Origin of the sequence: Bacillus sp. FSL K6-2971, assembly GCF_038006405.1 — a bacterium.
Classification (GTDB): domain Bacteria; phylum Bacillota; class Bacilli; order Bacillales; family Bacillaceae; genus Bacillus; species Bacillus pumilus.
The window spans coordinates 2,408,788-2,466,025 of the sequence record NZ_JBBOVD010000001.1 but is presented as its reverse complement, the minus strand read 5'-3'; the positions used below and the strand labels follow the sequence as shown (position 1 = coordinate 2,466,025).

Annotated in this window: 67 protein-coding genes, 1 pseudogene and 2 riboswitches (2 of these 70 running past the window's edge); of the genes and pseudogenes, 61 read left to right on the top strand and 7 right to left on the bottom strand. The window is 41.1% G+C overall.

The window, feature by feature from the left end; translation table 11 throughout:
- The 18 genes from spoIIM to lysA all read left to right on the top strand — a co-directional run.
- Positions 1-581, top strand: the 3' portion of a protein-coding gene (spoIIM, locus tag MHI33_RS13075) for a stage II sporulation protein M (protein WP_034661156.1). 67 nt of this gene lie to the left of the window's left edge; the window shows 581 of its 648 coding nt (coding positions 68-648); its start codon lies beyond the left edge, outside the window; the stop codon is at positions 579-581.
- Between the two features lie 118 nt (positions 582-699).
- Positions 700-1,152, top strand: coding sequence for a ferric iron uptake transcriptional regulator (fur, locus tag MHI33_RS13070; protein ID WP_003215577.1), 453 nt, complete (start codon positions 700-702; stop codon positions 1,150-1,152).
- A 117-nt stretch (positions 1,153-1,269) separates the two neighbouring features.
- Positions 1,270-1,497: a YqzK family protein gene (locus tag MHI33_RS13065; protein ID WP_003215798.1), complete on the top strand. Its 228-nt coding sequence runs from the start codon at positions 1,270-1,272 to the stop codon at positions 1,495-1,497.
- A gap of 6 nt (positions 1,498-1,503) precedes the next feature.
- The gene (gene xerD / locus MHI33_RS13060) at positions 1,504-2,394 is read left to right on the top strand and encodes a site-specific tyrosine recombinase XerD (protein WP_044141062.1); all 891 of its coding nucleotides are present in this window, start codon (positions 1,504-1,506) and stop codon (positions 2,392-2,394) included.
- Positions 2,395-2,545: 151 nt separating this feature from the next.
- The gene (deoB, locus tag MHI33_RS13055; RefSeq protein ID WP_282058907.1) at positions 2,546-3,730 is read left to right on the top strand and encodes a phosphopentomutase; all 1,185 of its coding nucleotides are present in this window, start codon (positions 2,546-2,548) and stop codon (positions 3,728-3,730) included.
- 11 nt (positions 3,731-3,741) lie between these two features.
- Complete coding sequence (locus MHI33_RS13050; protein ID WP_065098335.1) at positions 3,742-4,554, top strand: purine-nucleoside phosphorylase; 813 nt, start codon at positions 3,742-3,744, stop codon at positions 4,552-4,554.
- 157 nt (positions 4,555-4,711) lie between these two features.
- A complete protein-coding gene (locus tag MHI33_RS13045) occupies positions 4,712-5,866 on the top strand; it encodes a D-alanyl-D-alanine carboxypeptidase family protein (protein WP_376700014.1) in 1,155 nt (384 codons plus the stop codon).
- A 162-nt stretch (positions 5,867-6,028) separates the two neighbouring features.
- Positions 6,029-6,382: an anti-sigma F factor antagonist gene (gene spoIIAA, locus MHI33_RS13040; RefSeq protein WP_065098333.1), complete on the top strand. Its 354-nt coding sequence runs from the start codon at positions 6,029-6,031 to the stop codon at positions 6,380-6,382.
- The gene (gene spoIIAB / locus MHI33_RS13035) at positions 6,379-6,819 is read left to right on the top strand and encodes an anti-sigma F factor (RefSeq protein ID WP_012010447.1); all 441 of its coding nucleotides are present in this window, start codon (positions 6,379-6,381) and stop codon (positions 6,817-6,819) included. The genes spoIIAA and spoIIAB overlap by 4 nt, the downstream gene beginning before the upstream one ends.
- A gap of 13 nt (positions 6,820-6,832) precedes the next feature.
- Positions 6,833-7,600, top strand: coding sequence for an RNA polymerase sporulation sigma factor SigF (gene sigF / locus MHI33_RS13030; RefSeq protein WP_044141067.1), 768 nt, complete (start codon positions 6,833-6,835; stop codon positions 7,598-7,600).
- Between the two features lie 114 nt (positions 7,601-7,714).
- Positions 7,715-8,335, top strand: a complete 621-nt coding sequence (locus tag MHI33_RS13025) for a stage V sporulation protein AA (protein WP_034661143.1) — start codon at positions 7,715-7,717, stop codon at positions 8,333-8,335.
- Positions 8,325-8,741 carry a stage V sporulation protein AB gene (locus tag MHI33_RS13020; protein ID WP_044141069.1) on the top strand — a complete coding sequence of 139 codons (417 nt, stop codon included), beginning with the start codon at positions 8,325-8,327 and terminating at the stop codon, positions 8,739-8,741. The genes MHI33_RS13025 and MHI33_RS13020 overlap by 11 nt, the downstream gene beginning before the upstream one ends.
- Before the next feature lie 19 nt (positions 8,742-8,760).
- On the top strand, positions 8,761-9,213 hold the full coding sequence (spoVAC, locus tag MHI33_RS13015; RefSeq protein ID WP_065098331.1) for a stage V sporulation protein AC: 453 nt from the start codon (positions 8,761-8,763) through the stop codon (positions 9,211-9,213).
- Positions 9,214-9,225: 12 nt separating this feature from the next.
- Positions 9,226-10,242, top strand: coding sequence for a stage V sporulation protein AD (spoVAD, locus tag MHI33_RS13010; RefSeq protein WP_044141070.1), 1,017 nt, complete (start codon positions 9,226-9,228; stop codon positions 10,240-10,242).
- Complete coding sequence (gene spoVAE / locus MHI33_RS13005; RefSeq protein ID WP_007501045.1) at positions 10,242-10,592, top strand: stage V sporulation protein AE; 351 nt, start codon at positions 10,242-10,244, stop codon at positions 10,590-10,592. Before spoVAD ends, spoVAE begins: the two co-directional genes overlap by 1 nt.
- Positions 10,593-10,598: 6 nt before the next feature.
- Positions 10,599-11,207, top strand: a complete 609-nt coding sequence (locus MHI33_RS13000) for a stage V sporulation protein AE (RefSeq protein WP_003216039.1) — start codon at positions 10,599-10,601, stop codon at positions 11,205-11,207.
- Positions 11,161-12,633, top strand: a complete 1,473-nt coding sequence (locus MHI33_RS12995) for a spore germination protein (protein WP_044141071.1) — start codon at positions 11,161-11,163, stop codon at positions 12,631-12,633. Before MHI33_RS13000 ends, MHI33_RS12995 begins: the two co-directional genes overlap by 47 nt.
- A 116-nt stretch (positions 12,634-12,749) precedes the next feature.
- The gene (gene lysA, locus MHI33_RS12990) at positions 12,750-14,075 is read left to right on the top strand and encodes a diaminopimelate decarboxylase (RefSeq protein ID WP_065098330.1); all 1,326 of its coding nucleotides are present in this window, start codon (positions 12,750-12,752) and stop codon (positions 14,073-14,075) included.
- Positions 14,076-14,114: 39 nt separating this feature from the next.
- Here lysA and MHI33_RS12985 read toward each other — a convergent pair whose 3' ends face one another.
- Positions 14,115-14,999, bottom strand: a complete 885-nt coding sequence (locus MHI33_RS12985; protein WP_003215933.1) for a DUF1002 domain-containing protein — start codon at positions 14,997-14,999, stop codon at positions 14,115-14,117.
- A 320-nt stretch (positions 15,000-15,319) separates the two neighbouring features.
- Between MHI33_RS12985 and MHI33_RS12980 the strand changes: the two genes are divergently transcribed.
- Positions 15,320-15,757, top strand: coding sequence for a peptidylprolyl isomerase (locus MHI33_RS12980; RefSeq protein WP_003215505.1), 438 nt, complete (start codon positions 15,320-15,322; stop codon positions 15,755-15,757).
- Positions 15,758-15,793: 36 nt separating this feature from the next.
- Here MHI33_RS12980 and MHI33_RS12975 read toward each other — a convergent pair whose 3' ends face one another.
- Complete coding sequence (locus tag MHI33_RS12975; RefSeq protein ID WP_065098329.1) at positions 15,794-17,050, bottom strand: MFS transporter; 1,257 nt, start codon at positions 17,048-17,050, stop codon at positions 15,794-15,796.
- Between the two features lie 250 nt (positions 17,051-17,300).
- On the opposite strand from MHI33_RS12975, the gene MHI33_RS12970 reads away from it, so the two are divergent.
- From MHI33_RS12970 to MHI33_RS12940, 7 genes and pseudogenes are all read left to right on the top strand, one after another.
- Positions 17,301-17,882, top strand: a complete 582-nt coding sequence (locus MHI33_RS12970) for a TetR/AcrR family transcriptional regulator (RefSeq protein ID WP_065098328.1) — start codon at positions 17,301-17,303, stop codon at positions 17,880-17,882.
- A 156-nt stretch (positions 17,883-18,038) separates the two neighbouring features.
- A complete protein-coding gene (locus MHI33_RS12965) occupies positions 18,039-18,272 on the top strand; it encodes a DUF2164 domain-containing protein (protein WP_003215556.1) in 234 nt (77 codons plus the stop codon).
- 224 nt (positions 18,273-18,496) lie between these two features.
- Complete coding sequence (locus tag MHI33_RS12960; RefSeq protein WP_003215701.1) at positions 18,497-18,841, top strand: hypothetical protein; 345 nt, start codon at positions 18,497-18,499, stop codon at positions 18,839-18,841.
- 103 nt (positions 18,842-18,944) lie between these two features.
- A riboswitch (FMN riboswitch) is annotated at positions 18,945-19,086 on the top strand.
- 254 nt (positions 19,087-19,340) lie between these two features.
- Positions 19,341-19,991, top strand: coding sequence for a riboflavin synthase (gene ribE / locus MHI33_RS12955; RefSeq protein WP_065098326.1), 651 nt, complete (start codon positions 19,341-19,343; stop codon positions 19,989-19,991).
- An 11-nt stretch (positions 19,992-20,002) separates the two neighbouring features.
- A pseudogene (ribB, locus tag MHI33_RS12950) lies at positions 20,003-20,608 on the top strand (3,4-dihydroxy-2-butanone-4-phosphate synthase); the annotation flags it as partial.
- Between the two features lie 47 nt (positions 20,609-20,655).
- A complete protein-coding gene (gene ribH, locus MHI33_RS12945) occupies positions 20,656-21,120 on the top strand; it encodes a 6,7-dimethyl-8-ribityllumazine synthase (protein WP_012010433.1) in 465 nt (154 codons plus the stop codon).
- A 113-nt stretch (positions 21,121-21,233) separates the two neighbouring features.
- Positions 21,234-21,587, top strand: a complete 354-nt coding sequence (locus tag MHI33_RS12940) for a GNAT family N-acetyltransferase (RefSeq protein ID WP_003215830.1) — start codon at positions 21,234-21,236, stop codon at positions 21,585-21,587.
- 24 nt (positions 21,588-21,611) lie between these two features.
- Here the strand turns inward: MHI33_RS12940 and MHI33_RS12935 are convergent, their stop codons facing one another.
- The gene (locus MHI33_RS12935) at positions 21,612-22,136 is read right to left on the bottom strand and encodes a DUF309 domain-containing protein (protein ID WP_044141077.1); all 525 of its coding nucleotides are present in this window, start codon (positions 22,134-22,136) and stop codon (positions 21,612-21,614) included.
- 97 nt (positions 22,137-22,233) lie between these two features.
- Positions 22,234-22,326, bottom strand: a complete 93-nt coding sequence (locus MHI33_RS12930; protein WP_012010430.1) for a YjcZ family sporulation protein — start codon at positions 22,324-22,326, stop codon at positions 22,234-22,236.
- A 208-nt stretch (positions 22,327-22,534) separates the two neighbouring features.
- Here MHI33_RS12930 and MHI33_RS12925 point away from each other — a divergent pair, with 208 nt between their 5' ends.
- From MHI33_RS12925 to MHI33_RS12855, 15 genes are all read left to right on the top strand, one after another.
- Complete coding sequence (locus tag MHI33_RS12925) at positions 22,535-23,293, top strand: segregation/condensation protein A (protein ID WP_106067109.1); 759 nt, start codon at positions 22,535-22,537, stop codon at positions 23,291-23,293.
- Entirely contained in the window at positions 23,283-23,876 is a 594-nt protein-coding gene (scpB, locus tag MHI33_RS12920) for an SMC-Scp complex subunit ScpB (protein ID WP_034661126.1), read from the top strand. The genes MHI33_RS12925 and scpB overlap by 11 nt, the downstream gene beginning before the upstream one ends.
- A gap of 113 nt (positions 23,877-23,989) precedes the next feature.
- Positions 23,990-24,469, top strand: a complete 480-nt coding sequence (locus MHI33_RS12915; protein WP_065098324.1) for a YpuI family protein — start codon at positions 23,990-23,992, stop codon at positions 24,467-24,469.
- Between the two features lie 311 nt (positions 24,470-24,780).
- Positions 24,781-25,932: a D-alanyl-D-alanine carboxypeptidase family protein gene (locus MHI33_RS12910; protein WP_065098323.1), complete on the top strand. Its 1,152-nt coding sequence runs from the start codon at positions 24,781-24,783 to the stop codon at positions 25,930-25,932.
- Positions 25,920-26,507 (top strand): nucleoside recognition domain-containing protein, encoded by a 588-nt coding sequence (locus MHI33_RS12905; protein WP_012010425.1) that lies wholly within the window; start codon positions 25,920-25,922, stop codon positions 26,505-26,507. Before MHI33_RS12910 ends, MHI33_RS12905 begins: the two co-directional genes overlap by 13 nt.
- A 4-nt stretch (positions 26,508-26,511) precedes the next feature.
- Positions 26,512-27,048, top strand: coding sequence for a spore maturation protein (locus tag MHI33_RS12900; protein ID WP_003216139.1), 537 nt, complete (start codon positions 26,512-26,514; stop codon positions 27,046-27,048).
- Between the two features lie 137 nt (positions 27,049-27,185).
- On the top strand, positions 27,186-27,920 hold the full coding sequence (gene rluB, locus MHI33_RS12895; RefSeq protein ID WP_065098434.1) for a 23S rRNA pseudouridine(2605) synthase RluB: 735 nt from the start codon (positions 27,186-27,188) through the stop codon (positions 27,918-27,920).
- Between the two features lie 90 nt (positions 27,921-28,010).
- On the top strand, positions 28,011-28,541 hold the full coding sequence (gene resA, locus MHI33_RS12890; protein WP_106067107.1) for a thiol-disulfide oxidoreductase ResA: 531 nt from the start codon (positions 28,011-28,013) through the stop codon (positions 28,539-28,541).
- Between the two features lies 1 nt (position 28,542).
- Positions 28,543-30,222, top strand: a complete 1,680-nt coding sequence (gene resB, locus MHI33_RS12885) for a cytochrome c biogenesis protein ResB (RefSeq protein WP_106067106.1) — start codon at positions 28,543-28,545, stop codon at positions 30,220-30,222.
- Positions 30,206-31,384: a c-type cytochrome biogenesis protein CcsB gene (gene ccsB, locus MHI33_RS12880; protein WP_050943828.1), complete on the top strand. Its 1,179-nt coding sequence runs from the start codon at positions 30,206-30,208 to the stop codon at positions 31,382-31,384. The genes resB and ccsB overlap by 17 nt, the downstream gene beginning before the upstream one ends.
- Positions 31,385-31,471: 87 nt before the next feature.
- Complete coding sequence (locus MHI33_RS12875) at positions 31,472-32,194, top strand: response regulator transcription factor (RefSeq protein WP_003215596.1); 723 nt, start codon at positions 31,472-31,474, stop codon at positions 32,192-32,194.
- The gene (locus MHI33_RS12870; RefSeq protein ID WP_003216141.1) at positions 32,191-33,972 is read left to right on the top strand and encodes an ATP-binding protein; all 1,782 of its coding nucleotides are present in this window, start codon (positions 32,191-32,193) and stop codon (positions 33,970-33,972) included. Before MHI33_RS12875 ends, MHI33_RS12870 begins: the two co-directional genes overlap by 4 nt.
- A 202-nt stretch (positions 33,973-34,174) precedes the next feature.
- On the top strand, positions 34,175-34,783 hold the full coding sequence (gene sigX, locus MHI33_RS12865; protein WP_003215976.1) for an RNA polymerase sigma factor SigX: 609 nt from the start codon (positions 34,175-34,177) through the stop codon (positions 34,781-34,783).
- The gene (locus MHI33_RS12860; RefSeq protein WP_065098318.1) at positions 34,695-35,798 is read left to right on the top strand and encodes a sigma X negative regulator; all 1,104 of its coding nucleotides are present in this window, start codon (positions 34,695-34,697) and stop codon (positions 35,796-35,798) included. Before sigX ends, MHI33_RS12860 begins: the two co-directional genes overlap by 89 nt.
- Positions 35,799-35,898: 100 nt before the next feature.
- On the top strand, positions 35,899-36,543 hold the full coding sequence (locus tag MHI33_RS12855) for a M23 family metallopeptidase (protein ID WP_106067104.1): 645 nt from the start codon (positions 35,899-35,901) through the stop codon (positions 36,541-36,543).
- 35 nt (positions 36,544-36,578) lie between these two features.
- Here the strand turns inward: MHI33_RS12855 and serA are convergent, their stop codons facing one another.
- Positions 36,579-38,153, bottom strand: a complete 1,575-nt coding sequence (gene serA / locus MHI33_RS12850) for a phosphoglycerate dehydrogenase (protein WP_044141087.1) — start codon at positions 38,151-38,153, stop codon at positions 36,579-36,581.
- A 287-nt stretch (positions 38,154-38,440) separates the two neighbouring features.
- Positions 38,441-38,572, top strand: a riboswitch (FMN riboswitch).
- A 144-nt stretch (positions 38,573-38,716) separates the two neighbouring features.
- On the opposite strand from serA, the gene MHI33_RS12845 reads away from it, so the two are divergent.
- Positions 38,717-39,298, top strand: coding sequence for an ECF transporter S component (locus MHI33_RS12845; RefSeq protein ID WP_012010414.1), 582 nt, complete (start codon positions 38,717-38,719; stop codon positions 39,296-39,298).
- Between the two features lie 34 nt (positions 39,299-39,332).
- Here the strand turns inward: MHI33_RS12845 and MHI33_RS12840 are convergent, their stop codons facing one another.
- The gene (locus MHI33_RS12840) at positions 39,333-39,581 is read right to left on the bottom strand and encodes a ferredoxin (protein ID WP_003215700.1); all 249 of its coding nucleotides are present in this window, start codon (positions 39,579-39,581) and stop codon (positions 39,333-39,335) included.
- A 267-nt stretch (positions 39,582-39,848) separates the two neighbouring features.
- Between MHI33_RS12840 and MHI33_RS12835 the strand changes: the two genes are divergently transcribed.
- The 17 genes from MHI33_RS12835 (at position 39,849) to fni (ending at position 55,877) form a co-directional block, all read left to right on the top strand.
- Positions 39,849-40,901, top strand: a complete 1,053-nt coding sequence (locus tag MHI33_RS12835) for a helix-turn-helix domain-containing protein (protein WP_278175483.1) — start codon at positions 39,849-39,851, stop codon at positions 40,899-40,901.
- On the top strand, positions 40,894-42,402 hold the full coding sequence (locus MHI33_RS12830; RefSeq protein WP_283923793.1) for a RecQ family ATP-dependent DNA helicase: 1,509 nt from the start codon (positions 40,894-40,896) through the stop codon (positions 42,400-42,402). The genes MHI33_RS12835 and MHI33_RS12830 overlap by 8 nt, the downstream gene beginning before the upstream one ends.
- Positions 42,399-43,040 carry a CPBP family intramembrane glutamic endopeptidase gene (locus MHI33_RS12825; protein ID WP_044141090.1) on the top strand — a complete coding sequence of 214 codons (642 nt, stop codon included), beginning with the start codon at positions 42,399-42,401 and terminating at the stop codon, positions 43,038-43,040. The genes MHI33_RS12830 and MHI33_RS12825 overlap by 4 nt, the downstream gene beginning before the upstream one ends.
- Positions 42,985-43,746, top strand: coding sequence for a LysM peptidoglycan-binding domain-containing protein (locus tag MHI33_RS12820; RefSeq protein WP_278175478.1), 762 nt, complete (start codon positions 42,985-42,987; stop codon positions 43,744-43,746). Before MHI33_RS12825 ends, MHI33_RS12820 begins: the two co-directional genes overlap by 56 nt.
- Positions 43,747-43,811: 65 nt before the next feature.
- The gene (locus tag MHI33_RS12815; protein WP_003215549.1) at positions 43,812-44,264 is read left to right on the top strand and encodes a DUF2663 family protein; all 453 of its coding nucleotides are present in this window, start codon (positions 43,812-43,814) and stop codon (positions 44,262-44,264) included.
- A gap of 87 nt (positions 44,265-44,351) precedes the next feature.
- Entirely contained in the window at positions 44,352-45,140 is a 789-nt protein-coding gene (locus tag MHI33_RS12810; RefSeq protein WP_340911787.1) for a metallophosphoesterase, read from the top strand.
- Between the two features lie 165 nt (positions 45,141-45,305).
- Positions 45,306-45,887: a genetic competence negative regulator gene (locus MHI33_RS12805; RefSeq protein ID WP_050943836.1), complete on the top strand. Its 582-nt coding sequence runs from the start codon at positions 45,306-45,308 to the stop codon at positions 45,885-45,887.
- 195 nt (positions 45,888-46,082) lie between these two features.
- On the top strand, positions 46,083-47,357 hold the full coding sequence (locus MHI33_RS12800) for a Glu/Leu/Phe/Val family dehydrogenase (RefSeq protein ID WP_012010406.1): 1,275 nt from the start codon (positions 46,083-46,085) through the stop codon (positions 47,355-47,357).
- A gap of 124 nt (positions 47,358-47,481) precedes the next feature.
- Complete coding sequence (locus MHI33_RS12795; protein ID WP_340911782.1) at positions 47,482-48,474, top strand: YpdA family putative bacillithiol disulfide reductase; 993 nt, start codon at positions 47,482-47,484, stop codon at positions 48,472-48,474.
- Positions 48,475-48,607: 133 nt separating this feature from the next.
- Complete coding sequence (gene prsW, locus MHI33_RS12790) at positions 48,608-49,270, top strand: glutamic-type intramembrane protease PrsW (protein WP_044141093.1); 663 nt, start codon at positions 48,608-48,610, stop codon at positions 49,268-49,270.
- 127 nt (positions 49,271-49,397) lie between these two features.
- Positions 49,398-50,309 (top strand): spore cortex-lytic enzyme, encoded by a 912-nt coding sequence (gene sleB / locus MHI33_RS12785; RefSeq protein ID WP_106065510.1) that lies wholly within the window; start codon positions 49,398-49,400, stop codon positions 50,307-50,309.
- A gap of 16 nt (positions 50,310-50,325) precedes the next feature.
- Positions 50,326-51,675, top strand: a complete 1,350-nt coding sequence (gene ypeB, locus MHI33_RS12780; protein ID WP_044141095.1) for a germination protein YpeB — start codon at positions 50,326-50,328, stop codon at positions 51,673-51,675.
- Positions 51,676-51,777: 102 nt separating this feature from the next.
- Positions 51,778-52,425 (top strand): flagellar brake protein, encoded by a 648-nt coding sequence (locus MHI33_RS12775; protein WP_340911775.1) that lies wholly within the window; start codon positions 51,778-51,780, stop codon positions 52,423-52,425.
- A gap of 63 nt (positions 52,426-52,488) precedes the next feature.
- Positions 52,489-52,671, top strand: coding sequence for a YpfB family protein (locus MHI33_RS12770; protein ID WP_034661090.1), 183 nt, complete (start codon positions 52,489-52,491; stop codon positions 52,669-52,671).
- Positions 52,672-52,742: 71 nt separating this feature from the next.
- Positions 52,743-53,420 carry a (d)CMP kinase gene (gene cmk / locus MHI33_RS12765; RefSeq protein ID WP_340911772.1) on the top strand — a complete coding sequence of 226 codons (678 nt, stop codon included), beginning with the start codon at positions 52,743-52,745 and terminating at the stop codon, positions 53,418-53,420.
- 223 nt (positions 53,421-53,643) lie between these two features.
- Positions 53,644-54,795: a 30S ribosomal protein S1 gene (gene rpsA / locus MHI33_RS12760; RefSeq protein WP_003215529.1), complete on the top strand. Its 1,152-nt coding sequence runs from the start codon at positions 53,644-53,646 to the stop codon at positions 54,793-54,795.
- Between the two features lie 14 nt (positions 54,796-54,809).
- A complete protein-coding gene (gene fni / locus MHI33_RS12755) occupies positions 54,810-55,877 on the top strand; it encodes a type 2 isopentenyl-diphosphate Delta-isomerase (protein WP_185108477.1) in 1,068 nt (355 codons plus the stop codon).
- A 52-nt stretch (positions 55,878-55,929) separates the two neighbouring features.
- On the opposite strand, the gene MHI33_RS12750 is transcribed toward fni, so the two are convergent.
- The gene (locus MHI33_RS12750) at positions 55,930-56,061 is read right to left on the bottom strand and encodes a YpzI family protein (RefSeq protein WP_003215762.1); all 132 of its coding nucleotides are present in this window, start codon (positions 56,059-56,061) and stop codon (positions 55,930-55,932) included.
- A gap of 120 nt (positions 56,062-56,181) precedes the next feature.
- On the opposite strand from MHI33_RS12750, the gene MHI33_RS12745 reads away from it, so the two are divergent.
- Entirely contained in the window at positions 56,182-56,784 is a 603-nt protein-coding gene (locus MHI33_RS12745) for a YphA family membrane protein (protein WP_340911768.1), read from the top strand.
- Positions 56,781-57,238, top strand: the 5' portion of a protein-coding gene (locus MHI33_RS12740) for a YIEGIA family protein (protein WP_003215905.1). Its footprint extends 427 nt past the window's final position; 458 of the gene's 885 nt are visible here — the first part of the coding sequence; its start codon is at positions 56,781-56,783; the stop codon falls past the right edge of the window. The genes MHI33_RS12745 and MHI33_RS12740 overlap by 4 nt, the downstream gene beginning before the upstream one ends.

Here is a 57,238-nt window from a genome sequence, read left to right as displayed (position 1 = left end):
TTGTCTCTGTACTCTTTTTAATGGGTGTAATCTTTGGGGCCATCATCGTCAATAGTATGACAATTAGTCAGAAAGAGGATTTATTCTATTATTTAAATCAATTTTTTGGTCAGCTGACAAATGAGAAAGCAGCAGAATCAAAAGAAATGTTTTTGCAAAGCTTTTTGCATCATATGAAATATTTAGGTCTTATGTGGATACTAGGAATATCTATCATTGGCCTGCCGCTCATCTTTCTCATGATCTTTTTAAAAGGAATTGTCGTTGGGTTTACAGTTGGTTTTCTAGTAAATCAAATGGGGCTGAGTGGTTTCTTCCTTTCGTTCGTATCGGTTCTTCCGCAAAACATATTGCTTATTCCGGCCTATTTAGTGATTGGGACATGCGCGATTGCGTTTTCCATTCGTCTCATTGGGCAGCTGTTCATGAAAAAAACCATCAGTCAAGCACCTGTTCAGTGGTTCGCCCGTTATGCATCTGTTCTTCTGATGATTTTAGCGCTTGCTGCACTTTCGTCCTTTTTTGAATCGTATGTCTCCTTCATGCTCATGAAAAAGCTGGCAGGTGTTCTTTTTTCATAAATTTATAATTGTTATTAAATAATAATCAATTTATTTATTAATTTAAAATGATTATAGTTGGCTCCCAGCACATCATTTGATATAATGATCAAGTAATGTGGCGTAGGAGGGAAAGTCAATGGAAAATCGGATTGATCGAATTAAGAAACAGCTTCATTCTTCCAGCTATAAGCTCACGCCACAGCGTGAAGCAACAGTCAGAGTACTGCTTGAGAATGAAGAAGACCATTTAAGTGCAGAAGATGTATACCTCCTCGTAAAAGAGAAGTCTCCTGAAATTGGTCTTGCTACTGTTTATCGAACGTTAGAATTGCTAACTGAACTGAAAGTTGTTGATAAAATTAACTTTGGAGACGGCGTTTCGCGATATGATCTTCGCAAAGAAGGAGCCGCCCACTTCCATCACCATCTTGTCTGCATGGAATGCGGGACAGTCGATGAGATAGAAGATGATTTATTAGAAGACGTTGAAGAGATTATTGAACGTGACTGGAAATTTAAAATTAAGGATCATAGATTGACATTCCATGGCATTTGCCACCGGTGTCATGATGATGAATCCGGCAAATAATCCGAATTGGAACCTTTTCATTTAAGATGAAGAGGTTTTTTGCATTTTCTCTGTATATTCCTTGTCCCACCTGGCATATGCTGAAGTAATGAGAAGCTGAGAAAGGACATGAGAATCATGCGAAAATGGCTCAAAACAACAGGTGAAGTGATGAAGGTATTTATCTTGTTCACTGGTTTTACCGTCCTGTTCTATTATGCTATGATATGGATAAATTCAGAATATGAAAGCTACCATCGTTATGATAAACCAGAGGGTGCAGCAATTAAAGTGATGGAAATGGATCAGCCGAATCAAGACAACTGGCAAGACCGATTGATTTATTTTTATCAAAACGGGGAGTAGAAATCATTGAACGATCAATTATCCGACTTTATTCATTTTATGACAGTAGAGAGAGGACTCTCTGAAAATACCATTGTTTCTTATAAACGAGATTTACAGAACTACTTGTCTTTTTTAATGACACATGAGCAGCTGACAGATATAAAAGATGTCACTCGCCTGCATATCATTCATTATTTAAAACAGCTAAAAGAGGAAGGGAAATCGAGCAAAACGTCAGTACGGCATCTCTCCTCGATCCGTTCCTTCCACCAATTTCTGCTCCGGGAAAAAGTGACAACAGATGATCCGTCATGGAACATTGAAACGCAAAAAACAGAGCGGAAATTACCGAAAGTTCTATCACTAGAGGAAGTCGAAAAGCTGCTTGATACACCAAATCAGCACACTCCATTTGACTACCGTGACAAAGCGATGCTCGAGCTCTTATATGCAACAGGCATTCGCGTCAGTGAAATGCTGGACCTGACCCTTGCCGATGTTCACCTCACAATGGGCTTTATCCGTTGTTTCGGTAAAGGAAGAAAAGAGCGGATTGTGCCAATTGGTGAAGCTTGCGCAAGTGCGATTGAAGAATATCTCGAAAAGGGCAGAAGCAAGCTGCTAAAAAAACAGCCGGCAGATGCCTTATTTCTCAATCATCACGGGAAAAAAATGTCGCGGCAAGGCTTCTGGAAGAATTTGAAAAAAAGAGCTCTTGAAGCAGGGATTCAAAAAGAACTCACCCCCCATACACTCAGGCATTCATTTGCAACACATCTGCTTGAAAACGGTGCAGACCTAAGAGCTGTGCAGGAGATGCTCGGACATGCCGATATCTCGACAACACAAATTTATACACATGTGACGAAAACAAGACTGAAAGATGTGTATCACAAATTCCATCCAAGGGCATAAGTAAAGCATGACACGGTGAACGTGTGTCATGCTTTTTCATGTTTGCACCGTTTATGGTTGTCAACCGGCTTGTAAACGGTTTATACTTGAGATGTCAGACCTCTCTTTTTGAAAGGTTAAAAGACAAGAATATTGAAGGAGGCGCTTTTTAATGCCTGATTATCAGTATAAACGCATTTTCCTCGTCGTAATGGATTCAGTAGGAATTGGGGAAGCACCTGATGCTGCTGAATTTAATGATGTAGGTGCAGATACACTAGGACATATTGCTGAAAAAATGAACGGGCTTCATATGCCGAATATGGCGAAGCTTGGGCTGAGTCATATTAAAGAAATCAAAGGAATTCCAGCGGATGAAAAACCGCTTGCGTATTATGGAAAAATGCAAGAGGCATCAAATGGTAAAGACACAATGACAGGACACTGGGAAATCATGGGTCTTTACATAGACACACCGTTCAGAGTTTTTCCAGACGGATTCCCAGATGAACTACTAAATGAACTAAAAGAAAAAACAGGCAGAGGCATTATTGGAAATAAACCTGCGTCTGGTACTGAAATTTTAGACGAGCTTGGCGAAGAGCACATGAAAACAGGCGATCTAATCGTTTATACATCTGCGGATTCTGTGTTGCAAATTGCTGCGCACGAAGAAGTGGTGCCATTAGATGAACTTTATCGTATTTGTGAAATTGCACGTGAGCTCACATTAGATGAAAAATATATGGTTGGCCGCGTTATCGCTCGTCCATTTGTCGGGGAGCCTCGGGCATTTGTCAGAACACCAAACCGTCATGACTATGCTCTAAAACCATTTGACCGTACAGTCATGAATGAGCTGAAAGATGATGGGCTCGATGTGATTGCGATCGGCAAAATCTCTGATATTTATGATGGAGAAGGAATCACCTCTTCTCTCAGAACAAAATCGAACATGGACGGAATGGACAAGCTGGTCGATACACTTAAAACAGACTTTACGGGACTCAGCTTTTTAAACCTTGTTGACTTTGACGCCCTTTACGGACATAGAAGAGATCCAGAGGGTTACGGAAAAGCACTAGAGGAATTTGACGCCCGTCTTCCTGAAGTATTTGACCTGTTAAAAGAGGATGATCTTCTTGTCATTACAGCAGATCATGGAAATGACCCGGTTCATCACGGAACAGATCATACAAGAGAATATGTTCCGCTCATTGCTTACAGCAAAAAGCATCAAGGAGCAAATGAACTGTCAACTTCAAAAACCTTTGCTGATCTTGGAGCAACGGTCGCAGACAATTTCAAGACAACGATGCCAAAATACGGCACAAGCTTTTTATCTAAACTCAAATAGGGGGAAATCTCGTGGGAGCACAGTTTTCAGAAGCGGCGGCATACATTAAACAAGCATCGACATACGTACCAACAGTTGGATTGATCTTAGGTTCAGGACTTGGCATTTTAGCAGATGAGATTGAAAATCCAATCAAATTGAAATATGAAGATATTCCTGGATTTCCTGTTTCAACAGTAGAAGGTCATGCAGGACAGCTCGTCATCGGGACGCTGAAAGGCACTGTCGTATGTGCGATGCAAGGACGTTTTCACTTCTATGAAGGATATGATATGAAGCAAGTGACGTTTCCAGTCCGTGTGATGAAAGAAATTGGCATTGGGACATGCATTGTGACAAATGCAGCCGGCGGTGTGAATACTTCATTCCATCCAGGCGATCTCATGCTGATTACAGATCATATCAATATGATGGGGACCAATCCATTAATTGGACCAAATGACAGTCAAGGCGTTCGTTTTCCTGATATGTCTGCCCCATACGATAAAGATTTGCTGGCACTTGCAGAAGAAACAGCTCAGCGCTTAGGCATATCTGTACAGCAGGGTGTTTATGCAGGGATGACAGGTCCTTCATATGAAACACCGGCTGAAGTTCGTTTCCTCAGAACACTTGGCGCAGATGCTGTAGGCATGTCGACGGTCCCAGAGGTGATTGTTGCGCGTCATGCAGGAATCAAAGTGCTAGGTATTTCTTGTATTTCTAATGCGGCATCAGGTATTTTAGATCAGCCGCTGTCTCATGATGAAGTCATTGAAGTAACCGAAAAAGTGAAAGCGAGTTTCCTTGATTTAGTAAAAGACATTGTCAAACAACTCTCATAGCATGTTTTAAGAAGCCTTCTGTTTATCGACAGAAGGCTTTTTTTATGTCAATCATATGATCTCTGAATAAAACAGCCTCGATGAGGAAAAAATAGAAAGGATTACGATAATGGAGGTCTGCCACTTGAAACGTCATATATGTGCATTGTTTATTTTAATGATCATTATCTCAATGGTTTCACCATCAGCGATAGCAAAAGAAAAGATTGAAAAACCAGAAGAAAAACAAACATCAGAATTGGTGCACGAAGCCAAATCAGCCATCTTAATAGAACGTGACACGGGAAAAGTGCTTTACAACAAAAACAGCGATGAAAAGCTGGCACCCGCAAGTATGACCAAAATCATGACGATGCTTCTCATCATGGAAGCCATTGATCAAGGAAAACTGAAAATGACTGACAAGGTAAGAACAAGTGACTATGCAGCTTCAATGGGAGGGTCACAAATCTTTCTTGAACCTGGAGAAGAAATGACCGTGAAAGAAATGCTGAAAGGCATTGCGATTGCGTCTGGAAATGATGCTTCAGTTGCCATGGCAGAGCATATTGCCGGATCTGAAGAACAGTTTGTCGAGCAAATGAACAAAAAGGCAAAAGAACTCGGTCTCACCTCTACGGTCTTTCAAAACCCAACAGGACTTCCTGAAAAAGACCATTACAGTACAGCTCATGATATGGCAAAAATGGCAAAAGAGCTGTTGAAATATGAACAAATCACCAAATTCACAGGTGTCTACGAAGACTATCTCCGTCAAAACACAGATAAAAAATTCTGGCTTGTGAATACGAACCGATTGATTAAATTTTATCCAGGTGTCGATGGGTTGAAAACAGGTTTTACAGGGGAAGCCAAATACTGTTTGACTGCATCCGCTAAAAAAGGAAACATGCGCGTCATTGCAGTTGTTTTCGGCGCAAGTACACCAAAAGACAGAAACGCCCAAGTGGTCAAAATGTTAGACTATGCATTTAGTCAATACACCACACACCCGCTTTACAAACGAGGACAAGATGTAGCTGAAATCAAGGTAAGCAAAGGGACAAAGAAAAAAATTAAGCTTGTCACCTCTGAACCAATCTCCCTTTTAACGAAAAAAGGCGAAAATGTGGATCAGATTAAAAAAGAAATCAAACTGTCTCAGGATGTTACGGCCCCATTCTCAAAAGGAACGGAACTTGGAACCATTGTCTTGAAAAAAGACGGAAAAGTGCTGCATGAAAGCCCTGTTCAAGCCAAAGAAGGAATGGAAAAAGCGGGCGTTTGGACATTCTTCAAACGAGCGATGGCTGAATTTGTGAAATGGAAATAAAAAGGAGAAGGCTGCTGAAACAGGCAGTCTTTTTGCTATGAGGAAGAAGAAAAGAACATCTAAATGTGACGAATGGTCACTAGTTTTGTCATGGTGAAGGATTTACTTGATAAAAAAGAGAAACAATCTTTATCCGAAATTAGAGCAAGGAGGAATAAAAAGATGAGCCTTGATATTAATTTTCAAGTAAAAGAGAGCGTACTTTGCATTCGATTAACAGGAGAGCTCGATCATCACTCCGCAGAAACATTGAGACAAAAGGTGACGAATTATTTGGAAACAGAGGACATTCGCCACATTGTGCTCAATTTGGCTGATTTAACGTTTATGGACAGCTCAGGTCTCGGAGTGATTTTAGGAAGATATAAAGAAATTAAGCAGCTTGGCGGAGAAATGGTCGTCTGTGCTATTTCGCCAGCAGTGAACCGGTTATTTGATATGTCTGGCTTATTTAAAATCATCCGTATGGAGCCTTCAGAGCAAACAGCATTGCAAACATTGGGGGTGGCATCATGAGGAATGAAATGAACCTGACCTTCTCTGCATTAAGTCAAAATGAATCCTTTGCGAGGGTGACAGTCGCGGCGTTTATCGCCCAGCTTGATCCGACATTAGATGAATTAACAGAAATCAAAACCGTTGTGTCAGAGGCGGTGACAAACTCTATTATCCATGGCTATGATGGGAATCCAGATGGTAAGGTGCATATCGAAGTCACACTTGATGATCATGTTGTGTACCTCACCATCCGTGACGAAGGTATGGGCATTACAGATCTTGAGGAAGCAAGACAGCCGCTTTTCACGACAAAACCAGACTTAGAACGCTCTGGAATGGGCTTTACCATTATGGAGAATTTTATGGATGATGTCATGATAGACTCATCTCCAGAAATGGGCACAACCATCCGTTTAACAAAGCATCTATCAAAAAGCAAAGCGCTTTGTAATTAAAGGAGCTGCTCATATGGATGTGGAGGTAAAAAAGCAAGCAAAAAAAGCCCAGCTGTCAAATGATGAAGTCAAAGAGCTCATCAAAAAAAGCCAAGACGGTGATCAGCAAGCAAGAGACCTCCTCGTAGAAAAAAACATGCGTCTTGTTTGGTCCGTTGTTCAGCGCTTTTTAAATAGAGGATATGAACCAGATGATTTGTTTCAAATTGGCTGTATTGGACTGCTAAAATCTGTTGATAAATTTGATTTGTCATATGATGTGAAGTTTTCGACCTATGCTGTCCCAATGATCATTGGTGAAATCCAGCGATTCATTCGAGATGATGGAACAGTCAAAGTCAGCCGGTCACTAAAGGAACTTGGTAATAAAATCCGGCGGGCAAGAGATGAATTGTCTAAGTCTCACGGAAGAATGCCGACCGTCCTGGAAATAGCCGAATATCTAGATATCACACCAGAGGATGTCGTCCTCGCCCAAGAAGCGGTCCGAACGCCGTCGTCGATTCATGAAACGGTGTATGAAAATGACGGGGACCCGATTACATTACTTGATCAAATTGCCGATCATTCAGAAGAAAGATGGTTTGATAAAATCGCGCTGAAAGAAGCGATCAAGGAATTAGAAGAACGAGAAAAACTCATTGTGTACTTAAGATATTATAAAGACCAAACACAATCTGAGGTAGCGGAGAGACTCGGCATTTCACAAGTACAAGTCTCGCGGCTCGAAAAGAAAATTTTAAAACAAATCCAAATGCAAATGGATCAAAAAGAGAGCTAGCCAATTCGGCTGGCTTTTTTCGTGTGGTAATTACCGGTAAATCAAGTTCTCTCGGTATGAGAACCATTTTTCACCACATACTATTTTTAACCCATCGTATAGGAAGTGACTTGGATGGACGGACAAATCTTTCTTCGGCTGCGCCATCGCATTAAGACCGGTAATGATCAGCTCATTTATTTAGAAGATATCGCCCAAATCACTGGTGATGAGTTTGCTGTGCAAAAGCTTAGCAAGATGCCGATATATCATGTCAGTAAAAAGGATCGTCACATCGCCGTTCTTGATATCATGCATGTGGTCAAAACGATCAAAAAAACATGGCCAGACATCGACATTCAAACCGTCGGAGGCGCTGAAGCCATTGTTGAAATTGATACAGGCAAACGCCAGCTTTCTCCCGTTTTATTTGTGTTCGTGTGGCTCCTATTATTTGTCGGAGCGGCGCTTGCCATTATGAATTTCCACGAGGATGTCAGTATGCGGCTCGTTCATATCCGCCTATATGAAATGATCACGGGAAAAACGGTTGAGCATCCTTATTTATTGCAAATTCCATATAGCTTCGGTCTAGGCTTTGGCATGATTTTATTTTTCAATCATGTATTTAAAAAGCGTTTAAATGAAGAACCAAGTCCGCTCGAAGTGGAGATGTTTAAATATCAGCTCGATCTCGATCATTATGTCGCCCTTAAAGAAAATAAAGAGACAATGAAAGATATCCATGATCGGTAAGTGGCTTTTTGTCGCGTTAGTTGGACTTGGCGGCGGTTTAACGGTAGGAGCAGGATTTGTAGCATTTCTCACAGTGCTTGGCATCATCCCTCGTTTAATGCAATTAACGAAAACGCAGCGCTTCATACAAGGATACGAGGCAGCTGTCATCACCGGGGCGGTCGTTGGCGGCTGGGCAACCTTGAGCGAGGTGCATTTGCATTTATCCAAATGGCTGGCGCTCCCGATCGGTCTTTTGGCTGGCATTTTCGTCGGCATGCTTGCGGCTGCGCTGACTGAAGTATTAAATGTACTTCCTATATTAACGAAAAGAATTGGAATGGACGGGAAAATTGTTTTGCTTCTCATGGCCATTGTCTTAGGCAAAGTATTTGGTTCACTATTCCATTGGCTGATTTATATTTAAAAATTTGGAGGGAACAACCGTGTCGAGTTTAAAAGAGAACTATCCATCTAAGGTGAAAACGTATCAGCCCAAACCTCCTTATGTCCTCAACTGCATCAAGGCTTTTCTTGTTGGTGGATTGATCTGTGCCATAGGCGAGGGGCTGCAAAATTTCTATATTCACTTTTTTGATTTTAATGAAAAAACAGCAGGGAACCCAACAGTGGCGACCCTCATTTTAATTTCTTCTATATTAACTGGTATCGGTATTTACGATAGAATCGGCCAGTTTGCCGGAGCGGGATCGGCTGTTCCGGTGACAGGATTTGCAAACAGTATGACAAGTGCTGCCCTTGAGCATAGAAGTGAAGGGCTTGTTTTAGGGGTTGCCACCAATATGTTTAAGCTTGCTGGGAACGTCATTGTATTTGGTGTCGTTTCGGCATATGTCGTAGGGATCATTCGATACGTCTTGGAAAAGATGTTTTCGTAGGAGGAATGAAACGTGAAACTAACAGGTAAACAATCTTGGGTTTTTGAGCACAAGCTTTACGTCAATGCAGAGGGAACAGCTGCAGGGCCGAAAGAAAAAGAAGGACCGATTGGTCATTTAATTGATAAAACGTATGACGAAATCCATTGTGATCAAAAGAACTGGGAAATGGCTGAAAGAAAACTTATGGAAGATGCGATATCCAGTGCTTTATCAAAAGCAAATTTACAAAAAAGCGATATTGATCTATTGCTGGCAGGAGATTTACTCAATCAAAACGTCACAGCAAACTATGTGGCAAGAGAATTGAAAATCCCGTTTCTTTGTTTGTTTGGGGCATGCTCAACCTCAATGGAATCGGTCGCCATTGCGTCAGCACTCATTGATGGCGGTTTTGCCAATAGAGCCATTGCAGCGACAAGCAGTCATAATGCAACGGCAGAACGCCAATTTCGTAATCCAACAGAATACGGGGGACAAAAACCAGATACAGCCACAAGTACCGTCACTGGTAGCGGGGCCGTTATTATTAGCCAAGAGCCCTCTCCAATTCAAATTACAAGCGCTACAGTAGGCAGGGTGATGGATCTTGGAATTACAGATCCATTTGACATGGGATCGGCCATGGCTCCGGCAGCGGCAGATACCATCAAGCAGCATTTAGAAGACCTCGGAAGAACGGTGGACGATTACGATCTGATTTTAACAGGGGATTTATCTGGTATTGGTTCACCAATTTTAAAGGATCTTCTGAAGGAAGAAGGCATTCAGCTTGGGAGGAAGCATGATGATTGCGGTTTAATCATCTATACACCCGATCAAAATGTATTCGCTGGTGGGAGCGGCTGTGCTTGTTCAGCTGTTGTGACATTTAGTCACATTTTTCAAGAAATGAAAGCAGGAAATCTGCAAAGAGTACTCGTTGTGGCAACCGGAGCGCTTCTAAGTCCAATGATGGTCCAGCAAAAAGAGACCATTCCAACCATTGCGCACGGTGTCGTATTTGAGCGTGCAGGAGGAGAGAGCTAATGGATTATCTTATCGCTTTTGTTGCAGGCGGACTTATTTGCGTCATTGGCCAGCTTTTACTAGACGTACTCAAACTTACGCCTGCACATGTCATGACCACCTTTGTTGTGGCGGGTACCATCTTAGACGGATTCGGTATTTATGATAAATTTATTGAATTTGCAGGTGCGGGCGCAACCGTACCAATCGTCAGTTTTGGTCATAGCTTGCTTCATGGGGCGATGCATCAGGCAGATGTACACGGGTTCATCGGAATCGGGATCGGTATTTTTGAATTAACTTCTGCTGGAATTTCAGCTGCGATTTTATTCTCGTTTATTATCGCTCTTATCTTTAAACCGAAAGGATAACCTAATATGGGGCAAAGACGGAAAGTCATTTTAGTGACAGACGGAGATATATATGCTGCCAAAACCATTGAGCTTGCTGCTAAAAATGTCGGTGGGCGATGTATTTCCAGCTCAAAAGGAAATCCAAGCAAACGAACAGGACCTGAACTTGTGCAGATGATTTTAAAAACGCCGAATGATCCAGTGTTTGTCATGTTTGATGATTCTGGTCTGACAGGTGAAGGAACAGGGGAGATAGCGATGAAGCATGTGGCGCGTCATCCTGAAATTGAAGTCATTGGGGCGATCGCCGTTGCATCCAAAACACATCAAGCTGAATGGACAAAGGTTCATGTTTCCATTGACCGGGAGGGTGAACTGACAGAATACGGTGTCGACAAGCATGGTCTTCCTGAGATGGAGCCTCATAAAATGAGTGGAGATACCGTGTATTGTCTTGATTCGCTCGATCTTCCGTTTGTTGTTGGAATTGGAGATATTGGCAAAATGGGACGGAAAGATGATCTGAGCAAAGGGTCTCCGATCACAATGAAAGCAGTCGAATTAATTTTAGAAAGGAGTGGTTTCCATGAAGAAAGACAAGGTAAACGTGTACCGAGATCCGAAGAAAAATGAAGATTACTTTAAAGAAAATGTCGGAATGGGTCTCAGCTTTGACCTTGGCGTGCGGAAAATTTATATACACGATCAGGAAATCCAACTTTACTATGTAAATGGACTGTGTGACACACAGTATGTCATCTACTTATTAAAAGAGCTAGTTGAAATCAATGACAACGAACCTGAATCAGATGACATGGCTCGTGTGATTGAGAATCGTCTTGTTAATCAGCAGGTCTCAAAGGTTGAAACACTTGATGAAGCGGTAGACCAAGTGCTGTCGGGCCTTGTGGCAGTTGTAGTTGAAGGTGAAAACTACGCATTTATCATTGATGTCAGAAGCTATCCTGGCAGAATGCCAGAGGAGCCGGATACAGAAAAGGTTGTCCGGGGCGCAAGAGACGGTTTTGTTGAAAACATTATTGTCAATACAGCACTCATACGAAGACGGGTGCGAGATGAAAAACTGAGATACAAAATGCTCAAAGTAGGCGAACGTTCGAAAGCGGATGTATGTGTTTGCTACATTGAAGATATTGCGGACCCAGATCTTGTCGATATCATAGAGAAAGAAGTGTCAGGAATCAAAGTCGACGGGCTGACGATGTCTGATAAAACAATTGAAGAATTCATTATTAAACAAGGATACAATCCCTTTCCCCTTGTACGTTACACTGAGCGTCCAGATGTCGCCGCTAACCATATACTAGAAGGGCATGTCATCATCATTACGGATACATCTCCTAGTGTCATCATTACGCCAACCACCATTTTTCACCACGTTCAACATGCAGAAGAATACCGCCAAGCACCCGCAGTTGGTACGTTCCTAAGATGGGTACGCTTTTTAGGCATTTTATGTTCAACGTTTCTTTTACCAATTTGGTTTCTGTTTATCCTTGAACCAAGTCTTCTGCCAGATCATTTAAGCTATATTGGCTTTAACAAACCGTCCCATATTCCAGTGATTTTACAAGTATTTCTAGCTGATTTTGGGGTGGAATTTTTAAGGATGGCTGCAATTCATACGCCAACCGCATTGTCGACCGCCATGGGGCTGATTGCGGCTGTTTTAATTGGGCAAATTGCCATTGATGTCGGTTTATTTACACCAGAGGTTATTTTATACGTCTCACTAGCGGCAATTGGTACATTTACAACCCCAAGCTATGAGCTGAGTGTCGCCAATAAGATTGTACGACTCATCATATTAGCGCTCGTGGCGATCTTTAAGCTGAATGGACTCATCATTGGTTTTACGTTGTTACTCATCTACTTAACATCCATTCGTTCATTGCAGACGCCTTATATGTGGCCATTTATTCCTTTTAATGGGAAGGCTTTGTGGCAAGTGCTGATTCGGACGTCTGTTCCTGGCTCAAAAGTAAGGCCAAGCATTGTTCACCCTCAAAACAGATCAAAAATTCCGCCAAATTCTTAACGCTCATTGAAAGTGGCTGAAGATTGTGATATTGTATTTTTAACTTTGAGAAACGGCAAAAAGGCAGCTCACGCAGCTGTCTTTTTTCAGCCGAGGCGGAGAAAGAGGGAATGACATTGTATTTACACGGCACTTGCAGACAAAATGAACTCGGTCATTTAGAAATTGGTGGTGTTGATGCCGTTTCTTTAGCTGAAACGTATGGGACACCACTTTATGTATATGATGTGGCTTTAATACGGGAGCGTGCAAAAAGCTTTCAAAAAGCATTTATAGAAGAAGAGTTAAAAGCGCAGGTAGCATATGCGAGTAAAGCATTTTCCTCCATCGCGATGTTTCAGCTTGCCAAGGAAGAAGGATTATCTCTTGATGTCGTATCAGGCGGGGAGCTTCACACAGCCATTTGCGCTGGGTTTCCGGTAGAAAAAATTCATTTCCATGGCAACAATAAAAGTAGAGATGAATTAAAAATGGCGTTAGAGCACGAGATCGGCTGTATCGTTGTAGATAATTTTTACGAAATGAAGCTCATTGAAGAGCTTGGTCAAGAGCTGTCAAAACAGGTGAAAGTGCTGCTGCGTATCACACCAGGTGTCGAAGCGCATACGCATGATTACATTACAACAGGCCAAGAGGATTCCAAATTTGGCTTTGACCTTCACAATGGACAAGCAGATGAAGCGGTGAAACAAGTACTTGGATCAGAAGTGATCGAGCTGTTAGGCGTTCATTGCCATATTGGTTCACAAATATTTGATACAGCTGGTTTTGTCCTTGCAGCAGACAAGATCTTTTTGAAGCTGGATGAATGGAGAGAATCATTTGGTTTTATTTCGACCGTGTTAAACTTAGGCGGCGGCTTTGGCATCCGTTATACAGAAGAAGATGAACCACTTCCTGCGACAGAATACGTCGAGAAAATTATCCAAGCTGTAAAAGAGAACGTGACACGCTATGCGTTTGATATGCCGGAGATTTGGATTGAGCCAGGCCGCTCTCTTGTTGGTGACGCAGGGACAACGCTTTATACGATCGGTTCATCAAAACACGTACCTGGCATTCGCGATTATGTTGCGGTAGATGGGGGAATGAGTGACAACATTCGTCCAGCTTTATATCAAGCGAAATATGAAGCGGCAAGTGCCAACAAAATGAGCCAATCGCACAATCAAACAGTTTCTATTGCAGGGAAATGCTGTGAAAGCGGAGATATGCTTATTTGGGATATCGATCTGCCAGAGTTATCACAAGGAGATTTATTAGCTGTCTTTTGTACCGGAGCTTACGGCTACAGTATGTCAAATAACTATAACCGCATCCCGCGCCCGGCTGTTGTATTTGTAGAAGACGGGGAAGCGCAGCTTGTGGTTGAACGTGAAACATATGCGGATATTGTCAAACTTGATTTACCGTATCAATCAAAAGTGAAATCATCTACGTAAAAAAAGCTGCCTGTACATCAGGCAGCTTTTTATAATGACTTATTTTCCTCCAGTAAATACAGAGACGATCGCGTTCCAAATGGAGACAAAGAAATCCCAAATCTTTTGAAGTAGGTTTTTCCCTTCATCTGATTCTATGAATTTCGTAATCTTGTCTTTTGCTTTATCGATTTGAGATCCTACCTGGTTCCAATCGATATTGATGTTCTTCATTTTATCGAATAGAGAAATAAGCTGATCCTTTTGATCTTGCGTTAGATTTAAGTTTAAATCAGAAGCAGCCTGATCCACTTTTTCTTCTACTTCTTTTGTTGTTTTAGGGACACCATTTTTCGCAATGTCATCCTTGATTTTTGCGATAAGGGCAGAAGCATTGTCTTTCCCGATGGAGTCACCCAATTTAGACGTTGTCACAAGCTCTTCGTTTGCTACCTGCTTCACATCTTCTGGAATGGCTTTGTCGCTAGACACTTCATAGGCTTTTAATAAACCCGTCAGTGCGGCTGTACCAGAAACTTCAAACGGTGCAGTCACAACAACCTTAGCATCCTTGACACCGGCTGTCATTAAAGCATTTAAATACATCTCGTCTGTAATGGTCTTGATGTTATGTGTATCCACAGTCAGACCAGTACCTGATTTTTCAATGGTGATAGATGAAGATGATAATGCTCTCGTCCCGATAGAAGAACGGGGGATATACTTTCCTAAATATTCATGCTCTTCTTTATTGGTTACTTCAATTTTTGTCGCATTTTCAGGTGGATTCAACTCGTCAAGCACCTTCTGGCGATCAGCCGGAGTTAAGTCTTGCCCAAGTGTGACGATGACATCGCCGACAGCTGCATCCGCTAAGCTGACTTTTGGCGCACCAATGAGGAAAAGGAGCGCTGCCATCATACTAAGCATTGATTTTTTAAACATGTTGACCTCCTTCAAGTCGAAAGGGTTCCTCTTTCAAGAGAAACTCATCTTTTGAGTACACGTAAAGAAATGTACTCCATCATATAGACGTAACAAATCGATTCGACGTTTCAATTTTCTTTTTAAGATGTTTTCCTTTTCCAAAAAATAAAGACATGTTGCTCATTCTGTCACCAATTTAATAGGAAAAAAGGATCAAGCTCTTCTATTGTATCAATCCTAAGAAAAGAGGTAAATCACAATCAAGAGCAGGGGATGTTTAACATGACCGAAAATGTGCTATAATGAGCGTTGTTTAACCTGAAAGGAGAATGTGAAAAATGGCGAAAAAAGGATACATACAACTAACGAATGGTAAGAAACTTGAGTTTGAACTATACCCAGAGGCTGCTCCAGGTACAGTAGCAAACTTTGAAAAATTAGCGAATGAAGGCTTCTACGATGGATTGAAATTCCACCGCGTTATCCCAGGCTTCGTAAGCCAAGGTGGCGATCCAAACGGTAATGGAACTGGTGGTCCTGGTTACACAATTAAATGTGAAACAGAAGGGAATCCACATCAACACGAAAGAGGTTCATTATCAATGGCGCATGCTGGTAAAGACACGGGCGGTAGCCAATTCTTTATCGTCCATGACCCGCAGCCGCACTTAAACGGTGTTCACACTGTTTTTGGCAAAGTAACATCTGGTATCGAGGCTGTTCTAGATATGGAACAAGGCCAAGGAATGGAAAAAGTCGAAGTTTTCGATGCTTAATCCAAAACACCGCTTAAACGCGGTGTTTTTTTATTATCAATCTGATTTTACGGTTATTTGTTCCGTGAGGCGGTAGGTGATGAACCAATATAAAAGGGCAATGGCGCTGACAGAGGCGCCAAATAAACATACTCCGCTCCAGCCATTGTTTGCGTATATGCTAGTGGAAGCAATGGAACCAGTCGCACTGCCGATGGAGTAAAAAATCATATAAGCAGCAGTGAGCCGGCTTCTCGCCTCAGGCAGCACTGTGAAAATCATACTTTGGTTGGTCACATGTACGGCCTGCACAGATAGGTCAAGAATAATAATACCGATGATTAATAAAATAAGTGAATATTCAGTGAAAAAGATAAAAAACCATGAAACGAATAATAGGACAAGGGCTATACAAGTTGTTAATTGTCCTAAGCCTCGATCAGCAAGGCCTCCAGCCCGAGCCGCGCCTAATGCACCAGCAACTCCGGCAAGACCAAATGCACCAATCGCCGTATGTGAAAGATTGTATGGCGAGCTGCTGAGAGGCAGCACGAGCGAAGTCCACAACGTGCCAAACACGATAAAGATCAGTAAACCCAGAATGCCTCGGATGCGAAGAATTCGTTCTTGTCTGAACAATGTAAACATTGAAGCGAGCAGCTTCATATAGGATATAGACGCTCTCTTGCTGGCAGTGCGCGGGAGATACCGGTATAACACAGCGGTTATGATGAGCATCATAACCGCAGACACGAGATAGACTGACCTCCAGCCGGCGAGATCAGTTAGTACACCAGCAAACGTTCGTGCGAGAAGAATACCAATCACAATGCCACTTTGAACCAAGCCCACGATACGGCCTCGTTCTTCAGGAGCAGCCCATGTCGCTGCGAACGCTACGAGTACCTGAGTGACCACAGCAAGCATGCCGACGGCAGCCAGCCCTATAAACAGGACGGTGGCAGTAGGGGCGATGCCGACTAGAATCAGAGATAACACGGATACTAGCATCTGAGCCATGATGAGCCGCCTTTGATTGAACAGATCACCAAGTGGTACGATCAGTACCAGTCCTAGTGCATAACAAAGCTGAGTAATCGTAATGACGATGCCAATGGATGAATAGGAGATGCCAAACTCGGATGCGAGGGAGTCTAATAACGGTTGTGCAAAGTATATGTTTGCAACTGCCATCCCGCAGGCTGACGCAAAAAGCAGAACCATATAGCGAGTCATCGCTTGTTTCGGTTTGTTTTGTAAATGAGTCGTTTCTAATTCAAGATGTTCTATGGAAGTGATTTTTTCTTTCACCATGCATGTCGTCGTCTCCTTTTGTACTAAAAAGTATAATATACTGATCGGTATATTATGATTCTGGTTAAGGATAACCAACAAAACATTTTAAAGTCAATACTTTCATCTTGAAAGAGGAAGGCAATTTGACAATCATACGTCGATAAAATAAAATTATAATATACCGATTGGTAATCAAATAGAGAATAATATCAAAAAATAGATGTCTGACTTTGTGAAGAAATTTTAATGTTGAAATGAGGAATTGCTGATGGTTCGACAACGGGAATTTGACAAGGAAAAAGCGTTGGATGAGGCAATGGTGCTTTTTTGGGAAAAGGGGTATAGGGCCACTACATTAAGTGATTTGACTGAAAAAATGGGAATACAGCGGCCAAGTTTATACTCAGCGTTTGGAGATAAAGAGGAATTATTTGAGGCCGCATTACGCAAATATACAAAGCAGCATGCTGCTCATATTCGAACAAAACTTCAAAACAATCTTTCTGTCAAGGAAGCATTTCATGCATTATTTGCAGATTTAATAGACGAGGAATATAGAGATGGTCCGAGTAAAGGGTGTTTTTGCATCAATACAATAGTGGAACTTGCGCCACACGAAGAGAAATTTGAAATTCTTACAAGAGAGCATCAGATGTATCTTTCCGTCATTTTCGAAGAAAGAATTGTTCAAGGTATTCGCTCGGGTGAGCTCAAAAGAAGCCTGAATGCTAAAGCTTTAGCACAAACACTGGTCGTTTCTTTCATTGGACTGACCGTCCTCATGAAATCTCGTCCAGAGCGTTCATTTGTAGATCATTCTGTAGCGACGATACTTTCCATATTAAAATAATGACAACATGCTATGGCATCCTCCTACTATAAGAGTGATGGACAAAATTCGATTTTGTGATATGATAAGAGAACAAACATTCGTATTTGTGGGTGTCGCCACATTGTCAGTACAAATCTAAAAAGCGGGTCATGCTGAAAGAAAGCAGGAGATAATTTGAAACCATTAACAAAAGAAGAAAAAAATCAAATGATGATTGCCATTCAGCGTTATTTTGCCGAAGAACGAGAAGAAGAAATTGGTGAATTAGCAGCCATCAATATACTAGAATTTATCACAAAAAACCTTGGAAGCTATTATTATAATCAAGGGGTTCGTGACAGCCGGAACATCGCTGTTCAGAGATCGCAATTGTTAGAGGAAGATTTATTCGCACTCGAAAAAAGATGATCATTAATGATGTGTACCTTGCTAACCGATAAAGAGGAAAGAGACCCCCTTAATAAAGAACGCATATTCGTATCATATGTAATGATGAAAAGGTGGAACCAAAGGTCCATCTCAATCGTTATATAAGTAACCATTAATGGAAATCAGCTTTTTTGGTTTTATTTCATCAAAAGAAGGAATAAAACATACAAATAGGCGAAGTGCAGATGATGGAGGTTCTAAATATGGGGAAAATTAAATTGAAAATGGCCATCTTATTTGTTTTACTGCTTTGTTTAGGTGCAGGTTATTTATACATGAATGGCATGAAAATTGAAGATGTGCCAACAGCCATTGGTGAAAGCTTAACAAATAATGATAAAGATTATACCATCTATGAATATACCATTACGAAAATTGACGGAGATGAATATTACGGTCAAGCAAAAAACGGCACAAAAATCATTTTTAGTGGAAAGAAATTCGAAGATGATGTGGCCGACTTGAAGAAAGGTGATCGTATTAAAGCCTACTTTAGTAATGAAAAGAGAATAGATGGTCTTATAAAAGTAGTAAAAGTCGTTAATTAACAAGTCTCCTTTCCTATAAGGAGGCTTTTTTGTGAGAAATCTTGATTGTTGCATTTGACAACAAGGATCGCTATAATAGCCCCAAGGACAGCTAAATATCGATTGTATCCTTCGGGGCAGGGTGAAAATCCCGACCGACGGTAATAAAGCAAATGCTTTACAGCCCGTGACCCGTTAATTTATTAACGGTTGATTCAGTGAAAAGCTGAAGCCGACAGTGAAAGTCTGGATGGGAGAAGGATAAAGAAAGCTATGAACAAAAAATATTTGTTGATCATAGTTTTATTTCTGATGCAAAAAAGCCAAAGCCCCGGAATTTATTCCGGGGCTTTCTGTATGTACATGTAGTTAATAGACCGGCATGCAGTGTTTATTAGGTGATCCCTCATCTACCTTGTATGGACCATAAAAAGCGACGAAGGTGCTCAATCGATCACATGTCCCTAACATCGCTTTTTTATAAAGTGAGAAATACAAATGAAAAGAAAGGGAGGATCACATGTTTACGGGGATAATTGAAGAAGTAGGCACGGTTCAGTCATTAAGCAAAAAGTCAGCAGATGCCATGGAAATTGTCATTCAGTGCAGCCGTGTGCTAGAAGATGTTCACCTTGGAGACAGTATTGCGATCAATGGTGTATGTCTTACAGTCACAAGCTTTACAAAAGCACAGTTCACAGCAGATGTGATGCCAGAGACGGTCAAAGCGACATCACTGGATCAGCTGACATCAGGCAGTCCAGTGAATTTAGAGCGGGCCATGTCCTCGAATGGACGATTCGGCGGTCATTTTGTCTCAGGACATGTTGACGGGACAGCAGTCATTACCCGAATAGAAAAGAAAAGTAATGCCATTTACTATGATTTAGAGATGGAAAAGACCCTCACAGATATGCTCACGCAAAAGGGTTCGATCGCAATAGATGGTGTCAGCTTAACCATTTTCGATTTGCAAGATTCACACGTCACAGTCTCTATTATTCCCCATACGCTTGAAGGAACTATTTTCCCGACTAAATCTATGGGAGAGATCGTGAATATAGAGTGTGACATGATCGGTAAATATATTTATCGCTTTTTAACAAAAGAACAAGGCGAAAAGCAGCCATCCCGATTGACCCCATCATTTTTAAAAGAGCACGGATTCTAGGAGGCGATTGTATGTATCATTCAGTAGAAGAAGCAGTAAATGCTCTAAAAGAAGGAGAAATCATTATCGTTGTGGATGATGAAGACAGAGAAAACGAAGGAGATTTTGTGGCACTTGCTGAGCATGCCACGCCTGAAGTGATTAACTTTATGGCTTTACATGGAAGAGGCCTCATTTGTACACCGGTCCATGCGTCGATTGCCAAACACCTGAACCTGCATCCAATGGTAGAAGAAAATACAGATGCTCACCATACAGCATTTACAGTGAGCATTGATCATGTAAAAACGACGACTGGTATTAGTGCTTTTGAGCGCTCTACGACTATGCTTGCCATGTTAAATAAAGACGCAACACCAGAAGAATTTGCCCGCCCAGGTCATGTATTTCCGCTCATTGCAAAAGAAGGCGGTGTACTAGAAAGACCAGGTCATACGGAGGCGGCAGTAGATCTTGCGAAACTGGCAGGTTCAGAGCCAGCGGGTGTCATATGTGAAATTATGAATGTAGATGGCTCAATGGCGCGCGTTCCAGAACTAAAAGAGATCCAAAAACAGCACGGTTTAAAAATGCTGACAATAGAAGCATTGCAGACCTATTTAAATAATAAAGAAACAGCAACGATCGAAACAAAATAAAAATCACAAAAAAGGATGATCAACATATGAATACAATACAAGGGCATGTAGTAGCAGAAGGACTAAAATTTGCAATTGTCGTCGCAAGATTTAATGACTTTATTACAAGTAAACTGCTTGATGGAGCAGAAGATACATTGCTCAGACACGGAGCAAACGGTGACGATATTGATGTCGTGTGGGTACCGGGTGCTTTTGAAATTCCGTACATGGCAAAAAAACTCGCTGAAACAGAGAAATACGATGCCGTCATTACACTTGGAACTGTAATCCGGGGCGCAACAACTCACTACGATTATGTTTGTAATGAAGCCGCTAAAGGAATTGCTCAAAGTGCCATGTCAACAGGGGTACCGATTATCTTTGGTGTACTAACAACAGAATCCATTGAACAAGCTATCGAAAGAGCCGGTACAAAAGCTGGAAATAAAGGCAGCGAATCGGCTGCAGCTGCCATTGAAATGGCGAATCTCAACCGTACCTTTCGTTAATTTAGTGAAAAAGAGTTTAAAAACGGTATAAAAATGTTTATAATGTGTGATGAGCAAATGATTCGTGAGACATTTGCTGGACATAAGGATAATTTGAATATTGAGGGGTATATATGTTAATTCGTTATAAGAGGTCTTTTGAAAAAATTGCCATGGGGCTACTCTCCTTCATGCCGGGTGAGAAAGACGTCAAACAGCTTCAGCAGACGATGAAGTCATATGAAATGGATGAAAATCGGCAGCTGTTCCTTTGGAAAGATGGCGAGGATATCGTAGGTGCTATTGGTGTGTTGAAAACAGACGACCAAGTACAAATCGAGCATATTAGTGTGAATCCATCCCATCGAGATCAAGGAATCGGCAAGGAAATGGTTTTAGCCGTGGAAGAGGTATTCAAAACCAAAACACTCATTCCAAATGAATTAACGCAAGGCTTCTTTCATAAGTGTCACAGCGAAACAAACTAAATATCACACATGTAAAAGCAGAGGCTACAGTCCTCTGCTTTTTTTACGTTCGATTTGCTTTTTTCGTTCAAGCAATACATCTGTCCGGTCACGCAGTCTATGTTTTTCGATCAAAAATGTGTGGGATAAGTTGCTCTCCTGACCAAAGATCAGTCCTTCTTTTTGAGCCGTTTCTTGGCATAGAGACAGGAGCGCTTCATCTTTAATCGGGAGCATCACACTTTCGTAGGGCATGTCTTCAGCCATTTTCTTCTTCAGCGTTCTCAGAAGTTTGAGAAACGCCTCATCATCCAGACCGAGGTTCGATAATACGGGCCGGTTTGCTTCCAGCAAGTGGAGGCTATTTGAAATGAGCCGTTTTGCACCTTTTCCATTTCCCCGTCTTTGATGATACAAAGCAACGGCAAGCTGAATGAAGCCAACCCAATATTCTTTGCGCTGCTCAGGCGGGTCTTCCTTCCAATACTCCTCAAGAATTTCATGACACTCAAAATAATCTCTTGTCGTATGAAATTCATGTAAAAAAGCCACGTACGCTTCAGGATACACAGTGGTCATCTCCTTTTCCACTCTCAGTCTAACATATTGAAAAGAAAAGAAAAGAAAAGAAGAAAGAGCGCCCTTCGTGAAAGGACGCTCTGTTTCTTTAATAAACCCAAGCCGCGCCAACGATGATCAGCAAGATGAAAAGCACGACAATAAGCGCGAAACCTCCGCCAAAGTTATAGCCATCTCCCATAATGATACGGCCTCCTTTTTCATCAGTTCTGTTTACAATGGTATTCTATGTATAAATGCCCTGAGTGGTATGGGCGAAACCACTGTTTTTCTTATTTCGCCTAGGACATCATGGTCGAAATTATATTGGACGAGAGCTTTATCCTGTCTTATACTAAAGGTTAGCCGGTGAAACGGTACTTAGAAGACAGTAGAAATGGTGAGAAAAAATGCTGGAATATCAGGTGAAAATAGATTCGTTTGAAGGTCCTTTGGACTTGCTTTTACATTTAATCAACCGGTTGGAAATTGATATTTATGATATTCCCGTTGCTAAAATTACGGAGCAGTATTTATTATATGTGCATACCATGAGGGAGCTTGAACTTGATGTGGCAAGTGAATATTTGGTGATGGCTGCAACCCTCCTGAGTATTAAAAGCAGAATGCTCCTTCCGAAACAAGAGGAAGAGCTATTTGATGAAGACCTGCTTGAAGAGGAAGAGGACCCTCGAGAAGAGCTGATTGGCAAACTGATTGAATACCGAAAGTATAAAGATGCAGCACAAGAACTAAAGGAACGCGAGGAAGAAAGGCAAAATGCCTTTACAAAACCTCCGAGTGATTTAAGCGAATTTGCAAAAGAATCGGAAGCGAAGGACACAAACCTGCATGTCACGGTGTATGATATGTTAGGTGCGTTCCAAAAGGTATTGAACCGAAAGAAAATAACGAAACCAGCACCATCTAGGATTACAAGACAAGAAATCCCGATTGAAGACAAAATGAATGAGATTATGAAACATTTAAAAAAAACGAAAAAGCGGACCAATTTCATGACTCTATTTCAACATGATCAAAAGGAGCACCTTGTCGTGACGTTTCTTGCTGTTCTTGAATTGATGAAAAGTCATCAAATCATGTTAGAGCAGGAAGGAAACTTTGAAGACATTTATATAATAGGGAGTGAAACGATTCATGACGCTTGATATCGTGAATTGGAAAGCCATCATAGAAGCGCTGCTTTATGCAGCAGGTGACGAAGGCTTAACAAAAAAACAGCTCATGTCTGTTCTTGAAGTAGAAGAGGCAGCGTTACTCGACATGATGTCTGCCGTAAAGGAAGAGTATCAAAAACAAGAACGTGGAATTGAGCTCATTGAATATGCAGATTCTTATATGCTGCTGACGAAAAAGGAATACAGCATTTATTTGAAAAAATTAGTCGAGACCCCATCCAAAGGTTTGTCTCAAGCAGCACTTGAAGTACTCGCAATCGTTTCTTATAAACAGCCGATCACACGCAGTGAGGTAGAAGAAATCAGAGGAGTCAAATCAGAGCGGGTGCTCCATAGTTTAGTAGCCAAAGCGCTGCTCTGTGAAGTTGGACGTGCCGATGGCCCTGGGCGAGCAATTCTTTATGGGACAACACCTACCTTTTTAGAGCAGTTTGGCTTAAAGGCATTGGATGAATTACCGCCGCTTCCAGAGAATGTGGAAGCAGATGGTGTACAAGAAGAAGCTGATCTATTTTTTGAAAACTTCAATCAAACATTTGAAGAAATAAAATAGTTCAAAAGAATGAAAAATGTATGATAAAATATAAAAAAGATTTTAGGTCTAACATCTATTGATGTCAGATAAAATGGTCATAAAGCCATGAGGGGAAGGTAAACACAAAACAAATGGCACATATGAATGTAAAGGCTCAAGTTGATCAAGCAGGCGTCTTTTTATCAAAGGTTGCAACTGAAATGAATGGTTTTCTGAACGAAGCTACCTTATCAAGTATGAAACGATTAAACCCTGAAGCGGAAGCCTATTATTGTGACATATTGAATACATTACGGAAGCTTGCAGTGTACAGCGAGGATGCAGCGGCAATTTGCAGGAAAATCAGCCAGCAACAGACATTCCCGCAGCAAGCCGCGCAGCAGACGCTTCACCGTATTTATCATCAATGTATTGAAGAGTTTTTCACGCCGAAAAAGGATACATGGTATGAAGACAGCCGTTCCGCATATACAGGAAAGAGCAGCATTGTTTTCCACCATGAAGTATCCGCTGAGATCAAACGATTATTTTCTTCATTAGAAAAAGATTTTTTAGCGATGAGAGAAGAGCTAGAATATACGACATCTCATCAGCAAATGAAAATGGTATAAGCAAGAGGAAAAAGCGTCTCTACATATAGAGACGCTCAGCGTGTAGACAAACCCTCGCATTCGTTGTCAGGTCTGCGCACTGGTGCTCACGAATGTTCAATTCGCTCCGCGCCAGTGCTCGCCCTTCCTAGACTTCAAAGGTTTTCAATCACGCTGAAAAGAAGACAAAGGGCTAAAATAAAGATCATTTTAACCCTTTGTCAACTATCTAGGCGTCTCTACATATAGAGACGCTTTTTTTATGGACGAGGCATCATAACTTTTTCAGCCGCGCATACACTTGTACAAAACGGACAAGGACGTGAATGAACATGCCCTATTTAAAAATTGGAACAGCAGTCCTTCTTCTATTTACACTCTTACTGCCTTTTTCCTCACATGCCAAAGCAGATATGTCATTATCGGTGAGTGCAAGAAGCGCCATTTTAATAGATGGACAGTCAGGCAGAGTCCTATTTGGAAAGGACGAGCATGAAAAAAGAAGAATCGCCAGTATTACGAAAATTATGACGGCAGTATTAGCCATTGAATCAGGAAAAATGAAAGACACCGTCAAAGTATCAAAGCGCGCGATTCAAGCAGAGGGCTCATCGATTTATTTAAAAGAAGGGCAGAAGGTGAGCCTAGAAGACTTGACATACGGACTTATGCTGCGTTCTGGAAATGATGCAGCTGTTGCCATTGCAGAGCATGTGGGCGGCAGCTTAGAAGGATTTATTTTTATGATGAATCAAAAAGCATCTGAACTAGGAATGGAGAATACGAATTTTCAAAATCCGCATGGACTCGATGATCATAAACATCATTATTCATCAGCCTATGACATGGCTATCTTAACAAAATACGCCATGGAGCATAAACAATATCAAAAAATTGCGGGCACGACTTTCTATAAAGCGAAAACGATGGAAGGCTATTGGAAAAATAAAAACAAGCTACTCACCGGATTATACAAATATTCAACTGGTGGGAAAACGGGGTATACGAAGCTTGCAAAACGGACACTTGTCTCTACTGCGGCAAAAGGGGATGCGGCGCTGATCGCTGTGACCATTAATGCGCCAGATGATTGGAAGGATCATATCTCTATGTTTGAATATGCATTTGATCACTATAAAACATACGAACTTGCTGAAAAAGGAAGACTCGCTTCATTAAAAGGAACCTTTTACGAAAAAAAGGCATTTATCAAACGTGATGTGGACTATTTTTTAAATGAAGATGAGAAAAAACTAGTAGAAATTGAAACGGAAATGCTTACTCCTCAAAAGAAGTGGAAAAAAAACGCCGAAACCATCCCAGATGTTGTAGGGCAAATGACGTTTTTATTAGATGGTCAGGTGATCGAGCAAGTACCGATTTTTTATGAAAATAAACGAAATCGAATGCCTCAAAAAAGCTTCCAAGAAATGTTTAAGTCTGTCTTTCAGACATCTATAGGCGGATCTTCATGGTCAATCTAATTTGGGTATTCCTCACTGTCATCGGTCTTGTGTATGCGATGTTCAACGGAACGATGGAGGAAGTAAACGAAGCTGTATTTAAGGGCTCAAAAGAAGCAGTGACCATTTCAATTGGTTTGATTAGTGTCCTCGTTTTTTGGCTCGGACTGATGAAGATTGCAGAAGAGGCTGGTCTGTTAAATTTCTTTAGTAAATTGTGCCGTCCCTTTATTTCAAAGCTATTTCCGGATATTCCGCCTAACCATCCCGCGATGGGATATATTTTGTCCAACCTTATGGCGAATTTCTTTGGGCTCGGGAATGCCGCTACACCGCTTGGGATTAAGGCGATGGAGCAGATGAAAGCATTAAACGGCGGGAAAAATGAAGCAAGCCGGTCCATGATTACATTTTTAGCGGTCAACACATCCTCTATCACACTCGTGCCAACAACCGTCATTGCGATTAGAATGACCTATGGTGCAGATCAGCCAACAGACATTGTAGGACCAACCATTTTGGCGACACTCATTTCAGGAATCGGTGCCATTCTCATTGATCGCTATTTCCACTATCGCAGAAGCAGGCGGGGGTGATCTCGTGTCATTTATTAACTGGCTGTCACTTGCTTTGATCCCACTGATCATCGCAGGAATTTTAATTGCGGGGACCATTAAAAAGGTACCGACCTATGAAACATTTGTTGAGGGCGGGAAAGAAGGTATTCAAATTGCCTTTTCAATTATTCCTTATTTAGTCGGCATGCTCGTGGCCATTACGATATTCCGCGCGTCTGGTGCGCTTGATTTTGTCATGGGACTGTTAAAACCCGTGTTTACAGCGATCGGCTTCCCGGCAGAAGTGGTGCCGCTTGCGTTTATTCGTCCGATATCTGGCACGGCTGCACTCGGGATGACATCAGACCTCATTGCGACATATGGACCAGATTCTTTTATCGGACAGCTCGCAGCTGTCATGCAAGGGTCAACTGATACCACTCTCTACATTTTAACGGTCTATTTTGGGGCAGTCGGTATTAAAAAAATGGGAGATGCGCTGAAAGTAGGTCTGTTAGCGGACCTCATTGGAATCATTGCATCTGTCATCATCGTCAGTTTGTTATTTAGCGGCGCCTAAAGAGGCGCTTTTTTGTCTTTCAATGGATGGGAAATTGCTTTTTAGCTGAAATTAAACAGACGAATCGCTTATTTTTCCACGAATGCTTGTTTGTTTTAAGTCAAGCAAGTAAGATAGTACATGAGGTGAAAGACAAAATGGAACGTTTACAGAAAGTAATTGCACATGCCGGCGTCGCTTCTAGACGAAAGGCAGAAGAATTAATTAAAGAAGGACGAGTTACCGTTAATGGTAAAACAGTGACAGAGCTCGGAGTAAAAGTGGGCTCTTCAGATAAAATTGAAGTCAACGGATTAAAGCTTGAAAGAGAAGAACCGGTTTACTTTATGCTTTATAAACCGCGCGGCGTCATTTCAGCTGCCGAGGATGATAAAGGACGTAAGGTTGTCACAGATTTCTTTGATGACATCCCGCAGCGCCTTTATCCAATCGGCCGCTTAGATTATGATACGAGCGGTTTGATTTTAATTACAAATGACGGGGAATTTGCCCATAAGCTCATGCATCCGAAATACGAAATTGATAAAACATATGCAGCGAAGCTAAAAGGCATCCCATCAAAGGAATTGCTTAGAAAGCTAGAAAAAGGGATTATGTTAGATCATAAAAAGACTGCACGTGCTCGTGCCAAGATGCTTTCTATCGATAAACGAAAGCAGACATCTATTGTTCAATTAACCATTCATGAAGGCAGAAACAGACAAGTGCGCCGCATGTTTGAAGCGATCGGTCATGATGTGTTAAAGCTAAAAAGAGAGCAATATGCGTTCCTTCATATTGAAGGTATGAGACCAGGAGACCGCAGAGAATTAACACCGCATGAAGTAAAGCGCCTGAGAGCAATTGCAGATCACGGGAAAAGCGCTTTTTAATTTTCACATAAACTTCAAAAAATGAAGAAGCATCAAAAGAAGGAGAATGCTATAATTTACCTGAATGTCTATGGGGAAGGGGTACTTCAGATGAAAAAAAGACGGTTTTTCATAAGGACGGGCATTCTCCTCGTGATGCTTGCTGCACTATGTTATACCATGTATAACTCAGTATTTGCCAAACAGGATCGGGTCAAAGAAGGATCTATTGCGCCAAACTTTGTCCTTCAATCTGTGGATGGGGAACGGATTGAACTAAAGGACTTAAAAGGCAAAGGCGTCTTTCTTAATTTTTGGGGGACCTGGTGTGGTCCGTGTAAACAAGAATTTCCTTACATGGCAAATCAATATGAAGTGTTCAAGGATCGCGGTGTGGAAATTGTTGCAGTCAATGTTGCAGAATCCAAGATTGCCGTGAAAAATTTTATGGAATCCTATGGCGTGAATTTTCCTATTGCCATGGACAAAGATCGTCAAGTAACAGAGGCATATGATATTGGACAACTACCAACCACGCTTTTAGTTAATCCTGAAGGCAGGGTAATCAAAGTCATAAAGGGAACCATGACAGAACGTCAAATCTATGATTATATGAATTTGATTAAACCAAAGGGGTCATAGAATGAAAGAGGTAAAATGCGAGTGTGGACATATTAATCCAATCGGTACTGTTTTATGTGAATCTTGCGGGAATCCTATTGCGACTAAAGAAAAAAACTCTTCAAAGCTGCTTGATATGAGATATGACGGCAGTGCGAGACGCTCGCAAACATACAACAAAACGATTGTTGATAAAGTATGGAACTTTTTTTCTTCCGTTAAGGTGGGTGTGTGGCTGATTGTCATCACACTGCTTGCTTCCTCATTAGGAACGATTTTTCCGCAGGAGCGATTTATTCCGCCAGGTGCATCTGCTTCCACCTATTATGAAGAGCAATATGGGTCGTTTGGCAAGCTGTATTACATACTTGGATTCCATGATCTTTATAATTCTTGGTGGTTTTTAGCTTTAGTTGCATCCATCGGAATCTCCCTTGTCATTTGCAGTCTCGATCGGGTTATTCCTCTTTATCGAGCACTCAAAAACCAAGGGGTTATCAAAAAAGAAGGCTTTATGAGAAGACAGCGTCTGTTCAGTGAGACAGATAAAACGTTAGATCAGCATACATATGAAGGCATCAAGAAAGCAATGAAACAAAAGCGTTACCGCGTGCGAGAAGAAAACGGACATATTTTAGCGGAAAAAGGCCGCTTCTCACGCTGGGGCCCTTACGTCAATCACATTGGACTAATCATCTTTCTCATTGGATCAATGCTCCGGTTTGTCCCAGGCATGTATGTGGATGAAACGCTGTGGGTTAGAGAGGGTGAAACTGCCCCAATTCCAGGCACAGATGGTCAATATTTTTTGAAAAATAATGCATTTTCAATTGACCGCTATGAAACTGGAAATGAAAAAGAAGTGTTTGAGAATGCGATTGAAAGAGCTGGCGACGGTCAAGTAGTGAAAAGTTATAAAACCGATGCCACTTTATACAAACGTGAAGGGGAAGTTGTGTTTGGTGAAAAGCCCAAGCTGAAGCAGGTATCAGAACACGATATTAAAGTGAACGAACCGCTCAAGTTTGATCAATTCTCACTATATCAAGTGGATTTTAAACAAAATGAACTCGATCAAATGGTCTTTCAGCTGATTCGTAAAGATACAGAAAAATCTTTCGGAACAGTGAAGATTAATTTGCTGGAGCCTAAGTCAGAATATGATCTTGGTAGCGGTTACAAAGTCAAAGTGATGAGCTATCTCCCTGATTTTTATTTTGACGATGATGGAACACCGAGTACGAAAACAAGGAATCCAAATAATCCTGCTTTCGTGTTTGAAATGGTTTCTCCTGAAAAGCCTAAAGGTGAAAAAAGCTTTGTGGCGATTCAAGAGACAGTAGAGGGCTCTGATAATAACCTATATAAAATGAAGTTTGATCGAGTGGAAACGAAAAACGTCACGGGATTGACGGTGAGAAAAGATTTAACTCTTGGGGTGCTCATCGTAGGCGGGATCATCTTCATGATTGGTGTCGTGCAGGGGATGTATTGGCAGCATAGAAGAATTTGGCTGTCTGCAAAGGATGGAAAAGTATTTGTGGCAGGACACACAAACAAAAACTGGTTTGGCTTAAAGTCTGATCTTGGCGTGTTACTAAGTGACAGTGGCATCAAACAGCCAGTTGATCAAAAAGAACTGCCTGATACAACAAGTATCAGCAAAAGCAAGGGGGAAGGATTAGATGGCAGCAGTCAGTGAAAACCTGTTATTTGCAGCTTTTCTATTGTATTTAGCGGCAGTTCCTTTTTTTGGTGGTGCCATTAAAGGAAAAAAGAAAGTTGATGGACCGCGCAGGAATAAGGCGGCACTTATCGGCATTACGCTCACCATCATCGGTTTTTTAAGTCAATTTGGCTACTTTATTTCAAGGTGGATGGCGTCTGGTCATGCACCAGTCAGTAACTTGTTTGAATTCACAACGGCTTTTGGCATGATGCTTGTGCTCGCATTCATCATTTTATATTTTGTGTATCAAGTGTCGGTACTTGGTTTATTTACACTTCCAATCGCTTTATTGATTATTGCCTATGCAAGTATGTTCCCGTCTGATATATCACCGCTAATTCCTTCATTACAAAGTAATTGGCTTTATATTCACGTGACAACAGCAGCACTAGGGCAAGCCATTTTAGCGATCAGCTTTGTGGCAGGTGTCATCTTCTTATTAAAGCATGTCGATCAAACAAAGCCAGGGAAGAAGACATTTGGTTTGGAGCTCGTCATGTTTATGATTGTTGTTACACTTGCATTTATCGCAGTCACGTCCATCTTTAGAATGACAGGATACGAAGCAAAATTTAATTGGGTCGATAAAAATAAAGAGGAAAGTGTGATGGTCTATGAGCTCCCGGCTCTAGTTGGACCTCATAAAGGAGAGCTTGTGACGCAAGATCGTTTGGAACCGTTTGTTGATTTGCCGCCTGTTTTTTCAGGAAGAAAGGTCAATACGGTGTTATGGTCATTCGGCACGGGGCTGATTTTGTATGGACTGATTCGCTTGATCATTCGCAAACGACTGAGCGCTCTGCTTCAACCGCTCGTGAAACAAGTGAACCTAGATTTAGTCGATGAAATTGGATACAGAGCTGTTTCCATTGGTTTCCCTGTATTTGCGTTAGGCGGGCTCATTTTTGCAATGATTTGGGCGCAAATTGCATGGACTCGGTTCTGGGGCTGGGACCCGAAGGAAGTATGGGCTTTGATTACGTTTCTCTTTTATGCAGCCTACCTTCATCTTCGCTTATCCAGGGGCTGGCATGGCGAAAAGTCCGCTTGGTTAGCTGTCATCGGATTCGCCATCATTATGTTTAATCTCATCTTTGTCAATCTTGTGATTGCAGGGCTTCATTCTTACGCGTAATCACATGAAAAAGGCCAACTTTTTATGAATCGATTCGGCTTTTTGTTAAAATGAATGTAACAACGGAGAAAGCAGGAGGATTGTCTAATGGAACACACAACTCAAACGAAAATATTAGTCGTAGATGATGAGGCAAGAATTCGCCGCCTTTTAAAAATGTATTTAGAACGTGAAAATTATGAAATCGATGAAGCTGAAAATGGAGATGAGGCTATTCAAAAAGGACTCCAAACAGATTATGATCTCATTTTGCTCGATTTAATGATGCCTGGCACAGATGGGATCGAAGTGTGTAATCAAATTCGAGACAAAAAAGCGACTCCAATCATTATGCTGACGGCAAAAGGAGAAGAAGCCAACCGCGTGCAAGGGTTTGAAGCAGGTACGGATGACTACATCGTCAAACCTTTTAGCCCACGTGAAGTTGTTTTACGTGTGAAGGCATTGCTCAGAAGGTCTTCTCAAACGTCTTATCTCAATACTGGTACAACAACAAAAGATGTACTTGTGTTTTCTCATCTTTCAATTGACCACGACGCGCATAGAGTGACAGCTGATGGCAAAGAAGTCAGTCTCACGCCGAAGGAATATGAGCTTTTATATTTCCTTGCGAAAACACCGGATAAGGTTTATGACAGAGAGAAGCTGTTAAAAGAAGTATGGCAGTATGAATTCTTTGGAGACTTGAGAACAGTCGATACTCACGTCAAACGACTTCGCGAAAAGCTGAATAAAGTGTCACCAGAAGCTGCGAAAAAAATCGTGACGGTATGGGGTGTCGGGTACAAATTTGAGGTCGGCGCTGAATGAAACTGTGGAAAAGTGTCGTTGGAAAGCTATGGTTAACCATTCTCTTCCTCGTCCTAATCGTTTTATCTATTTTAACCGTGCTTCTTTTAGAGTTTATTGAAAATTACCATGTAGAAGAAGCAAAGTCAGATTTAACGCAAATGGCAAATAAAGTGGCGGTCATTTTAGAAAGCCACGACGATCAATCGCTCGCAAGGTCGATTACATCAGAGCTTGCTGACAAATTGACGAGTATTGCGATTATCCAAGAGGACGGGCTAGAGTGGTATTCGTCTGAAAAAGACGGGAAGCTTCCTGCGATTACAAAGAAACAAATTGAAGCAGACGGTGATTTGAATCAAGCGCTAAAAGATCGTAAAAAAATCAGTAAACGTGCAGAACCAAATGCAGGCAATCATAAAGATGAACGAATTGTTGTCGGTGTTCCATTTGAGGCAAACGGAAAAAAAGGCATGGTCTTTCTTTCTCAATCATTACTTGCGGTAGAGCAAACAACAAAACATACGACGCGTTATATCTTCCTAGCAGCCGGAATTGCCATTGTTCTGACCACTATATTCGCTTTCTTCTTATCAACACGTGTCACCTATCCTCTTAGAAAGATGAAAGAGGGAGCACAGGATCTGGCGAAAGGGAAATTTGATACAAAGATTCCTATATTAACGCAAGACGAAATTGGAGAACTGGCCATCGCCTTTAACCAAATGGGCAAGCAGCTTAAATTTCATATCACAGCTTTAAATCAAGAAAAAGAGCATTTGTCCAATATTTTAAGCAGTATGGCCGATGGTGTGATCACCATCAATATTGATGGAACGATCCTCATGACGAATCCTCCTGCAGAACGATTCTTGCAGGCATGGTATTACGAGCAAAATATGAAGATCAAAGATGGAGATGAACTGCCTCCAGAAGCGAGAGAACTATTTCATACAGCCGTCAGTACGGAAAAAGAGCAAATGATTGAAGTCACACTGCAAGGACGTACTTGGGTTCTTCTCATGTCTCCGCTTTATAATCAGCAGGACGTTAGGGGAGCAGTTGCGGTCCTTCGTGATATGACAGAGGAACGAAGACTTGATAAGCTGAGAAAAGACTTCATTGCCAATGTCAGTCATGAACTTCGTACTCCAATTGCAATGCTGCAAGGATATAGTGAGGCGATTGTAGATGATATTGCTGGCTCAGAAGAGGAAAAGAAAGAGATTGCGCAAATTATTTACGACGAATCACTTCGAATGGGACGTCTTGTGAACGATCTTCTAGACCTAGCGAGAATGGAAGCTGGCCATATTACACTTAATCTTGAATCAACAGATACAGAAGAGCTGACCGAGAAGATTTACCGCAAGTTTCTTGGCATAGCAAAAGAAAAGCAAGTTGATCTCACATATGACATTCAAGTGGATGAACCGTACTTTGTACTCGATCCGGATAAGATTGAACAGGTGTTTACGAATCTCATTGATAACGCGATTCGTCATACACCAGAGGGCGGAGAGGTTCACTTCTCGGTTCAATCGGTGGAAAGCGGTTTGAAAATGGATGTGAAAGATTCAGGAAGCGGAATCCCAGAAGAGGATCTGCCATTTATTTTCGAACGTTTCTATAAAGCGGATAAGGCAAGAACAAGAGGGCGTTCTGGTACTGGACTTGGCCTTGCGATTGTGAAGAACATCGTAGAAGCACATCAAGGTTCCATTCATGCACATAGCAAAGCGGGTACAGGTACACACTTTACCTTTTATATTCCGAGAAAAAAGCAGGAACTCGTCTAATCCTGACGAAGAATCTTGTTACATGAGAAACACTTCTTTTCGAAAGAAAAAGAAGTGTTTTTTTTATTTTCATATTTTTAAGGAGAAGTTAAACAAAAAGCCCTTCCCAAATTGTCGAACTTGTAATATATTTGTCATAAAGTTGTAATGTAACGTTTTGTAAGAGTCACTCGACAAAAATAAGTGAACGGAGGGGTTTCCTATGCATGAAACCTTTCAAAAAATATATGATTCGTACCATCAAGATTTGTACCAGTTTTTATTTTATATGGTTAAAGATAAAAATCAGGCAGAGGATCTCGTTCAGGAGGTTTACATCCGGGTACTTCACTCATATAAAACTTTTGAAGGAAGAAGCAGCGAGAAAACATGGCTGTTTTCAATTGCAAGGCATGTGGCAATTGATTGGTTTCGCAAACAGCAAACCATTAGACAACGGGTACTCGGCACGTTTGATTGGGATAAGCAGGATGTTAAGGACCCAGACTTGCTCCCAGACGAACTGGCTGTACAAGATGAAAATGTAAAAGAAATCTATGCCGCACTTGATCAGTGCACGATTGATCAACGAGCTGTCATCATTTTAAGATTTATCCAGGGCTACTCAATCATGGAGACGGCAAAGGCGCTAAAGTTCTCGGAAAGCAAAGTCAAAACAACGCAGCACCGAGGCCTGAAAGTGCTCCGAAAACATATGGAGCTTTTGAAGGAGGAGCTAGTGAATGAAAACGAACAGGTCCGATTGGAGCGAAGAACGAATCAAGGTGTTACTAAGTCAGCTTCCAAAGGTGGAGGACAACCGTTCATCTAAGCAGATATACCAGCAGATGCTGATGGCAAGCGGGCAGAAAAAGAAAAGTGCCAAATGGATCGGTCCAGCGGTCGCAACCGTTGTGGTTTTATTTATGGCGTTTTTAATTTCTCCTCATTTATTTCAGCCGGCTGCTCAAGATCAGCAAATGAAAATGGATTCAAGTGCTGACAAAAGTCAGGTGAACGCCACATTAGAGGCGGTCAAACAGACAGATGGGCCCTCACACGTTGTGTCTCGTAAGCAGCAGCAAAAGTATATGACCATCGCATACATAGATGAATCAACCTCTCAAGTGGTTCCAATTAGCATTGAAAAAGAGGATGAGTATGATCATTTGCAGGATATGGTGAACACATATGAGCAGGTGCAGCTGCCTGAAATGACAAAACCTCTTCAATCTTATATGGATATGGTGGACCTTCGCGAAAAAGGAGATACACTTATTTTTCAATTAAAAAGTGATTTGTCCCTTGATACGTTAAAAGAAGCCAACCGGTTTAAAGATATGGTAAAAGAAACGCTAAAATGGAGCAGGTATAAGCAGGTGCAAGTCAAGACAGCCAAAGGGTCTCACCTTCAATTAGGAGCAAATGGACGCATTGGAACAATATCGATTGAAAAACAAACAAAACACGCTTATTATGTTTTAGAGAATAAGAGCGGGACTTTTTTGGTGCCTTCAAAAACGCACTATTCATCGTATGAAGATGCGGTAGAAGCTATGAAGCGTACAAGCGATGCAGGACTTGATCCACTAATTAAAGACGAACCGATTAAAGAAGTGACGTCTAAAGGAAAACATGTGACCATTACGTTTGGAGCATCAGCGCAATTATCGGACTCAAATGATCATATTTTACTTATTGAAGGTCTGCTGCTCTCAGCGAAAGATTTTGGTTTTACAGAGGTCACCATTCAACAGGCGGGAACAGATCAAGTTGGTCCGTATGAATTAGAAGAACCGATAGAGGTGCCGGCTCTGCCGAATCCAGTTGTCATAAAAGACCGTTAAAGGACGCGAGAAATTGCGTTCTTTTTTGATGTATAGAAAATAGCTTCCTTGCTGTATACTAAGCTGTCATAAAAAGAACCTCAAAGAAGGGGAGTCACTGATGAAAAGGTATTGCTTCATATGTGCCAGCTGTTTTTTGATGGTCTTTTCGCCTGTTGCTCATGCACAGGAAACAAGCGAATGGGTGGAGCCGATAAAAGGAGAAGTCACAGATTTGTTTGGGACAAGAGGCGGCTCGCACAAGGGATTAGATATAGCTGCGCCAGAAGGAGAATCCATCTTTGCTGCAAGTGAAGGTGTGGTCTCGCGTTCGTATGTATCTGCTACATATGGCGAGGTTGTGTTTATTCAGCATCCAAATGGATATGAAACCGTCTATGCACATTTACACGAGCGTTTTGTTAAAAAGGATGACCATGTAGAAGCAGGACAGCCGATCGGCATTATCGGCAACACAGGGGCGTCTAGAGGCACTCATTTGCATTTTGAGGTGCACAGGGGTCATTGGTCAGTCAGCAAAGAAGATGCGGTAGATCCACTCACAATCATTGCAGTGGATCGCTTCCAAGAGCCGGCTCTACATGTAAACGGACAAGAGAACAATACATATCTCATTAAACAAGGAGATACCCTTTGGTCGATTGCAAAGGCGCATGAGATGACTGTGGAACAATTGAAGCAGATGAATGAGCTGACCACTCATCTCATCCGAACGGGAGATCGTTTAATGGTTTCAAAAAAATAAACCTCATGCATGTGCATGAGGTTTATCATGATTTTTTATAGGTCGATCAGACGGACAGAAAGTATATCTTGCACTTCGGTTAATTCTTTAACAATTTCGTCCTCGAGATGCTTGTCGAAAGAAAGCATCATAATGGCTTCGCCGCCTTTTTCTTTACGTCCTACCTGCATTGTCGCAATGTTAACATCATGATCGCCTAAAATTTGTCCAACCTTTCCAATTACACCAGGTGCATCAGTATGCTGGATGTAGACAAGGTGTCCATCTGGATAAAAATCAATATTAAATCCATTAATGGAAACAACGCGTTCTCCTAAATGCGGGATATAGGTTGCTTTTAGAGTAAAGGTTGAAAGGTCGCCTTTGACTTCAATAGAAATGCTGTTTTCGTAACCAGATTCGCTAGAAGAAATCTTTTCACTAAAGCTAATGCCGCGTTCTTTTGCCACCATTCCAGCATTGACTTCATTTACAGTCGAATCAACACGCTCTTTTAAAAAGCCTGACAGAAGACTTTTTGTAATAAAGGATGTTTCGAGTTTTGAAATAGAGCCTTCGTAAGAGATGCCTACTTCTTTTACCGGTTCTCTCATTGATTGAGAGACAAGACGTCCGAGCTTCCCTGCAAACTGATGATAAGGCTGAATTTTTTTGAACTCGTCTTTTGTCATCGCTGGTAGATTAATAGATGACATAACAGGGAGTCCTTTTGCAAATTGAAGTACTTCTTCAGATACTTGCGCCGCCACATTTAATTGTGCTTCCTTCGTCGATGCGCCAAGATGCGGAGTCGCAATGACGAGCGGATGGTCTACAAGCGGATTATCAGTAGGAGGTTCTACTTCAAATACATCGAGTGCAGCTCCTGCAACATGGCCGCTTTCAAGCGCTTCAAGAAGGTCGCGCTCGTCAATAATACCACCGCGTGCACAGTTCACTAGGCGAACGCCTTTTTTCGTTTTTGCAATTGTTTCTTTATTGAGAAGTCCTCTTGTTTCTTTTGTTAACGGGGTATGTACAGTGATAATATCTGATACTTCGAGTACTTCATCAAGTGATTTGGCGTTGACACCGATTTTTTCTGCGCGTTCCTTTGTCAGAAACGGGTCAAATACGTTGACTGTCATGCCAAATGCTCTTGCACGCTGGGCAATTTCGCTTCCGATTCTGCCAAGTCCAACAATCCCAAGAGATTTTCCATAAAGCTCTGCACCAACATAGGCACCTCTGTTCCATTCTTTTGATTTCACAGAAATGTTGGCTTGTGGAATATGACGCATGAGTGAAGAGATCATCGCAAATGTATGCTCAGCTGTGGAGATCGTATTACCGTTTGGTGCATTGATCACAATGACGCCATGCTTGGTTGCTTCATCAATATCAATATTGTCTACTCCCACACCGGCACGGCCGACAATTTTTAATGAAGTCATTTTTTCATAAAGCTCTTTGGTCACTTTCGTAGCACTTCTGACAAGTAAGGCATCAAATGTGTGTAATTCATCTTCTGCTTCTGTTACATTTTTTTGGACAATTTCAACAAAATCTGATTCTAAAAGTGGTAAAAGACCATCATTGCTCATCTTATCTGAGACTAATACTCGAAACATCGTAAGATTTCCTCCTAAAATAAACGTCATAAATATCTGATAATTTACCATATTCCTTTTCACTGTGTCAATCAAATTAAAGCAGTAAAGCGAAAAAGAAAACACGAACATTTCTTGGTGTCTTTATAAAGAATGGACACCTTTAAACAAAAGATAACCAATTTTTTCGTATTTGTCATTATAATTTTTACGTTTTTTACGTTTTCTTAAAACTGATGAAATTGCTCAGGATTTTTATCTGTACAAATGCTCATATATCATATATAATGATGTCGAATTGAATAATGATCAATCTTCGGGGCAGGGTGCGATTCCCTACCGGCGGTGATGAGCATAGTCTCTAAGCCCGCGAGCCTTTTTTGGCAGGATTCGGTGTGATTCCGAAGCCGACAGTATAGTCTGGATGGGAGAAGATGGAGGTTCGTAAACGTTGAAAACTTGGTTTTTCACACGTTTATTTGTCTAGCCTAAATTCCCCGCTCCTGTTTTCATGAGCGGTTTTTTTGTGGCTGAAATTGAACAATCCTCTTTTCGAAAGATTTGATCGAAAAGGAGAGAGAATATTGAATCAAAGTAAAGTAAAACGTTTAGTCGTCACCAGTATGCTTAGCAGTATTTCGTTTGTGTTAATTTTATTGGATTTCCCTTTCCCAGGGCTTCCAGCGTATTTGAAAATTGATTTCAGCGATATCCCAGCGATTATTGCGATTTTAATTTATGGGCCAGGTGCAGGAATTGCCGTTGAGGCATTAAAAAATGTTCTGCATTATCTCATTCAAGGCAGTATGTCCGGCGTTCCAGTTGGGCAAGTCGCGAACTTCATTGCAGGCACACTATTCATCTTACCAGTCGCCTTTATGTTCAAAAAAATTAAATCAGCAAAAGGAATGGCTTGGTCAATGATCATGGGTACATTACTTATGACTGTGATGATGAGTATTTTAAATTACTTCTTATTCCTGCCAGCTTACACATGGTTTTTAAACGCACCTGAGCTATCAGATCATGCGCTCAAGACGACCATTACAGCAGGGATTTTACCTTTTAACTTTATTAAAGGAATCATCATTACCATCGTATTTAGCTTCATTTTTGTGAAAATGCGTCCATGGTTTGAAAATAAACGCCGACTTCAAAATAGTTAATATAAAAAAAGCCCCTGCTTAAGGGGCTTTTATACTATTCATGCTTAAGTGGATCACCCTCGAAAGATTCGTCCGCAACTTTGATTGAGTCAGTTGGACATCCTTCAAATGCATCAAGCATATCTTCTTCAAGTACTTCTGGAACTTCTACAGTCCCTTGGTTGTCGTCAAGCGTAACAAATGCAATGCCTTCATCATCATAATCATAAATGTCTGGAGCAGCTGCACCGCATGCGCCGCAAGCAATACATGTGTCTTTGTCTACAATTGTATATTTTGCCATGTTAAAAAAATACCTCCCAAATAGTTCGATGGAACACATGGTTTAACTTTTTTAGTTTCACCGATAAAAAACAATTTCCTCAAACCTTATTGTAATGATTTTAAATTCACATTTCAACTGTAAAGTGATTGAGAATGCTTATCACATAAGGGTTTGTTCATAACTTTCCCCTATAAATTGAGTTTAAACATTTCTTCTTGTATGAAATCTGTTAAAATAAAGGGAGAAAATATTCGAATTTTGTCAGGAAGACAGGTGCTTTGATGAATGACTCTTCATTATTTGGATGTCATGTTAATGGACAGCGTATATAAATTGAACGGCGAACGCTCCATTAGTGCTGTCTACCATCTTTTTAAAGGAAAAAAATCATCTCAAACCATACAGGATGCCAGCTTGTTTGAGCTTTCCAGGTACTTCGGCTGTTACCCGGGATTTACGAGAGATCAGCTGAATCGTTCTGCTTTAAAGCTTGAAGAGAAGCACTATATTAGAAAAACCGATGAGACACTGAGTATCACTGAAGCAGGGCAGCGAATGCTACACCAACATTTTTCTGAAAAACCGATGCCTGCATATTTTCATGGTGCAAAATATCATGATAAAGCAAAGATGCTATGGATGAGGCTCTCTTTACTTGTACAAGTGCTTTCTCACCATATGGCTGGATCACATCAATATGTTCCAATACAAAGAGATGTCTCGGTTCAAAGCTGGACGAAATCTTTTTTGAAACAGCATCAGCAGAAAAGCAAGCTTTCAGAAGAGCTGCATCATGAACTAGAAAAACTCCTAATGAGCCTAAGTGATCACGAGGCACTGATTTTTGTTTACTCATTGACCTCAAATGAACGAATCGGGCGTACGTATCAGCAAATGGCGGAGTGGATGAAAGAAGATGTGTGGTATGTGTACTTGCTTTTTTGGAATGTACTCCATTATTTTATTCAATCTGCCCAAAAAGGTGAGGCGCCGATTTTGCAGCAGCTCGTAGGTGACCTTGAATTTAAACGCGTGTTAACAACTTCTACTCACAAAACACTTGAGCTTGTCCAAAAAGGATTTGATATTGAACAAATTGCTCACATTCGTTCATTAAAAAAGGCAACGATTGAAGATCATATCGTGGAGCTGTCGATACATGAGCCAAGCTTTTCAATAGATCCCTATGTGAGTATAAAAGAGCAGCGGGAGATCCTTGCTGTAGCCAGAGAGTTGCAAACAAATAAAATGAAGCTGATTAAAGAAAAGCTCGAGCATCCATTTACTTATTTTCAAATACGATTGGCACTGACAAGGATGGTGAAAGCAAATGGATAAGCTTCATCAGACGCTCATGCGATACTTTGGCCACGACACATTTAAAGCAGGTCAAGAGGACATTATTCGAAGTGTACTGCATCAAAAAGATACGGTTGCCATGCTGCCTACTGGTGGAGGAAAGTCGCTTTGCTATCAAATTCCCGGTTATATGACAGACGGGTTGGTTCTGATTATTTCGCCGCTTTTATCGCTTATGGAGGACCAAGTAGAACGAATGAAAATGCGCGGAGAAAAACGAGTAGCGGCGCTTAATAGCACATTGTCTTTTCAGGAGAGGCGACATATCATTCGGCATTTGCCATCATATAAATTTCTATTCGTCGCACCTGAGGCATTAATGTCAGAATTGCTGCTAGAACAGCTCAAATCGATGCGTATTGGTCTGTTTGTCGTCGATGAAGCGCATTGTATATCAGAATGGGGGCATGATTTCCGTCCTGAATATTCGAAGCTTGGAGAATGGAGAGAAGCGTTAGGTCATCCTGTGGCTTTAGCTCTTACAGCTACAGCAACGAAACAAACGCTAAAAGATACTGTGCAAACGCTAAGATTGCAGCATCCAGACTTTCATATACATTCCGTCAACCGCCCGAACATTGCCTTAGTCAAAGAAATGCACGAAACGAAAGAAGCAAAAGAGAAACGGGCTATTGAGCTTGCGGATTTCCTGCAAGGACCAGGCATTATTTATTGCCCGACCCGGCAAATGACAGAAGAGCTTGCTCTCTGTATGAAACAAAAAACCAATCAGCGTGTTGAGTTTTATCATGGCGGAATGGATGCAGGAGACCGTATGCTCATTCAGCAGCAATTTATCAGCGGTCAGCTTGATCTCATTTGCTGTACGAGTGCTTTTGGCATGGGAATTGATAAAGCAAATATCCGATTTGTCATTCATATGAGCCCTCCGCAATCGATTGAAGCATTTATGCAAGAGATTGGAAGAGCGGGAAGGGACGGGAAAAATAGTGTGAGCATTCTTTTATATACAGAAGAGGATGCAGATATTCAGCAACACTTGATCCAAACAGAAGGATTTGACGAACCAGAAATTGATTTCTATTTAGCACAACTGACTCAAATGCAGACAAATGATGAAAAAAAATTACGTGCACGATTGATGGAAACAGGGCTTCAGGAGACGCGTGCAAGAATGCTGACGCACTATTACATGATGCATGAGTCCGAACAGCGCCCGGCAATTCTGATGAATCTAAAAGAAAAATTGCAGGACAGGCAAACAGAAAAGCTGAGAAAAGTGTGGCAATTTAAAGAGCGGGTCATGGATCATGACTGCTTTAGACAATCTCTGTTATCATACTTTCACGAACAGCTTGATCAAACAGAGCGCGCGTCCTCTGATGATTGCTGCTCTTCTTGCGGACTGAACCTGTCTGATTATGAAAAAAAAGAACAATCATTGGAGCTGAATGAAATGAAACACTGGAAGACTGTGCTGGATCACATGTTTCATCTGACAAAAGAGGCGCAGCATTGATTGAACAACATCGCCGAATCATTGAAAAATTAACCGATCGACAAGTCGTAGAACAGCTGTATTTCACGCAGCTGCTCATGCTTATCGTTTCTTTTTTACTAGGCATATTTATGTTCGATCAATGGACGGATTTTACAGCCCTTTGGCAGATTCAGGATATGCGCATTCTAACATATGGAATTGGCGGTGCATTGCTCGTCATTATTATAGATGCAATTGTCATGAAGGTGTTTCCCGCTCATATGTATGATGATGGCGGTTTAAATGAAAAGATGTTCAAAAACCGAAGCATCCCGCATATTGTTTGGTTAGCACTACTCATTGCCTTTTCAGAGGAAATACTATTTCGCGGAATTGTTCAACAGCAATTTGGGCTTGAGATTGCCAGCATCGTGTTTGCGCTTCTTCACTTTCGCTATTTATCAAAAATACTCTTGTTTATCCTCGTGGTTTCCATTAGTATTTTTTTAGGACTTTTATACGAGTGGACGGGGAATTTATTTGTTCCTGTCATGACACATTTTGTCATTGACTTAGTCTTTGCTTGTCAAATTCGTTTGAAATATAAGGGGAGGGATGAACATGGAAGAAATGTCGAGAATGCAGAGAAAGAAGGAGCAGCTGACAAACAACCATGACGACAATGTAGAGGAAATTCTTGAAGAAAAAGTACATCCTTCTGATGACTCTCACTTTCCTACGCGAGAAGACTTTCATGAATATAAGAAGCAGCGTACGAAAAAAGTGCGCAATCCTTTGTTTACGACATTGGCTATTATCTTTCCTATCATCGTCATCACTGTTTTCTTTCTATTGATCTACTACACTTCAAAGGAAATTAACGATAATAACAATCAGGGTGTATACATTGATAAAACCTCAAGTGCTGACACAGACCCAGTTCCGTCAGCACTAGCCGAAACAAAAAATGACGCAAACGCTGATAAAGCGGATGCGTCTGATGAAGAGAAGAAAAAGAAAGATGAAGAAAAAGAAAAGAAGCGATCAAAAGAAAAAGCAGAGCAGAAGAAAAAAGAAAAAGCTGCTAAAGAGAAACAAGAGCGTGAAAAAGCCGCAGCTGCGAAAAAGCGTGAACAGCAGCAGCTAGCCCTCCAAAAACAGCAAGAAGAGAAAAAACGAAAAGAAGCCGAAGAGAAAAAGAATCAGGAAGAAAAGCCAGTTCGTGTCGTGCAGCATACTGTTGGACCAGAGGAAAACCTGTATCGAATCTCGATGAAATATTACAAAAGCCGATCGGGTGAAGAGAAAATAAAAGCTTATAATCATTTAAATGGGAACAGTGTATACAGTGGTCAAGTACTCAACATTCCATTGGAAAACTAATTACCTGACATGAACGAATGAAAAAGCACATACATATGTAGAAAAAAAGGGACAGGGTGTATGTGATGACTTTGCACGCAATCAGCCGCTATATGGATCAGCCGACACAGAAAATGATGGAAACGTTGATCAAAAGAAAGCACAAATATGAGGGCTTTGCCAAGCAGTGTAAAAGGTGGCAATGGACAGCCCTTTTGTCGCTGGCGATTCTTTTGTTTTATTTTGTGATAACGGCAAATAAGGGAGGCTCTCTTCAGCCAGAAGCGATGATTGCAACACTGCTCGGTCATGAGGTCTTTCTATTTTGGATAATGGCTGAGGTGTTTGCTTTTTATGCTTCTTATTATTATAAGAAAAAAGAAGAAAAGGCTGAGGATGAATATCATCGCCTCAGATGTGAGATTATACAAAAAAGCACAGACTTATGGCCGCAATCAGACCAGTGGAAAGAGCGTGAAGCGGTTTTTCGCTATATGCAGCAGCAATATGACATTAATCTCTATTATGAAAGTAAATAAATGTGTAAAAAGACGTTTTAATAGTTGAAACGTCTTTTTTCATTCAAGCGTCTTATGAACGACACATATGCAAGGGAGCCATTTATGATGAAATATGCCATCGGATTTACTGCCGCCATTGCGGCTGTTACAACAGGTGTGTGTGTAACGGCAAAAATGGTGAAAACGGCAAAACAAAACAACATCAAAAAGCATTACTTTACAATAGAAGCACTTCAATCAGATCGACCAGCAGTGATTTTCTTTATTTCTGATACACACCGGCGGCTGATTAGTGACTCATTATTAGCTGAGGTCACACAAGAAAAACCGGATGTCATTATGATAGGCGGGGACTTAGCAGAAAAAGGTGTACCCTACGCCAGAATTGAAGAAAATGTGAAACGTTTATCAAGAATTGCGCCCGTTTATTTTGTTTGGGGAAATAATGATCACGAGCTGCACCAGCAAAAGCTTAAAGAGATTCTTCATGCTTACGATGTGACGACTCTGCAAAATGAAACAGCTGTGTGGGATTTCGAAGGCCAGTCAATCAAAATTGGAGGCATCGATGATATTCGGCTTGAAAAGGCGGATTATGAAGCGATACGACCTGAGTTTGTGAAAGATGACGTAAATATTCTCTTATCACACAACCCAGATGTACATCATTTAATGAGTGAAGATGAGGGGATCGACCTTGTTCTGAGCGGTCATACGCATGGAGGTCAGATTCGAATTGGGAAATTTGGTCCATATGAAAAAGGAAGAACAGGTCAGGTCAAAGGCGCATTTTTTCTCATTAGTAATGGCTATGGAACAACAAAGATTCCAATGCGTCTCGGGGCAGAACCGGAAACGCATCTGCTCTATTTAATGCCTGTCAAAACGCGATGACTTGCTGCGCCCTCAATATTTTCCATAAAAGTCACCGTAAGCATAGCTTCATGCTTGTCTTCCGTCTTGACACAGTGTAAACTGAATACAAAATTAAGAACCTATGACTCATCATCTCATATACTACAGTATGATGTGTGTTTAGAAGAGGCAGGAGGGAACGTTATGCGACTGGAGCGTCTGAATTATAATAAAATCAAAATTTTTCTCACACTAGATGACCTGACAGACCGGGGTCTTACGAAAGAAGACCTTTGGAAAGATTCGTTCAAAGTCCATCAGCTGTTTAAAGACATGATGAACGAAGCGAATCAGGAGCTCGGTTTTGAAGCGAGTGGACCGATTGCTGTTGAAGTATTTTCACTTCAGGCGCAGGGGATGGTCGTCATTGTCACAAAGAGTCAGCAGGATGATGCTGATGATGATGAGTTTGATGAAGATTACATTGAGATGCAAGTCAAGCTCGACGAGAGTAATCATGTGCTCTATCAATTTGCCTCGTTTGAAGATGTGATTCAACTGTCCCATAGTTTAAGTCGTATTGGACTTTTAGGGGGTACAGTTTACCATTATGAAGGTCAATATTTTCTCAGCCTAGATGATTTTGAAGAACTGTCTGCTGATACGGTTATTTCCATTTTAGCGGAGTTCGGTTCACCTACGACATTAACGATTCATCGGCTAAAAGAATACGGAAAAGTGATCATGCAAGATGATGCAGTGAAAACGATTCAAATGTATTTTTAATCACTTTTTTCTATTATATTTAATACTGTTGTGATGAAACAACAGTATTTTTTTATATCCTTTTTATATTTATAAACGCTGATATTTTATTTTGATAAAAAACGTTTTTTACCTTTGCTTTACCAGTACGAAGGTGTATACTATTGCTTGAAAGGGAGCAGTAGATCATGAAAGATTTCTAGGGGGTTTATTTTAATGGCAGCCGATCAAAACGCCGCTCATAACGCAGAAGATAAGCTAGATGTTTTAAAGTCAACTCAAACCGTCATACATAAAGCGCTAGACAAATTAGGGTATCCGCAAGAAGTGTATGAATTGCTGAAGGAGCCAATTCGTCTATTAACTGTGAAAATTCCAGTACGAATGGATGATGGATCAGTGAAAATTTTCACTGGTTACCGCGCGCAGCACAATGATGCTGTCGGACCGACAAAAGGCGGTATTCGTTTCCACCCGAACGTTACTGAAAAAGAAGTAAAAGCGCTTTCAATTTGGATGAGTTTAAAATGTGGTATTGTGGATCTTCCTTATGGCGGAGGAAAAGGCGGTATTATCTGTGATCCAAGAGAAATGTCATTTAGAGAGCTTGAAAAACTGAGCCGCGGCTATGTTCGCGCAATCAGTCAAATCGTTGGTCCAACGAAAGATGTACCAGCACCAGATGTGTTTACAAACTCTCAAATTATGGCATGGATGATGGACGAATATTCTAGAATGGATGAATTTAACTCGCCAGGATTTATTACCGGAAAACCAATTGTTCTTGGAGGATCACACGGACGTGATACTGCAACAGCAAAAGGTGTGACGATCTGCATCAAAGAAGCGGCGAAGAAAAAAGGAATTGACATTAGCGGGGCACGTGTTGTCGTACAGGGATTCGGAAATGCAGGAAGCTACTTGGCTAAATTCATGTATGATGCCGGAGCGAAAATCGTAGGGATTTCAGATGCTTACGGCGGGTTATACGATGAAGATGGTCTTGATATTGACTACTTGCTTGACAGACGTGACAGCTTTGGAACGGTTACTAAATTATTTAACGATACCATCACAAACCAAGAGCTGCTTGAGCTCGATTGTGATATCTTAGTACCTGCAGCCATTGAGAACCAAATCACTGAAGATAATGCGGCAAACATTAAAGCTAAAATTGTCGTAGAAGCAGCGAATGGTCCAACGACACTTGAAGGAACAAAAATTCTTTCAGATCGTGGAGTACTGCTTGTCCCAGACGTACTTGCGAGTGCGGGTGGTGTAACGGTTTCTTACTTTGAATGGGTGCAGAATAACCAAGGGTTCTACTGGACTGAAGAGGAAGTCGAAACTCGTTTAGAAGATATGATGGTGAAATCATTTAATAATATTTATGAAATGGCGCAAAATCGCCGCATCGATATGCGTCTTGCAGCATATATGGTCGGCGTACGTAAAATGGCTGAAGCTTCTCGATTCAGAGGCTGGATTTAAGCGGCTCATTTGCATCGTGCCTTAAAATCTCCTATCCTTAAATAGGAGATTTTTTTTATGGAATGGAACAACTCATGAAACAGCTAGCAATTGTTATTGCATTGAAACGACAGGAGTGGAACAAATGAAACAAGAAAAAGCGATCATAATAGGAGGCGGCCCATGCGGGTTATCAGCTGCCATCGCATTCAAGCAAATTGGAATTGATGCACTTGTCATTGAAAAGGGGAATGTCGTCAACAGTATTTATCATTACCCAACACATCAAACCTTTTTCAGTTCAAGTGAAAAGCTTGAGATTGGTGATGTCGCGTTTATTACTGAAAATCGCAAGCCTGTTCGTATCCAGGCACTTTCTTATTATCGAGAAGTAGTCAGACGAAAAAGCCTGCGTGTACATGCCTTTGAAAAAGTGAACGCTGTGACGAAAAAAGACGGTCATTTTACCGTGAGCACATCAAAAGACGACTATGTATGTGATTATGTCGTGATTGCTACTGGCTACTATGACCATCCAAACTATATGAATGTCAAAGGGGAAGACCTTCCACATGTGTATCATTATTTTAAAGAAGGACACCCATACTTTGATAAAGATGTAACGGTGATCGGCGGGAAAAACTCAAGTGTCGATGCTGCGCTAGAACTTGTGAAATGCGGAAGTAGAGTCACTGTACTTTATCGAGGAACTGAATATTCATCTAGCATCAAACCTTGGATTTTGCCAGAGTTTGAAGCACTTGTGCGGAATGGAACGATTCGAATGGAGTTTGGAGCGCAGGTGAAGGAAATTACAGAAGAAGAAGTGATTTTTACTAACCAACAAGAGCAAACGGAGCGAGTGAAAAGTGATTATGTTTTTGCCATGACAGGCTATCATCCAGATCATTCTTTCTTAGAAAAAATGGGTGTGACAATTGATCAAGAATCAGGCCGACCAGCATTTGATGAACAGACGATGGAGACAAACGTAGAAGGTATTTTCATCGCAGGAGTGATTGCAGCTGGAAATAATGCCAATGAAATTTTCATTGAAAACGGGAGATTTCATGGGGGGCTAATTGCAGAAGAAATCAACAAAAGAATGAACGATAAAAAAAGAACTGGATCCTTCTAAGGGATTCGGTTCTTTTTGATATAAAATGGGATTATATAGAAAGTAATTTTCATAAAAATGGGCTCGAGTCATATAAAAAAAGGGTAAATCATGGTACGATAATGAAGGATAATGTAGGGAAAGAGGTCTGGTTATGATCGCAATCATCTCAGCAGGTTTAGCTCCCGGCATCGCACTTTTAAGTTATTTTTATTTGAAAGATCAGTACGACAATGAGCCGGTACACATGGTCATCAGATCTTTTATGCTAGGTGTTATACTTGTGTTTCCAACCATGTTTATTCAATATGTCCTTCAAGAGGAGCATATCACAACGAACCCTATCTTGATTTCATTTGTGACGTCGGGCTTCTTAGAGGAATCTTTAAAATGGTTTATTTTAATGGTCAGCGTCTATGCGCATGCCCAATTTGACGAACACTATGATGGAATTGTATATGGAACCAGTGTCTCACTTGGTTTCGCAACACTTGAAAATATTCTTTATTTGGTCGGTCACGGAGTTGAATATGCATTCACCCGTGCTTTATTACCCGTCTCAAGTCATGCTTTATTCGGTGTTGTGATGGGATTTTATATCGGCAAAGCCCGCTTCTCTGATAAAAAGGAGCAGCGCAAATGGCTGATCCTTTCTTTAACGCTTCCTGTGCTTTTTCACGGCCTATATGATTTCATATTGTTAGGAATGAAAAATTGGGGATATATCATGCTGCCATTCATGATTTTTTTGTGGTGGTTTGGCCTGCGAAAAGCAAAAAAAGCTCGTTCAGTGAAAATGGTGCAAAATTTAATGTAGAAAACGTCTTATCAGTTGATAGGGCGTTTTTTTGTCTTTTCATCCATTTCTCTCCTGTGATGAATGTATAAAAATAGGGATTGGAAGAAATATATATTCAAACATCAAAAGTACAGGAGGATCAAATATGGACAAAGCTCGTTTCATGAAACAAATCGTCCTTATCTTCTCAATCGTTCTACTCGCAACCTCACTGATGACAACTGAAAAAAGTGAAGCCTTCACCAGTCAAGTCATCCAGCGTGGTGCGACAGGAGAAGATGTAGTCGAGTTGCAAGCACGGCTCCAATACAATGGCTTTTACAATGGCAAAATTGATGGTGTATATGGCTGGGGAACATACTGGGCCGTTCGCAACTTTCAAAGCCAATATGGTGTAAAAAAGGTCGACGGACTTGTAGGTAAACAAACAAAAAGCCTATTAGTTCAAAAGACAAAATACTATAAAGACTTTGTTCAGCAGCAGCTGCAAAAGGGGAATGAGTTTACCCATTATGGCGGGAAACCTCTTGATCAGCAAACAAAAGCTCCTGCGAAAAGAAGCTCACAAAAAAAGACTGCTCAAGGTGCAAAAGAGAATCAAAAAAGCCAAAGCGGAGCATCTGGAAAGTCTGCGAAACAGTCAGGTAATCAGCAAGCAAATCAAACACCGAAACAAACGGCAGCCAACATGCCAGGTGGTTTTTCTAGTAATGATATTCAGCTCTTATCACAAGCGGTTTATAGTGAAGCAAGAGGTGAGCCGTATGAAGGACAGGTGGCGATCGCTGCCGTCATCTTAAACCGTTTGAACAACTCGACTTTTCCAAATACAATCGCAGGAGTTATTTTTGAACCGCTTGCGTTTACAGCTGTGGCGGATGGTCAATTTTATATGTCACCAAATGAAACTGCAAAAAAGGCTGTGTTTGATGCCATTAACGGCTGGGACCCGTCTGAGAGCGCCGTCTATTACTTTAATCCTGATACAGCAACAAGTCCATGGATTTGGGGAAGACCACAAATTAAACGAATCGGGAAACATATTTTCTGCGAATAGAAAGAGGTGTAAATAAATGATCAGAGGAATATTGATTGCCATTTTAGGAATTGCTGTCATCTCAACAGGTTATTGGGGCTATAAAGAGCATCAAGAAAAAGACGCAGTGCTGCTGCACGCAGAGAACAACTATCAGAGGGCCTTCCACGATTTAACGTACCAAGTGGATCAGCTGCACGACAAACTTGGGGCAACGCTTGCGATGAACAGCCAATCGTCGATTTCACCAGCACTTGCAGATGTATGGAGAATGTCATCAGAAGCACATAACAATGTGAGTCAGCTTCCGCTCACATTAATGCCTTTTAACAAAACGGAAGAATTTTTGGCGAATGTCGGAGACTTTAGCTACAAATCATCAGTCAAATCCTTATCAGATGAACCATTAAACAAAAATACGCACAAAACCATTTCGTCCTTATATCAACAAGCATCTGATATCCAAAACGAACTGAGACAAGTGCAGCATCTCGTCCTCAACAAAAATTTAAAATGGATGGATGTTGAAATGGCACTTGCTGATGGTGACCGAAAGAATGATAACACCATCATTGACGGGTTGAAAACAGTCGAGAGAAATGCAGATGCATTTGCAGATGTCGATCTCGGACCGACAAATGTGTCGACAGAAGCAGAAACACGCGGCTACAATCATTTAAAGGGTAAAAAGATTTCAAAGAAAGAAGCGATACGCATTGCCCAGCAATTCGCACCTGATCATAATCAACATTTTAAGGTGAGAAAAAGCGGAAGCAAAACCAATCGAGATGTGTACAGCTTATCGATGTCAGATCCTGATAGTAAAGCGAATTTCTATTTAGACTTAACTGAAAAAGGAGGACATCCAGTCTACCTTCTTCAAAATCGAGACGTGAAAAAACAGAAAATCAGTTTAAATCAAGCATCAGAAAAAGCACTCAGCTTCTTAAAGAAGCAAGGATTTGATGCAGAGTCATTCCATTTAGATGAAAGTGCGCAATTTGATAATATCGGTGTATTTACCTATGTACCTCTTCAAAAAAATGTACTGCTTTATCCAGATAGTATACGCATGAAGGTCGCATTAGACGATGGTGAAGTGGTTGGATTTTCAGCGAAAGACTATTTAACGAATCATAAAACAAGAGACATCAAAGCACCTAAAATCTCGCAAAAAGAAGCGAAGAAAACGCTCAATCAGCATGTGAAAATCGAAGATACTCATGTAGCGATTGTTCAAAACGATATGTCAGAGGAAGTTTTATGCTATGAGTTCCTTGGAACGATAAAAAATGATACGTACCGAATGTTCATTAATGCGGATACTGGAAAAGAAGAACGAGTAGATAAACTAAAAAACGCAGAACCTATATATAAAGACCTATAGAAAAGGAAGCGAGGAAAAGGCGAATAAGCCTTTTCCTTTTGTTTTATACATGGTTTAATATAGGAGAGGATATGATTTCACAGATGAAAAGAGTGATGAGGAATGTTACAAATAGGGGATGCAATCACAATTGAATATGTCAATGAGAACAAAGAAGTGAAAACTGCAAAATCGAAAGTTTTGGAAAATAATAACGATGATATTTGCATTAATTATCCAGCTGATAAAGAAACGGGACGCACGATCTATTTAAACCAGCAAACAGAAATCACCGTTTTCTTTTTCGATGAAAATCAAATTCCATACAAATGCACAAGCGAAGTCATTGGCAAGAGGAAAGAAGATATTCCGATGATCGTCATTTCCATTCCGCCAAAAGAAGAAATGATTCGGCTTCAGCGTAGAGAATACCTGAGAGTCGATACAATGGTCAAGGCCGCGATCACGCAAACAGGTGAAGAATCCTTTGACACGTTTATTGTCAATATGAGTGCTGGCGGCTTAGCAATTGCTGTTCCTGAAGGTGTCTCATTGAAAGAATACGGAGAAGTGATCACAGAGTTTGAACTTCCGCTGAAAGAGCCTGTTAAAATTAAAGCGGTTGCAGAGATGAGCCGAGTTTATCAAGATGAGCAGACTGGCAAAACAAGAGCGATCATGGAGTTTTCTGAGATCACAAATGATCAGCAGCAGCACATTATGAAGTACTGCTTCCAGCAGCAGCTTTTAACACGTGTAAAAAAAGCATAAGAATAAAGGATGTTAAAAGCTTCCATACTAGAGGTGATAGAATCTAGCGTGGAGGCTTTTTGTATGAAGACAATGGAAAGATGGTTATTGAAAGCGGTGCTCATTCAGCTTGTCTTATTATTAGCCGTTCAGATCACACTTCATTTGACGAAAGGAGAACTATTTTTGTCAAAAGTCGTGCAATACGAGGGTGTAAATAACATGAGCATTGAAGATTGGATCGAGACGTTTAAGCAGAAGGATTGATAGAAAATTCCCCCGTTTGACCGGTGATCGTGTTACAATTTATAAGGGAGATTCAATCAAGGAGAGGTATTATGAAAAAGAAATTATCTATCGCAATTGACGGTCCTGCTGCAGCAGGAAAAAGCACTGTGGCAAAAATTGTCGCAGCAAAAAAAACATATATTTATATCGATACAGGTGCCATGTACCGCGCGATTACGCTTGCGGCACTTCATCATGGTGTAGATCTTGAAGACGAGCAAGCACTTGATGCATTACTGAAAAAAACGGTGATTGAACTTGTCTCAACAGACGAGGGTCAAAAAGTTCATCTAGACAATACCGATGTGACAGAGGAGATTCGCACTGATCGCGTGAGCAATCAAGTATCGGTTGTCGCAAAGCACAGAGCTGTTCGGGAAGAAATGGTCCGCAGGCAGCAAGAGCTTGGTAAAAAAGGCGGTGTCGTGATGGACGGAAGAGACATAGGTACGCACGTTCTTCCAGATGCCGAAGTGAAAATTTTCTTGCTTGCATCTGTAGAAGAAAGAGCAAAACGCCGCTTTGAAGAGAATCAGAAAAAAGGCTACGATGTCAATTACGATCAGCTGATCGAAGAGATTGCAAGACGTGACAAGCTTGACTCTGAGCGCGAAGTTTCGCCGCTAAAGAAAGCGGATGACGCCATTGAAATTGACACCACTTCTCTTTCCATTCAAGAGGTAGCAGGTAAAATTTTAGATGCAGCAGACCGCGTGGAGAAACAGTAAGAAATTTTAGAAAACTTTTATAAGTTAGAGGTTTATCTCTTGACAAACAAGGTCTTTTATTAGAAGTTTATACTAATACTATTTTTATTGATCATTCAAGCAATTCTGTTGATTTGAATGTTTCTATAATACATACTCGGCTGGTAATCATCATGCTTAAGACACATATTCACCCAGTCGTTTTAACTAAGCTGTGTAGGTTTGGACCAAGGAGGTTATCGAAATGACAGAGGAAATGAATCAAATCGATGTTCAGGTACCAGAGGTTGGAGATGTAGTGAAAGGGATTGTTTCTAAAGTTGAGGACAAGCATGTCAATGTAGATATCGTCAATGTGAAACAGCCTGGGATCATCCCAATCAGTGAATTATCAAGTCTTCACGTTGAAAAAGCATCAGATGTCGTGAAAGATGGCGACGAATTAGAGCTTAAAGTAACAAAAGTCGAAGACGATGCTTTGATTTTATCGAAACGTGCTGTTGATGCAGACCGCGCTTGGGAAGACCTAGAGAAAAAGTTTGAAACAAAAGAAGTATTTGAAGCTGAAGTAAAAGACGTTGTAAAAGGTGGTCTTGTCGTAGATATTGGTGTGCGTGGATTTATTCCTGCATCTCTTGTAGAAGCGCACTATGTTGAGGACTTTTCAGACTACAAAGGTAAAACACTCTCACTTGTCGTGGTCGAACTTGACCGCGAAAAAAATCGTGTGATTCTCTCGCACCGTGCAGTAGTGGAGCAAGAGCAATTAGACAAAAAGCAAGATTTCCTGCAAAAGCTTGAGGTAGGCAGTGTGATTGATGGTAAAGTGCAGCGCCTTACTGATTTTGGTGCATTTGTAGACATTGGCGGCATTGATGGATTGGTTCACATTTCTCAACTATCCCATGCGCATGTTGAAAAGCCATCTGACGTAGTGGAAGAAGGCCAGGAAGTCCAGGTCAAAGTACTTGCTGTTGATCGTGATAACGAGCGTATCTCACTATCTATTAAAGAAACATTACCAGGACCTTGGAGCCAGATTGGTGAAAAGGTAAAACAAGGTGATGTGCTTGAAGGAACTGTTCAACGTCTTGTGAGCTTTGGTGCATTTGTTGAAATTCTGCCAGGCGTCGAAGGACTTGTGCATATTTCCCAAATCTCTCATAAACATATCGGTACCCCGCATGAAGTCCTTGAAGAAGGGCAGACTGTGAAAGTAAAAGTGCTTGATGTGAATGAAGATGAAGAGCGCATTTCACTAAGCATCCGTGATTTAGAAGAAAATCCCGAAAAACAAATCGAAGAGAATTATCGTCAATATCAGGCGAAAGAAGAAAACACAAGTGGATTCCAGCTTGGTGACCTGATCGGAGATAAGCTCAATAAATTAAAATAATTTGGTGATCAAAATTGACGCGAGCAGAAAGAAAGAAACAGCATATTGAACATGCCTTGTCCACTGGACAGCATGCAGCAACGGGTTTAAAAGATGTTTCCTTCGTTCACGCCAGTTTACCAGATCTTGCGACATCACAAATTGATACACATACAACAATTGGCGGACTGACTTTCGGTTCGCCAATTTTTATCAATGCAATGACTGGCGGGGGCGGAAAATCGACCTATGAGATTAATCGCTCTTTATCGATCGCAGCGAAGGAAACCAATATTCCGGTGGCAGTTGGATCACAAATGGCTGCACTGAAAGATAAAGAAGAAAGACGTACGTATGAAGTTGTTCGTAAAGTTAATCCAGATGGAATTGTCTTTGCGAACTTAGGCAGTGAGGCAACGATGAAGCAAGCGAAGGAAGCCGTTGAGATGCTGGAGGCCAATATGCTCCAGATTCATTTAAATGTGATTCAAGAGATTGTCATGCCTGAAGGAGACCGTGATTTCAGGGGGGCACTTGAGCGCATCACAGCCATCAATGAATCAGTTGGTGTGCCTGTTGTCGTAAAAGAAGTTGGATTTGGCATGAGCAAGGAAACGGCCAAAAAGTTATTTCATGCTGGGGTTGCGGCCGTTGATGTAGGCGGATTTGGTGGTACGAACTTTTCTAAGATCGAAAATCTTCGACGTCAAAAAGCACTTCATTATTTTGATCAATGGGGGATTCCAACTGCAGCGAGTCTTGCTGAAGTACATACAAGTTTTCCAGATCAAACGGTTTTAGCCTCCGGAGGTATACAAGACGCCCTTGATGTAACAAAATCAATTGCTCTTGGCGCATCCGCTGCTGGTCTAGCTGGCTTTTTCTTAAAATCACTGACTGACGGAGGGGAGAGCGGTCTCATCGCGGATGTTATAGATCTTCAAGAAGATGTGAAGATGATGATGACAGTCCTTGGCGTGAAGACCATTGAAGAACTGAGACAAACCCAACTTGTCATTTCAGATGCAACAAGTCATTGGCTCAAAGAAAGAGGCATCGACACAACGTACTATAGTTTAAGATCAAATAAGAAAAAGGACTAAAAGCAAGTTTAGCCCTTAAACATCTAAGGCATGTGGTTATCACATGCTTTTTTTATTGATTTCTTTTTCGCGCGCTATCTGGACCTTCTAATGCTGTTGCCCCTTTATAATGAATGGATTGATCACGGTCAGATTCCACTCTTTTTGATGCCTTTAAACGTTTTTCCTGTCTATCTTTTCCCATCATACATCCCTCCTCAACCATTAGGGTGTCACCTCTTGTTTATTTCATACAATGCCCAAAGTGATCCCTTACGTTTAAAAATTGGGGATTTTCCCATAATGTAATTGAGGTGATGAGACGTTGGAGGCTTTGTACTATTATTGGTCCATATGGTTCGTTTGGATTATCGTGACATTTATTATGGAAAAAAGCTCATGGCGCAATGTACTAGGCGTCTTTGTCCTTGTCCATATTATATGTAGTCATTTCATGATATCCATATTTAATATGAGCCTAAATGCAGGATACTTGATGACCTTTTTATATGCATGTGCGGGTTTCGCTCTATTCCGCTCTGGTCATCGAATAATGAGAATCATACAATTAGGTTCTATGGTAAGCGCATATGCCTTTTTTATGATTTTTGCATTATATGACCCGGTTTGGTTCACGCTAATAAAAGTGGATTGGGTCGTATTTGCCTTGCTGATCTTGATGTCTTTGACATATGGATATCATTTTACAGAACGAGTCACCTTATGGATGATGTCTGTATGTCTTGGCGAAGCCCTTTATGCGCTCACGATTCACCGCCTGACATCATCGATTGTCATAGGAGATCTCTCTTTTCTGTCCCTTGTTGTTCAAGGGTTTATCTTCCTATTAGGTGTCGATCAGCTTGAAAAGCTCTTGAACGCCCGTTCATCTAGAAAACCAGTAAAAGGGGCTGCAAAATCAACATGACGGATTATACGTTTCCTGTGATTATTGGTGTCATCTTTGGGATGGCGGCCAGGCTTTATATGTTAAGAACAGATTACCGGCAATACCCTACATATATTCATGGACAAGTGATTCACATTGCGCTTGGTTTTATCGCTTCAGGACTTGGTGCGATCATTATGCCAGCACTCATTCAGGAGGAATTTACGGCGATTACCTTTCTCACGCTGGCAGCCACGCAATTCAGAGATGTCCGCAATATGGAAAGAAATACGTTAACTCAAATGGATTCATATGAGCTAGTCTCAAGAGGCAGTACATATATAGAAGGTATTGCCATTGCCTTTGAAAGCCGAAATTATATTGCGATTCTCACGGCACTGATTACGACCACAGCTTGTATTTTCTTCTCGCTCGTTATTGGGACAGTGGTCGGTATTCTTTGTTTTTTCTTGGCAAAGCTATTAATGTCTGG

Coding starts and splice junctions, on each gene's coding strand:
- MHI33_RS12930 (WP_012010430.1), bottom strand. CDS start 22,326: ATGGGAGATGGCTATAACTTTGGCGGAGGTTTCGCGCTTATTGTCGTG.
- MHI33_RS12835 (WP_278175483.1), top strand. CDS start 39,849: ATGACTCTTCATTATTTGGATGTCATGTTAATGGACAGCGTATATAAA.
- MHI33_RS13065 (WP_003215798.1), top strand. CDS start 1,270: ATGCGAAAATGGCTCAAAACAACAGGTGAAGTGATGAAGGTATTTATC.
- MHI33_RS12970 (WP_065098328.1), top strand. CDS start 17,301: ATGGTTCGACAACGGGAATTTGACAAGGAAAAAGCGTTGGATGAGGCA.
- MHI33_RS12805 (WP_050943836.1), top strand. CDS start 45,306: ATGCGACTGGAGCGTCTGAATTATAATAAAATCAAAATTTTTCTCACA.
- MHI33_RS12810 (WP_340911787.1), top strand. CDS start 44,352: ATGAAATATGCCATCGGATTTACTGCCGCCATTGCGGCTGTTACAACA.
- ccsB (WP_050943828.1), top strand. CDS start 30,206: ATGGCAGCAGTCAGTGAAAACCTGTTATTTGCAGCTTTTCTATTGTAT.
- ribH (WP_012010433.1), top strand. CDS start 20,656: ATGAATACAATACAAGGGCATGTAGTAGCAGAAGGACTAAAATTTGCA.
- spoIIAA (WP_065098333.1), top strand. CDS start 6,029: ATGAGCCTTGATATTAATTTTCAAGTAAAAGAGAGCGTACTTTGCATT.
- fur (WP_003215577.1), top strand. CDS start 700: ATGGAAAATCGGATTGATCGAATTAAGAAACAGCTTCATTCTTCCAGC.
- sigF (WP_044141067.1), top strand. CDS start 6,833: ATGGATGTGGAGGTAAAAAAGCAAGCAAAAAAAGCCCAGCTGTCAAAT.
- rpsA (WP_003215529.1), top strand. CDS start 53,644: ATGACAGAGGAAATGAATCAAATCGATGTTCAGGTACCAGAGGTTGGA.
- rluB (WP_065098434.1), top strand. CDS start 27,186: ATGGAACGTTTACAGAAAGTAATTGCACATGCCGGCGTCGCTTCTAGA.
- cmk (WP_340911772.1), top strand. CDS start 52,743: ATGAAAAAGAAATTATCTATCGCAATTGACGGTCCTGCTGCAGCAGGA.
- MHI33_RS12980 (WP_003215505.1), top strand. CDS start 15,320: ATGGCGAAAAAAGGATACATACAACTAACGAATGGTAAGAAACTTGAG.
- MHI33_RS12860 (WP_065098318.1), top strand. CDS start 34,695: ATGAAAACGAACAGGTCCGATTGGAGCGAAGAACGAATCAAGGTGTTA.
- MHI33_RS12995 (WP_044141071.1), top strand. CDS start 11,161: ATGAAGAAAGACAAGGTAAACGTGTACCGAGATCCGAAGAAAAATGAA.
- MHI33_RS12875 (WP_003215596.1), top strand. CDS start 31,472: ATGGAACACACAACTCAAACGAAAATATTAGTCGTAGATGATGAGGCA.
- ribE (WP_065098326.1), top strand. CDS start 19,341: ATGTTTACGGGGATAATTGAAGAAGTAGGCACGGTTCAGTCATTAAGC.
- MHI33_RS12960 (WP_003215701.1), top strand. CDS start 18,497: ATGGGGAAAATTAAATTGAAAATGGCCATCTTATTTGTTTTACTGCTT.
- MHI33_RS13025 (WP_034661143.1), top strand. CDS start 7,715: ATGGACGGACAAATCTTTCTTCGGCTGCGCCATCGCATTAAGACCGGT.
- MHI33_RS12750 (WP_003215762.1), bottom strand. CDS start 56,061: ATGGGAAAAGATAGACAGGAAAAACGTTTAAAGGCATCAAAAAGAGTG.
- MHI33_RS12770 (WP_034661090.1), top strand. CDS start 52,489: ATGAAGACAATGGAAAGATGGTTATTGAAAGCGGTGCTCATTCAGCTT.
- MHI33_RS12815 (WP_003215549.1), top strand. CDS start 43,812: ATGACTTTGCACGCAATCAGCCGCTATATGGATCAGCCGACACAGAAA.
- MHI33_RS12820 (WP_278175478.1), top strand. CDS start 42,985: ATGGAAGAAATGTCGAGAATGCAGAGAAAGAAGGAGCAGCTGACAAAC.
- prsW (WP_044141093.1), top strand. CDS start 48,608: ATGATCGCAATCATCTCAGCAGGTTTAGCTCCCGGCATCGCACTTTTA.
- resB (WP_106067106.1), top strand. CDS start 28,543: ATGAAAGAGGTAAAATGCGAGTGTGGACATATTAATCCAATCGGTACT.
- MHI33_RS12985 (WP_003215933.1), bottom strand. CDS start 14,999: ATGTTTAAAAAATCAATGCTTAGTATGATGGCAGCGCTCCTTTTCCTC.
- MHI33_RS12925 (WP_106067109.1), top strand. CDS start 22,535: ATGCTGGAATATCAGGTGAAAATAGATTCGTTTGAAGGTCCTTTGGAC.
- deoB (WP_282058907.1), top strand. CDS start 2,546: ATGCCTGATTATCAGTATAAACGCATTTTCCTCGTCGTAATGGATTCA.
- ypeB (WP_044141095.1), top strand. CDS start 50,326: ATGATCAGAGGAATATTGATTGCCATTTTAGGAATTGCTGTCATCTCA.
- MHI33_RS12910 (WP_065098323.1), top strand. CDS start 24,781: ATGCCCTATTTAAAAATTGGAACAGCAGTCCTTCTTCTATTTACACTC.
- MHI33_RS12870 (WP_003216141.1), top strand. CDS start 32,191: ATGAAACTGTGGAAAAGTGTCGTTGGAAAGCTATGGTTAACCATTCTC.
- MHI33_RS12795 (WP_340911782.1), top strand. CDS start 47,482: ATGAAACAAGAAAAAGCGATCATAATAGGAGGCGGCCCATGCGGGTTA.
- MHI33_RS12975 (WP_065098329.1), bottom strand. CDS start 17,050: ATGGTGAAAGAAAAAATCACTTCCATAGAACATCTTGAATTAGAAACG.
- sigX (WP_003215976.1), top strand. CDS start 34,175: ATGCATGAAACCTTTCAAAAAATATATGATTCGTACCATCAAGATTTG.
- MHI33_RS12855 (WP_106067104.1), top strand. CDS start 35,899: ATGAAAAGGTATTGCTTCATATGTGCCAGCTGTTTTTTGATGGTCTTT.
- MHI33_RS13045 (WP_376700014.1), top strand. CDS start 4,712: ATGATCATTATCTCAATGGTTTCACCATCAGCGATAGCAAAAGAAAAG.
- serA (WP_044141087.1), bottom strand. CDS start 38,153: ATGTTTCGAGTATTAGTCTCAGATAAGATGAGCAATGATGGTCTTTTA.
- sleB (WP_106065510.1), top strand. CDS start 49,398: ATGGACAAAGCTCGTTTCATGAAACAAATCGTCCTTATCTTCTCAATC.
- spoVAE (WP_007501045.1), top strand. CDS start 10,242: ATGGATTATCTTATCGCTTTTGTTGCAGGCGGACTTATTTGCGTCATT.
- MHI33_RS13020 (WP_044141069.1), top strand. CDS start 8,325: ATGATCGGTAAGTGGCTTTTTGTCGCGTTAGTTGGACTTGGCGGCGGT.
- MHI33_RS12775 (WP_340911775.1), top strand. CDS start 51,778: ATGTTACAAATAGGGGATGCAATCACAATTGAATATGTCAATGAGAAC.
- MHI33_RS12830 (WP_283923793.1), top strand. CDS start 40,894: ATGGATAAGCTTCATCAGACGCTCATGCGATACTTTGGCCACGACACA.
- resA (WP_106067107.1), top strand. CDS start 28,011: ATGAAAAAAAGACGGTTTTTCATAAGGACGGGCATTCTCCTCGTGATG.
- MHI33_RS13000 (WP_003216039.1), top strand. CDS start 10,599: ATGGGGCAAAGACGGAAAGTCATTTTAGTGACAGACGGAGATATATAT.
- spoIIAB (WP_012010447.1), top strand. CDS start 6,379: ATGAGGAATGAAATGAACCTGACCTTCTCTGCATTAAGTCAAAATGAA.
- MHI33_RS12840 (WP_003215700.1), bottom strand. CDS start 39,581: ATGGCAAAATATACAATTGTAGACAAAGACACATGTATTGCTTGCGGC.
- MHI33_RS12800 (WP_012010406.1), top strand. CDS start 46,083: ATGGCAGCCGATCAAAACGCCGCTCATAACGCAGAAGATAAGCTAGAT.
- scpB (WP_034661126.1), top strand. CDS start 23,283: ATGACGCTTGATATCGTGAATTGGAAAGCCATCATAGAAGCGCTGCTT.
- MHI33_RS12905 (WP_012010425.1), top strand. CDS start 25,920: ATGGTCAATCTAATTTGGGTATTCCTCACTGTCATCGGTCTTGTGTAT.
- MHI33_RS12915 (WP_065098324.1), top strand. CDS start 23,990: ATGGCACATATGAATGTAAAGGCTCAAGTTGATCAAGCAGGCGTCTTT.
- MHI33_RS12940 (WP_003215830.1), top strand. CDS start 21,234: ATGTTAATTCGTTATAAGAGGTCTTTTGAAAAAATTGCCATGGGGCTA.